Source organism: Microbacterium sp. B19(2022), from assembly GCF_012030385.1.
Classification (GTDB): domain Bacteria; phylum Actinomycetota; class Actinomycetes; order Actinomycetales; family Microbacteriaceae; genus Microbacterium; species Microbacterium oxydans_B.
The window spans coordinates 54930-110648 of record NZ_JAAUVO010000001.1 but is presented as its reverse complement, the minus strand read 5'-3'; the positions used below and the strand labels follow the sequence as shown (position 1 = coordinate 110648).

Annotated in this window: 54 protein-coding genes and 1 riboswitch (2 of these 55 running past the window's edge); of the genes, 38 read left to right on the top strand and 16 right to left on the bottom strand. The window is 70.0% G+C overall.

Annotation, left to right across the window (positions count from 1 at the left end; all coding sequences use genetic code 11):
* The 10 genes from HCX50_RS00560 to HCX50_RS00515 all read left to right on the top strand — a co-directional run.
* On the top strand, window positions 1-698 hold the 3' end of the coding sequence (locus tag HCX50_RS00560; protein WP_167632643.1) for a protoporphyrinogen/coproporphyrinogen oxidase. The gene continues 871 nt to the left of window position 1, outside the view; the window shows 698 of its 1569 coding nt (coding positions 872-1569); its start codon lies beyond the left edge, outside the window; it ends in the stop codon at window positions 696-698.
* A 150-nt stretch (window positions 699-848) separates the two neighbouring features.
* The gene (locus HCX50_RS00555) at window positions 849-1286 is read left to right on the top strand and encodes a hypothetical protein (protein ID WP_091031652.1); all 438 of its coding nucleotides are present in this window, start codon (window positions 849-851) and stop codon (window positions 1284-1286) included.
* 1 nt (window position 1287) lies between these two features.
* Window positions 1288-1695, top strand: coding sequence for a phage holin family protein (locus tag HCX50_RS00550; RefSeq protein ID WP_029261236.1), 408 nt, complete (start codon window positions 1288-1290; stop codon window positions 1693-1695).
* Window positions 1682-1954 (top strand): hypothetical protein, encoded by a 273-nt coding sequence (locus tag HCX50_RS00545; protein WP_167632642.1) that lies wholly within the window; start codon window positions 1682-1684, stop codon window positions 1952-1954. The genes HCX50_RS00550 and HCX50_RS00545 overlap by 14 nt, the downstream gene beginning before the upstream one ends.
* A gap of 80 nt (window positions 1955-2034) precedes the next feature.
* Window positions 2035-2715: a hydrogen peroxide-dependent heme synthase gene (gene hemQ / locus HCX50_RS00540; protein WP_091031640.1), complete on the top strand. Its 681-nt coding sequence runs from the start codon at window positions 2035-2037 to the stop codon at window positions 2713-2715.
* A 5-nt stretch (window positions 2716-2720) separates the two neighbouring features.
* On the top strand, window positions 2721-3710 hold the full coding sequence (hemC, locus tag HCX50_RS00535) for a hydroxymethylbilane synthase (RefSeq protein ID WP_167632641.1): 990 nt from the start codon (window positions 2721-2723) through the stop codon (window positions 3708-3710).
* Between the two features lie 6 nt (window positions 3711-3716).
* Window positions 3717-4514, top strand: a complete 798-nt coding sequence (locus HCX50_RS00530) for a uroporphyrinogen-III synthase (protein ID WP_091031633.1) — start codon at window positions 3717-3719, stop codon at window positions 4512-4514.
* The gene (gene hemB / locus HCX50_RS00525) at window positions 4511-5488 is read left to right on the top strand and encodes a porphobilinogen synthase (protein ID WP_091031629.1); all 978 of its coding nucleotides are present in this window, start codon (window positions 4511-4513) and stop codon (window positions 5486-5488) included. The genes HCX50_RS00530 and hemB overlap by 4 nt, the downstream gene beginning before the upstream one ends.
* Before the next feature lie 18 nt (window positions 5489-5506).
* Window positions 5507-6829 (top strand): glutamate-1-semialdehyde 2,1-aminomutase, encoded by a 1323-nt coding sequence (gene hemL / locus HCX50_RS00520; protein WP_167632640.1) that lies wholly within the window; start codon window positions 5507-5509, stop codon window positions 6827-6829.
* Window positions 6830-6951: 122 nt separating this feature from the next.
* Entirely contained in the window at window positions 6952-7401 is a 450-nt protein-coding gene (locus tag HCX50_RS00515; RefSeq protein WP_091031622.1) for a hypothetical protein, read from the top strand.
* Window positions 7402-7502: 101 nt separating this feature from the next.
* Here the strand turns inward: HCX50_RS00515 and HCX50_RS19690 are convergent, their stop codons facing one another.
* Window positions 7503-9515 carry an ATP-binding cassette domain-containing protein gene (locus HCX50_RS19690; RefSeq protein WP_205828682.1) on the bottom strand — a complete coding sequence of 671 codons (2013 nt, stop codon included), beginning with the start codon at window positions 9513-9515 and terminating at the stop codon, window positions 7503-7505.
* 109 nt (window positions 9516-9624) lie between these two features.
* Between HCX50_RS19690 and HCX50_RS00505 the strand changes: the two genes are divergently transcribed.
* Complete coding sequence (locus HCX50_RS00505) at window positions 9625-10686, top strand: 3-hydroxyisobutyryl-CoA hydrolase (protein WP_167632639.1); 1062 nt, start codon at window positions 9625-9627, stop codon at window positions 10684-10686.
* 23 nt (window positions 10687-10709) lie between these two features.
* On the opposite strand, the gene HCX50_RS00500 is transcribed toward HCX50_RS00505, so the two are convergent.
* Both HCX50_RS00500 and HCX50_RS00495 read right to left on the bottom strand, forming a co-directional pair.
* Entirely contained in the window at window positions 10710-11108 is a 399-nt protein-coding gene (locus HCX50_RS00500) for a GntR family transcriptional regulator (RefSeq protein WP_091031614.1), read from the bottom strand.
* Entirely contained in the window at window positions 11105-12154 is a 1050-nt protein-coding gene (locus tag HCX50_RS00495; protein WP_167632638.1) for a hypothetical protein, read from the bottom strand. The genes HCX50_RS00500 and HCX50_RS00495 overlap by 4 nt, the downstream gene beginning before the upstream one ends.
* Window positions 12155-12421: 267 nt before the next feature.
* Here HCX50_RS00495 and HCX50_RS00490 point away from each other — a divergent pair, with 267 nt between their 5' ends.
* Complete coding sequence (locus HCX50_RS00490; RefSeq protein ID WP_167632637.1) at window positions 12422-14149, top strand: ABC transporter ATP-binding protein; 1728 nt, start codon at window positions 12422-12424, stop codon at window positions 14147-14149.
* A complete protein-coding gene (locus HCX50_RS00485) occupies window positions 14146-16410 on the top strand; it encodes an ABC transporter ATP-binding protein (protein WP_167632636.1) in 2265 nt (754 codons plus the stop codon). The genes HCX50_RS00490 and HCX50_RS00485 overlap by 4 nt, the downstream gene beginning before the upstream one ends.
* 172 nt (window positions 16411-16582) lie before the next feature.
* Here the strand turns inward: HCX50_RS00485 and HCX50_RS20140 are convergent, their stop codons facing one another.
* Entirely contained in the window at window positions 16583-18400 is a 1818-nt protein-coding gene (locus tag HCX50_RS20140) for a D-alanyl-D-alanine carboxypeptidase (protein ID WP_167632635.1), read from the bottom strand.
* 82 nt (window positions 18401-18482) lie between these two features.
* Window positions 18483-18594: riboswitch (TPP riboswitch) on the top strand.
* On the opposite strand from HCX50_RS20140, the gene HCX50_RS00475 reads away from it, so the two are divergent.
* The 3 genes from HCX50_RS00475 (at window position 18585) to HCX50_RS00465 (ending at window position 21474) form a co-directional block, all read left to right on the top strand.
* A complete protein-coding gene (locus HCX50_RS00475; RefSeq protein ID WP_091032280.1) occupies window positions 18585-19229 on the top strand; it encodes an ECF transporter S component in 645 nt (214 codons plus the stop codon). (Overlaps the previous riboswitch by 10 nt.)
* Window positions 19229-20686: an ABC transporter ATP-binding protein gene (locus HCX50_RS00470; RefSeq protein ID WP_167632634.1), complete on the top strand. Its 1458-nt coding sequence runs from the start codon at window positions 19229-19231 to the stop codon at window positions 20684-20686. Before HCX50_RS00475 ends, HCX50_RS00470 begins: the two co-directional genes overlap by 1 nt.
* Window positions 20683-21474: an energy-coupling factor transporter transmembrane component T family protein gene (locus HCX50_RS00465; RefSeq protein WP_167632633.1), complete on the top strand. Its 792-nt coding sequence runs from the start codon at window positions 20683-20685 to the stop codon at window positions 21472-21474. Before HCX50_RS00470 ends, HCX50_RS00465 begins: the two co-directional genes overlap by 4 nt.
* Before the next feature lie 19 nt (window positions 21475-21493).
* Here the strand turns inward: HCX50_RS00465 and HCX50_RS00460 are convergent, their stop codons facing one another.
* Window positions 21494-22228: an aminoglycoside 3'-phosphotransferase gene (locus HCX50_RS00460; RefSeq protein ID WP_167632632.1), complete on the bottom strand. Its 735-nt coding sequence runs from the start codon at window positions 22226-22228 to the stop codon at window positions 21494-21496.
* 218 nt (window positions 22229-22446) lie between these two features.
* Between HCX50_RS00460 and HCX50_RS00455 the strand changes: the two genes are divergently transcribed.
* A complete protein-coding gene (locus HCX50_RS00455; protein ID WP_091031587.1) occupies window positions 22447-23205 on the top strand; it encodes an SDR family NAD(P)-dependent oxidoreductase in 759 nt (252 codons plus the stop codon).
* Window positions 23206-23249: 44 nt separating this feature from the next.
* Window positions 23250-24080, top strand: a complete 831-nt coding sequence (locus HCX50_RS00450) for an SDR family oxidoreductase (RefSeq protein ID WP_167632631.1) — start codon at window positions 23250-23252, stop codon at window positions 24078-24080.
* Window positions 24081-24096: 16 nt separating this feature from the next.
* Here HCX50_RS00450 and HCX50_RS00445 read toward each other — a convergent pair whose 3' ends face one another.
* The 5 genes from HCX50_RS00445 to HCX50_RS00425 form a co-directional block, all read right to left on the bottom strand.
* Window positions 24097-24858, bottom strand: coding sequence for a TSUP family transporter (locus HCX50_RS00445; RefSeq protein ID WP_167632630.1), 762 nt, complete (start codon window positions 24856-24858; stop codon window positions 24097-24099).
* The gene (locus tag HCX50_RS00440) at window positions 24855-25550 is read right to left on the bottom strand and encodes an ankyrin repeat domain-containing protein (RefSeq protein ID WP_167632629.1); all 696 of its coding nucleotides are present in this window, start codon (window positions 25548-25550) and stop codon (window positions 24855-24857) included. The genes HCX50_RS00445 and HCX50_RS00440 overlap by 4 nt, the downstream gene beginning before the upstream one ends.
* A 40-nt stretch (window positions 25551-25590) precedes the next feature.
* Window positions 25591-26229 carry a bifunctional 4-hydroxy-2-oxoglutarate aldolase/2-dehydro-3-deoxy-phosphogluconate aldolase gene (locus tag HCX50_RS00435; protein ID WP_167632628.1) on the bottom strand — a complete coding sequence of 213 codons (639 nt, stop codon included), beginning with the start codon at window positions 26227-26229 and terminating at the stop codon, window positions 25591-25593.
* Between the two features lie 84 nt (window positions 26230-26313).
* Window positions 26314-26871: a ribosomal protein L7/L12 gene (locus HCX50_RS00430; protein WP_237682261.1), complete on the bottom strand. Its 558-nt coding sequence runs from the start codon at window positions 26869-26871 to the stop codon at window positions 26314-26316.
* 47 nt (window positions 26872-26918) lie between these two features.
* On the bottom strand, window positions 26919-27680 hold the full coding sequence (locus HCX50_RS00425) for a GntR family transcriptional regulator (protein WP_167632627.1): 762 nt from the start codon (window positions 27678-27680) through the stop codon (window positions 26919-26921).
* Between the two features lie 171 nt (window positions 27681-27851).
* On the opposite strand from HCX50_RS00425, the gene HCX50_RS00420 reads away from it, so the two are divergent.
* The 15 genes from HCX50_RS00420 to rlmN all read left to right on the top strand — a co-directional run bounded on the left by HCX50_RS00420 (window position 27852) and on the right by rlmN (window position 46711).
* Complete coding sequence (locus tag HCX50_RS00420) at window positions 27852-28553, top strand: MgtC/SapB family protein (protein ID WP_308162119.1); 702 nt, start codon at window positions 27852-27854, stop codon at window positions 28551-28553.
* A gap of 71 nt (window positions 28554-28624) precedes the next feature.
* Window positions 28625-29533, top strand: coding sequence for a TIM barrel protein (locus HCX50_RS00415; RefSeq protein ID WP_167632625.1), 909 nt, complete (start codon window positions 28625-28627; stop codon window positions 29531-29533).
* On the top strand, window positions 29530-30693 hold the full coding sequence (locus HCX50_RS00410) for a Gfo/Idh/MocA family protein (protein WP_167632624.1): 1164 nt from the start codon (window positions 29530-29532) through the stop codon (window positions 30691-30693). Before HCX50_RS00415 ends, HCX50_RS00410 begins: the two co-directional genes overlap by 4 nt.
* 62 nt (window positions 30694-30755) lie before the next feature.
* Complete coding sequence (locus HCX50_RS00405; protein ID WP_167632623.1) at window positions 30756-32165, top strand: extracellular solute-binding protein; 1410 nt, start codon at window positions 30756-30758, stop codon at window positions 32163-32165.
* Between the two features lie 2 nt (window positions 32166-32167).
* Complete coding sequence (locus HCX50_RS00400; protein ID WP_091031549.1) at window positions 32168-33115, top strand: carbohydrate ABC transporter permease; 948 nt, start codon at window positions 32168-32170, stop codon at window positions 33113-33115.
* Window positions 33112-33966 carry a carbohydrate ABC transporter permease gene (locus tag HCX50_RS00395; RefSeq protein WP_205828681.1) on the top strand — a complete coding sequence of 285 codons (855 nt, stop codon included), beginning with the start codon at window positions 33112-33114 and terminating at the stop codon, window positions 33964-33966. The genes HCX50_RS00400 and HCX50_RS00395 overlap by 4 nt, the downstream gene beginning before the upstream one ends.
* Window positions 33966-35039, top strand: a complete 1074-nt coding sequence (locus HCX50_RS00390; RefSeq protein WP_167632622.1) for an ABC transporter ATP-binding protein — start codon at window positions 33966-33968, stop codon at window positions 35037-35039. Before HCX50_RS00395 ends, HCX50_RS00390 begins: the two co-directional genes overlap by 1 nt.
* Window positions 35039-36295: a CehA/McbA family metallohydrolase gene (locus HCX50_RS00385; RefSeq protein WP_167632621.1), complete on the top strand. Its 1257-nt coding sequence runs from the start codon at window positions 35039-35041 to the stop codon at window positions 36293-36295. The genes HCX50_RS00390 and HCX50_RS00385 overlap by 1 nt, the downstream gene beginning before the upstream one ends.
* Window positions 36296-36344: 49 nt before the next feature.
* Window positions 36345-39032: an alpha-mannosidase gene (locus HCX50_RS00380; RefSeq protein ID WP_167632620.1), complete on the top strand. Its 2688-nt coding sequence runs from the start codon at window positions 36345-36347 to the stop codon at window positions 39030-39032.
* A gap of 62 nt (window positions 39033-39094) precedes the next feature.
* Window positions 39095-40051 (top strand): 5-dehydro-2-deoxygluconokinase, encoded by a 957-nt coding sequence (gene iolC, locus HCX50_RS00375; protein ID WP_167632619.1) that lies wholly within the window; start codon window positions 39095-39097, stop codon window positions 40049-40051.
* A gap of 1 nt (window position 40052) precedes the next feature.
* On the top strand, window positions 40053-40952 hold the full coding sequence (locus HCX50_RS00370; RefSeq protein ID WP_105711241.1) for a Cgl0159 family (beta/alpha)8-fold protein: 900 nt from the start codon (window positions 40053-40055) through the stop codon (window positions 40950-40952).
* 25 nt (window positions 40953-40977) lie between these two features.
* Entirely contained in the window at window positions 40978-42501 is a 1524-nt protein-coding gene (locus tag HCX50_RS00365) for a CoA-acylating methylmalonate-semialdehyde dehydrogenase (protein WP_167632618.1), read from the top strand.
* Window positions 42502-42526: 25 nt separating this feature from the next.
* A complete protein-coding gene (iolB, locus tag HCX50_RS00360; protein ID WP_167632617.1) occupies window positions 42527-43438 on the top strand; it encodes a 5-deoxy-glucuronate isomerase in 912 nt (303 codons plus the stop codon).
* Window positions 43438-45357 (top strand): 3D-(3,5/4)-trihydroxycyclohexane-1,2-dione acylhydrolase (decyclizing), encoded by a 1920-nt coding sequence (gene iolD, locus HCX50_RS00355; protein ID WP_205828680.1) that lies wholly within the window; start codon window positions 43438-43440, stop codon window positions 45355-45357. Before iolB ends, iolD begins: the two co-directional genes overlap by 1 nt.
* A gap of 52 nt (window positions 45358-45409) precedes the next feature.
* Window positions 45410-46711, top strand: a complete 1302-nt coding sequence (gene rlmN / locus HCX50_RS00350; protein WP_205828679.1) for a 23S rRNA (adenine(2503)-C(2))-methyltransferase RlmN — start codon at window positions 45410-45412, stop codon at window positions 46709-46711.
* On the opposite strand, the gene HCX50_RS00345 is transcribed toward rlmN, so the two are convergent.
* Complete coding sequence (locus tag HCX50_RS00345; protein WP_167632616.1) at window positions 46660-47283, bottom strand: NAD(P)H-dependent oxidoreductase; 624 nt, start codon at window positions 47281-47283, stop codon at window positions 46660-46662. The genes rlmN and HCX50_RS00345 overlap by 52 nt on opposite strands.
* Before the next feature lie 66 nt (window positions 47284-47349).
* Between HCX50_RS00345 and HCX50_RS00340 the strand changes: the two genes are divergently transcribed.
* Window positions 47350-47922: a TetR/AcrR family transcriptional regulator gene (locus HCX50_RS00340; RefSeq protein ID WP_167632615.1), complete on the top strand. Its 573-nt coding sequence runs from the start codon at window positions 47350-47352 to the stop codon at window positions 47920-47922.
* A gap of 83 nt (window positions 47923-48005) precedes the next feature.
* Window positions 48006-49508: a DUF4407 domain-containing protein gene (locus tag HCX50_RS00335; RefSeq protein WP_167632614.1), complete on the top strand. Its 1503-nt coding sequence runs from the start codon at window positions 48006-48008 to the stop codon at window positions 49506-49508.
* Between the two features lie 36 nt (window positions 49509-49544).
* Here the strand turns inward: HCX50_RS00335 and HCX50_RS00330 are convergent, their stop codons facing one another.
* Window positions 49545-49829, bottom strand: a complete 285-nt coding sequence (locus HCX50_RS00330; protein WP_167632613.1) for a hypothetical protein — start codon at window positions 49827-49829, stop codon at window positions 49545-49547.
* Between the two features lie 19 nt (window positions 49830-49848).
* Here HCX50_RS00330 and HCX50_RS00325 point away from each other — a divergent pair, with 19 nt between their 5' ends.
* From HCX50_RS00325 to HCX50_RS00315, 3 genes are read left to right on the top strand one after another with little or no spacing between them, the layout of a single operon-like run.
* Window positions 49849-51363: an aminotransferase-like domain-containing protein gene (locus HCX50_RS00325; RefSeq protein WP_237682259.1), complete on the top strand. Its 1515-nt coding sequence runs from the start codon at window positions 49849-49851 to the stop codon at window positions 51361-51363.
* Between the two features lie 10 nt (window positions 51364-51373).
* Window positions 51374-51868, top strand: a complete 495-nt coding sequence (locus HCX50_RS00320; protein WP_167632612.1) for a hypothetical protein — start codon at window positions 51374-51376, stop codon at window positions 51866-51868.
* 54 nt (window positions 51869-51922) lie between these two features.
* Complete coding sequence (locus HCX50_RS00315; RefSeq protein ID WP_167632611.1) at window positions 51923-52936, top strand: aldo/keto reductase family protein; 1014 nt, start codon at window positions 51923-51925, stop codon at window positions 52934-52936.
* Window positions 52937-53014: 78 nt separating this feature from the next.
* Here HCX50_RS00315 and HCX50_RS00310 read toward each other — a convergent pair whose 3' ends face one another.
* From HCX50_RS00310 to HCX50_RS00295, 4 genes are all read right to left on the bottom strand, one after another.
* On the bottom strand, window positions 53015-53530 hold the full coding sequence (locus HCX50_RS00310) for a glycine cleavage system protein R (RefSeq protein WP_167632610.1): 516 nt from the start codon (window positions 53528-53530) through the stop codon (window positions 53015-53017).
* A 23-nt stretch (window positions 53531-53553) separates the two neighbouring features.
* Window positions 53554-54612 (bottom strand): PLP-dependent cysteine synthase family protein, encoded by a 1059-nt coding sequence (locus HCX50_RS00305; protein ID WP_091032260.1) that lies wholly within the window; start codon window positions 54610-54612, stop codon window positions 53554-53556.
* 43 nt (window positions 54613-54655) lie between these two features.
* Window positions 54656-55012, bottom strand: a complete 357-nt coding sequence (locus HCX50_RS00300; RefSeq protein WP_167632609.1) for a cupin domain-containing protein — start codon at window positions 55010-55012, stop codon at window positions 54656-54658.
* Between the two features lie 76 nt (window positions 55013-55088).
* A protein-coding gene (locus tag HCX50_RS00295; RefSeq protein ID WP_167632608.1) for a FadR/GntR family transcriptional regulator crosses the window boundary here: on the bottom strand, window positions 55089-55719 show its 3' portion. 47 nt of this gene lie beyond the right edge of the window; the window shows 631 of its 678 coding nt (coding positions 48-678); its start codon lies off the right edge, out of view — the gene reads right to left on this strand; the stop codon is at window positions 55089-55091.

The following is a 55719-nucleotide window of genomic DNA, read 5'->3' as shown; positions in this document are numbered from 1 at the left end:
CGGTCGCCCCAGCGGCCGCAGACGGATCGGATGCACTGGTCGCCGAGCTGCACGCGGCCGAGGCGGTCGAGGTCGAGCCCGTGATCGAGGAGATGGCCGTCGACGCCGTCATCGTCGCCACCCCCGAGACCGCCGCCCGGGCGCTCCTCTCTGCCGCAGCGCCGGCGCTGAAGAACGCCGAGGTCGCCTCGTCGCCCGAGATCGAGATCGTCACCCTCCTGCTCGACGCGCCCGCGCTGGATGCCGCACCGCGCGGCACCGGGGTGCTCACGGTTCCGGGCAGCCACACGGCCAAGGCGCTCACGCACTCGACCGCGAAGTGGGCCTGGGTGCGGGAAGCCGCAGGGCGGCGACACCTCGTCCGGGTCTCGTTCGGTGCGCAGGGCGAGCCCGCCGCGACGGCGGCGCTGAGCGACGAGGCCGCCGCCGATCTCGCGCGGACCGAAGCCGCCGCGATGCTCGGAGTCGCCCTCGCCCCCGAGGCCGTGATCGCCACGCACCGCGGTCGGTTCGTGCAGTCACAGCCGGCGTCGATCATCGGTTCCGGTGAGCGTCGCGCCGCCGCGCGTGCCGCGGTGCAGGCCGTCCCCGGTATCGCGGCGGTCGGCGCCTGGCTCGCCGGCACGGGCCTCGCACAGGTGATCCCGGATGCGCGCGACGAAGCCGACCGCCTGCGCCGCGCCCTGTTGTGGGAGTGAGTGCACGCTCTGTGTCAACCCTCTGACCCATAGATGCCGAAATCGGCATACGGGGCTACGCTGGGAGCCTGGTCGTGGGGAGCGGAAGCCTGCGGGCCATCCAAGCCGGGCGAAGCAGGCCGGACAACCGGAACTAGGTGAGGAGACCCCATGAAGGGGAAGATCGGACTCGTCGTCGGACTCGGCGTGGGCTACGTCCTCGGCACCCGTGCCGGACGTGAGCGCTATGAGCAGATCAAGACGCAGTGGCTGAAGGTATGGGAACTCGATCCCGTGCAGGAGCAGGTCTCCAAGGTCAAGGGCTTCGTCGGTGACAAGGCTGCGGCCGTGCCGGGCGCCCTCTGGACCGGCGTCGTCAAGGTGGCCAAGTCGGTGACCGGCAACGGCACTCCGGGACAGCGGCTCGACTCCGCCATCGCCACCGGTCGTGAGGCCGCGGAAGACCTGGCCGAGGCGACCGAAGAGGCTGTCGAGGCCGCGAAGGCGACCGCCAAGACGAGCAAGCCCGCGTCGAAGCCGGCCGCCTCCAAGTCCACGGCCACGAAGTCGACTGCCGCCAAGTCCGCGCCCAAGAAGACCGGCGCCTGACATGCCCCGCGGATACCGAGATCGTGCCGACGACAGCCTGCTGACCCTCCTCGGGGATCTGCCGGAACTCGTCACGAATCTGGTCAAGGCCGAGATCGACGCCGCCAAGGCGTGGGTCTCGCGCACCTCGAAGGATGCCGGCATCGGTTCCGTGTGGTTCGTCGTCGCGCTGTTCTTCCTGTTCTGGGCGGTGCCGGTGATCCTGGTCTTCGCGATCGCGGGCCTCTCCTCCTGGTGGCCCGTGTGGCTGTCGGCGATCGTCGTGTTCGGCATCCTGATCCTCGCCGTGCTGCTGTTCGCGCTGCTCGGCATCCTGAAGTTCCGCAAGGTCCTCCGCCGTCAGAACCCGGCACAGGCCGTCGCCGAAGACATCCGACTCGTGAAGGAGGCCGGCGATGACGAATTCTGAGTCCCTGCCGCGCACCGTCGTTCCCGCAGGCATCATCGATCCGGTGACCTCTGCTCGAGCCGAGCTGAAGGCCGCGTTGGCCGCCATCGAGGTGAAGGGCAACATCCCCCGCCGCGTCGAGAAGGCATCGACGCGCGCTGCGGCGAAGGCCCGGGTCTTCGCCGACCGCAATCCGCTCGGTGCGATCGCCGCGACCGTCGGAATCGCCGCGGGCGTGGGAGGCGCGGTCTGGGCGATCGCGCGCGCCATCTCGCGCTGACGACGTCATTCCAGGATGCCGCTGATTACCCCGGTCGGGGTGATTAGCGGCTCCTGCGTAAACGAGGCAGACTGGGGAGCATGATGTCCGAAGAGCGCGATGAGAACCCGTCCGGCTTCACCCTCTGGGCCGTCTGGCGACGAAACCCCGACGTTCCCGTGACGGAGACCGAGTCGACCGAGCTCGAGACGATCGTCGCCTACATCGAGGACTCCGGCGTGACCGTCCGCGGCTTCTACGACGTCTCGGGCCTCAAGGCCGACGCCGATCTCATGGTGTGGCTGCACGGCGAGACCGCCGAGGAGCTGCAGAAGGCGCTGCGTCGTCTGCGCCGCACCGAGCTGCTCCGCCCGCTCCTCCCGGTGTGGAACGTCATGGGCGTGCACCGCGACGCCGAGTTCAACCGCGCCCACGTGCCCGGCTTCCTCCGCGGAGTCGAGCCGAAGGACTGGCTGTGCCTGTACCCGTTCGTGCGCACGCCGGAGTGGTACCTGGCCCCCGAAGAGGAGCGTCGCAAGATGCTCGCCGACCACGGCCGCAAGGGTGCTGCGTTCACCGGCGTCCTCGCCAACACGGTCGCCTCGTTCGCGCTCGGCGACTACGAGTGGCTGCTGCCGCTCGAGGCCGATGAGCTCACCGACCTCGTCGACCTGATGCGCGACCTCCGCTACACCGACGCCCGCCTGTACGTGAAGGAGGAGGTGCCCTTCTACACGGGGCGCAGACTCCGGTTCGACGAGATCGCGGACGTTCTGCAGTAAGCGCCATGAGCACCCCCATCCGTCTGGGCACCCGTCGCAGCGCGCTCGCGCAAGCGCAGTCCGGTCATGTCGCCACGGCCCTCGAGAAGATTTCGGGCCGCCCTGTCGAACTCGTCCCCATCACCAGCGAGGGCGACACCAACCGCGCCTCGCTCTCCGAGATCGGTGGCCAGGGCATCTTCGCCACGCGTCTTCGCGAGGCCCTGCTCTCCGGGGAGTGCGACTTCCTCGTGCACTCCCTGAAAGATCTGCCGACGGCGATCCCGGACGGGCTCATGATCGCGGCGACCCCGAAGCGGGAGGACCCGCGTGATGTGGTGCTCACCCGCGACGGCATCCCGCTGCACGAGCTGCGCTCCGGGAGCACGGTCGGCACCGGATCGCCGCGCCGCATCGCCCAGGTGCGCAGGCGCGCGCCGGGCGCCGAGGTCGTCGACATCCGTGGCAACGTCGACTCCCGGCTGGCGCGGGTCACCTCCGGCGAACTCGACGCGGTGATCCTCGCTGCGGCAGGGCTCTCGAGGCTCGGGGCGAAGTCTCCGCTGCGACGCGAGGAACTCGGTCTCGCCGAGTGGCCGACCGCGCCGGGCCAGGGCTCCCTCGCCGTCGAGACGCGGGAGGATGCGCCCGAGGAGCTGCGCTCGGCACTCGCCGGTCTCGACGACCTCGACACCCGACTCGCCATCACGGTGGAGCGCGCGATCCTCGAAGGACTCGACGCGGGATGCCAGGCGCCGATGGCCGCGCACGCCGTGGTCGACGGCTCCTCGATCCGTGTCAGGACCGTCGTCTACGCCGTCGATGGTGGGCGCCGGATCGGCCTCGACGTCACCGAAGACCTGAACGGGGAGTATATTCGTCGGAACGGCAGTGGCAATGGAGCGGATGCTGCCGATGGTGCAGACCCGATGCACGCAGCGCGCGAGTTCGGGTTCACTGTTGCCCGTCGGCTGCTCGATCAAGGGGCGGCCGGCCTCGTACCCCGAGAGCAATAAACCCTCATGACCACTTCCGAAATCAAGCACGACCGACCGCTGGACGGCTGGCGCATCCTGGTGCCGCGTGGCGGGCCGTGGGGCGACGGCGTCGCCGCGAGCCTCCGCGCCCAGGGCGCCGTGCCCGTGGTCGCGCCCCTCATCAACTTCGCGCCCACCACCGACCAGGCGGCGCTCGACGCCGCCCTGGCGGAATTGGCGGCCGGATCCTTCGACTGGCTCACGATCACCAGCGCCACGACGGTCGACGTGCTGTTCGCGCACCGTGCCATCGTCCCCCGTACGACCAAGATCGCGGCCGTCGGAGAGACGACTGCCGCTGCGCTGCAGGCCGTCGGCTACGAGGTCGCTCTGGTGCCGGAGCAGGACAACTCGGCCGAGGGTATGGCGCAGCAGCTGATCGCGCTCGAGACCGCACCGCGCCGCATCCTGGCCCTGCGCAGCGAGATCGCGAAGCCGGTCCTGAGCAAGCAGCTCGCCAAGGCGGGCCACGAGGTCGCCAGCGTCGTCGCCTATCGCACGGTCGGTGTTCCGGTGACCGAGCGCATCCGCCGCGACGTCGAGAACGGCCGCATCAACGCGATCCTCATCACCAGCGGCTCGGTCGCCGAGCAGGTGCGCGAGCAGTTCCCGGAGATCCCCGACGAGACGCTGCTCGCGGCGATCGGACCGCGGACCGCGAAAGATGCGCAGCGCGCGGGCCTCCCGGTGTCGGTGGTGGCCGACCGGCAGACCGTCGATGCACTGATCGACGCGGTCTCGCATTTCACACTTCCGCACGCGGCCGACGAGTTCGCGCCGTGAGCTACCCCGATGTCCGACTGAGGCGCCTGCGTCAGTCGCGGGCCGTGCGCGATCTCGTTCGCGAGACCTCGCTGCAGCCCCGACAGCTCGTCCTGCCCCTCTTCGTCCGCGAAGGCATCGCGGAGCCGGTGCAGATCGGCTCGATGCCCGGGGTCGCCCAGCACTCGATCGACTCGCTGCGCGCTGCCGCCGTCGAAGCGGCGGAGGCGGGCGTCGGCGGCGTGATGCTGTTCGGTGTGCCGGCGGTGCGCGACGCTCGCGGGTCCGGTGCCGACGATCCGCGCGGCATCCTGAACATCGCGACCGAAGCGCTGGCCGCCGAGGTCGGAGATGCGCTGGTGGTGCAGACCGACCTGTGCCTGGACGAGTTCACCGACCACGGCCACTGCGGCGTGCTCGCGGCCGACGGTTCGGTCGACAACGATGCGACGCTCGAGCGCTACGCCTCGATGGCTCTCGCCCAGGCTCGCGCCGGATCCCAGCTGCTCGGGCTGTCGGGGATGATGGACGGCCAGGTCGCGGTGATCCGCGCGGCGCTCGATGCCGAGGGCTTCACCGACACCCTCCTCCTGGCTTATGCCGCCAAGTACGCGAGCGCCTTCTACGGACCGTTCCGCGAGGCGGTGGATTCTCAGCTCAAGGGCGACCGCCGCACGTATCAGCTCGATCCGGGCAACCGGCGCGAGGGCGTCCGCGAGGCCGTCGTCGACGAGGCCGAGGGCGCCGACATCGTCATGGTGAAGCCGGCGATGGCCTTCCTCGATGTGCTGCGCGAGGTGCGCGACACGGTGAGCATCCCGGTGTGGGCGTACCAGGTGTCGGGCGAGTACGCGATGATCGAGGCCGCCGGCGCGAACGGCTGGATCGACCGCCGGGCAGCCGTGCTCGAATCCCTGCTCTCCATCCGTCGTGCGGGTGCCGATGCCGTGCTGACGTACTGGGCGACCGAGGCCGCCGGCTGGCTGCGCGACTGATATCTCCGAGGAGTCCTCATGACCGATCGCAATGACGACCTGTTCTCTGCTGCCCGCGCGGTGATCCCGGGTGGGGTCAACTCGCCCGTGCGCGCCTACGGGTCGGTCGGGGGGACGCCGCGATTCCTCGCTTCGGCGAAGGGTGCCACGGTGACGGATGCCGCGGGGCGCGAGTACGTCGACCTCGTCGCCTCGTGGGGCCCCGCTCTTCTCGGGCATGCGCACCCGGAGATCGTCGCGGCGGTGCAGGAGGCCGCGGCTCGAGGACTCTCGTTCGGTGCCCCGACAGAGGGCGAGGTTGAGCTCGCGGCGCTCATCGCCGACCGGGTCCGCTTCGGGGAGATCCGTCCCATCGAACGTGTGCGTCTGGTGTCGACCGGCACCGAGGCGACCATGACGGCGATCCGTCTCGCGCGCGGTGCGACCGGCCGCGACCTACTGGTGAAGTTCGCCGGGCACTACCACGGCCACTCCGACGGGCTTCTCGCCGAGGCGGGTTCGGGTGTCGCGACGCTGGCGCTCCCCGGCTCGGCCGGTGTCCCTGCGCCGATCGCCGCGCAGACCCTGGTGATCGGCTACAACGACCCCGAGGCGCTGGCCGCGGTGTTCGCCGAGCACGGCCCGCGCATCGCCGCGGTGATCGTCGAGGCGTCGGCGGCGAACATGGGTGTCGTCGCCCCGCTGCCCGGCTTCAACCGGCTGATCGCCGAGACCGCGCACGCGCACGGCGCCCTGATGATCCTCGACGAGGTGCTCACCGGTTTCCGTGTGCACCCGGCAGGGTTCTGGGGTCTGCAGGCGGCGGCGGGCGAAGACTATCTGCCCGACATCTTCACGTTCGGCAAGGTCGTCGGCGGGGGCATGCCCCTGGCCGCGCTCGGCGGTCGCGCCGAGGTCATGGACCTGCTCGCACCGCTCGGCCCGGTCTACCAGGCGGGAACCCTGTCGGGGAACCCGCTGTCCGTCGCGGCGGGCCTGGCGACGCTGCGACTCGCGACCCCCGAGGTGTACGCCACGGTGAATGCGGCATCCGCCCGGGTATCGACCGCCCTCGGTGCTGCGCTCACCTCGGCCGGCGTCACGCACGCCGTGGCCCGAGCGGGCAACCTGTTCAGTGCGTCGTTCCGGGCGTCCGAGCCACGGAACTATGCCGAGGCGCAGGCGCAGGAGTCGTTCCGCTACGCCCCGTTCTTCCACTCCCTGCGCGAGCAGGGCGTGGCTCTTCCGCCGAGTGTCTTCGAGGCCTGGTTCCTCACGGCCGCTCATGGTGAGCGCGAGCTCCAGCTCATCGAGGCGGCGCTCCCGGCGGCCGCCGAGGCCGCTGCTGCAGCAACCTCCTAGCTCTCGGTTCCGGCGAACCGGGAGCGAGGCTCCGGGTGAATGGTGGCAATCGACAAGGGATCGTTGCGTTCCTGTGAGCAACTTCCAGACAACTGGCAGGGCCGCGCTGGCAGACTGAGTGCATGGTGACGTTGCTGCTGGACCAGACGCAACTCGAAGTCGTGCTCTCGCCGCTCGAACGGGCAGCCACCTTCCACCGGGAGAACGTCCGCATCGCGCGCGACACCATCACCAAGGTCCAGCTCACGGACGACGCGTGGACGTGGCTGCGGGGCGTCCCGAACCCCGGCACGCACATCCCCGGCATCCTCGCCGCCGGCAGCTGGAAGGCGGCGGGCAGCCTGGACTTCGTGCTGATCCGCAAACGTCGTCCGAGCGTCGTGATCGACCTCGAGGGCGACGAGCAGTACCGCCGCCTGATCCTGACCACACGGCACGGACTCTCGCTCACGCAGGCGCTGCGTCTCGACGTGTCGACCGAGCCGGCAGACGTCGAAGAGATCGTGGCGACCTCGCCCACCGCCGTCCCGAAGGGCAGCCGTCGGCCGGTCATCCGCCCCCGACCCGCCTGACGACGGGGCGGCCGGCTTCGACCGCCGCTGACCGAACAGAGGAACGCCCTCCGCGACCATGTGGTCGGGAGGGCGTTCTCGGTTCTCGTCGGCGCTGGAGCTCAACCGTGGTGGTTGTCGCCCTCGTGGTGCTCGTCGCCCTCGTGGTGGTTTTCGCCACCGTCGTGGTTCTCGCCACCCTCGTGGTTTTCACCACCGTCGTGGTTCTCGCCGGCCTCGTGACTCTCCTCGGCACCACCGTCGTGGTTCTCCTCGGCGCCGGATTCGTCGTTCGCCTCATCCGATGCGGCCAGGGGGACGGTGTCGATGACGCCGGTGGAGGCGATGCTCCAGTGGGCGTTCTCGGTCGAGGCGTCACCTGCCGATTCCTCGGATGCCGGGCTGAGGGGATAGTCCTTGGGCTCGTCCTCGTAGTAGGCGCGTGCGGCGGCGGCCAGCATCGAGCTGACGGCAGCGGAGCGCGGGTCCTCGTCGACAGCCTCACCGGCGGCCTCCGGCCTGTCCGAGGAGTCGAGGTCAGCGGCGTCGAGGTCTGACGCGTCGTCGTCGGCATCGGCATCGGAGCTGTCGGCATCGGAGCTGTCGGCATCGGAGCTGTCGGCGAGGTCGGCGAAGATCTCGACGCCCGAGGCATGGTCGTCGGTGTCTTCGACGTCGGCAGGCTGCTGCTCGGAAGCCTCGTCCGCGGCGTGCTCGTCATCCGACGTGTCGAAGATCTCGGCAACGCTGTGGCGTGCCTCCTCGGTGACCGTCGGCGCATCGGCCGCGGCTGGCGCCGCCGCCCCGAACAGGATCTCGTCGAAGGACCGTGCCGGGGGCTCGGTGGACTCGGACTCGTCCGCGCTCGCCTCGTCGGCATTCGCCTCGTCGTCTACGTCGGCATCCGCTTCGGCAGGCTCAGCGTGCGCGTCGTCGGCGGCAGGAACCTCATCCGCGGGCGTGGACTCGTCGGTGGCGGGCTCGTCGCCGACCTCTTCCTCGGAGTCGCCGTCTTCCTCGGAGTCGCCGTCGGTGCGGGCGGTGCCCACCGCGGCGAGATCGTCGGCGACGGCCTCATCGGCGGGAGCTGCGGCGGCCTCGGCCGCCCATGCTGCCGCTGCGGCGACGGGGATCGCGACCACGGACTCGTTCGGCGCGAGGGTGGCGTCGGCGGCCAGGGCCTCAGCGGCCACGGGAGGAGCGATCGGCTGTGCCTGTGCCGGGTAGGCGGGCGGCGCGTGCCTGCCGCCACGCATCAGATCGATGAAGACGTCTTCCAGCGTCGGTCCGCGCTGCACGAGCGTGCTCAGGGCGATGCCTGCTTCGGCGGCCACAGCGCCGACCGTGCCGGCGTCACCGCCACGGACGGTCAGGCCCGAGCGCAGCACCTCGATGTCGAACCCGGCTTCGGAGAGAGCGGCGCTGAGCGCATCACGATCCGCGGCATCGACGATGACGGAGCCGCCCTTCGGGTCGGCCAGGGTCTCGATGCCGCTGGCCAGCACCAGCTGGCCCTTCGACAGCACGAGCACGTTGTCGGCGACCTGCTCCACCTCGCTGAGGACGTGCGACGACACGAGCACCGTGCGCCCTTCGTCCGCGAGGCGGCGCATCAGCAGACGCATCCAGCGGATGCCTTCCGGATCCAGCCCGTTGGCCGGCTCGTCGAAGACCAGGGCCCCGGGGTCGCCGAGAAGCGCGTGCGCGACGCTGAGCCGCTGGCGCATGCCGAGCGAGAATCCGCCGATCCGCGAGTCGCCCTCACCGTCGAGACCGACCAGCGAGAGGACCTCGCCCACGCGCGCCAGGGGCACGCCGTTCGCCTTCGCGGCGATCGTCAGCTGCCGTTCGGCGGTGCGCCGCGGGCGGTAGGCGGTCTCTTCCAGCACGGCGCCGATCGTGCGCAGCGGCTGACGCAGCTCGCTGTAGGCCGTGCCGCCGATCGTCGCGGTTCCGGATGTGGCGCGCACCTGACCGAGCAGGATGCGCAGCGTGGTGGTCTTGCCGGCTCCGTTGGGGCCGAGGAAGGCGGTGACGGCTCCCGGCTCGACGCGCGCGGAGAAGTCCGAGACGGCGGTCACCTCATTGAAGCGCTTCGTCACGTGCGTGAACTCCAGCACCTGTCCTTCGGGCATCGTGACCTCTCGTCGCGTTGAACAGTTCCTCCCTATCCTGCCGGAAAAGCCTGTCGGATCCCGCATTTCGCGCGGAATACCGCCCTTCGGGAGAGGTAGCCTGGCACGCGTGACCGATTCTCAGGCTGCCTCCCGTGTCCTCGCCCGCACCGAAGGGGCACTCGGGCGGCTCACCCTCAACCGTCCGGAGGCGATCAACGCCCTCGACGCGGAGATGATCGGGAACCTCACCGAAACCCTCACCGCATGGCGCGACGACACCGATGTGCAGATCGTGCTGATCGACGGCGCGGGGGAGCGCGGCATGTGCGCCGGTGGCGACGTGCGCGCGCTGCACGGGCAGATCGTGGCGGGGCAGGCCGAACGGACCGCGGAGTTCTTCCGCGCCGAGTACGCCCTGAACGCGATGATCGCCGAGTACCCCAAGCCGGTCGTCGCCTACGCGGACGGCATCACCATGGGCGGCGGCATCGGGCTCGCCGGCCACGCCGCCATCCGCATCGTCACGGAGCGGTCGAAGCTCGCGATGCCCGAGACCCGCATCGGCTTCACGCCCGACGTCGGCGGCACCTGGCTTCTCGGACGGGCGCCTGGGCGTTTCGGCGAGTACTTCGGACTCACCGGATCGACGATGAACGGCGCGGATGCCGTGTACCTCGGCTTCGCCGACCACTTCGTGCCCTCGGACCGTCTGGAGGCGCTGAGCGAAGCACTCGCCTTCCGCGCGGACCCGACCGGGCCCAGCGAGATCGTGCTGCTCTTCGACGAGACGCCCGAGCCCACGCAGCTGCCGGCATCGCGGGAGTGGATCGACGAGGCGTTCTCCGCACCGACCGTGACCGAGATCGTCGCGCGTCTGCGTCGGCAGGGGACCACGGATGCCGTCGCCACGGCCGACCTCCTGGAGGGCCTCGCGCCGACCGGACTCACCGTGACCCTCGATGCCGTGCGCGAGGCGAGGGAGATGTCGGGCCTGCGCGCGGCACTCGAGGGCGAGTACCGACGGGTGCTGTGGTTCGTGAACCAGCATCCCGACCTCGTCGAGGGCATCAGGGCGCAGCTGGTCGACAAGGACCGCAACCCGAAGTGGGACCCGTCGACCCTGGCGGAGCTCGCTCCGGATGCCGGTGCCCCCGCCCGGAACTACGTGCCGCAGCCGGCCCTTTTCTGAGGTCGCATCGCGCGATCCGTGGCCTACGCGCCCTCGTCGGCCACGGACGGATCCGGGGTGCGCGTCTGCCAGATCGTCCGGAGCACGTCGACCACGTCATCCGGATCGGCATCGACGGATGCGGCCTCCTCGACCAGTTCGCGGATGCGACGGATGACGGATGCCGGAAGCACACCCGCGGTCTCCGCCACCCGTGTGCCCGCTGCGGTGCGCGAGATCACGAGCCCCTCACCCTCGAGCATCTTGTATGCGCGTGCGGCCGTGCCGGGAGCGACGCCCAGATCGCTCGCGGTCTGGCGCACCGTCGGCAGCCGTTCGCCGGCGCCGAGCTGTCCGGAGACGATCAGGCCACGCAGCTGTCGGTAGATGTCGAGAGCCGGATTCGCCTCGTCGGCCGGCGACAGCTTCGGGTTCGGGCTCACTGTGCGGCCCTCGACTCGGCGGTGCGCGGGGCCGGAGCGGTGGACTCGGAGCCCTGCGCCAGCTGCGCGGTCACGAGGAACAGGATCACGAACCCCGTGATCTCGAGGGCCGGAGCAGCCCACCCCCCGATGGCCGCAACCTCGCCGTATCGCCAGAACGCGTCGTAGGTGTCGCTGCGGCCGTCGCCCATGACCGTGAGCCCGGCGACCGATCCCGCCTCGGCGATGAACCGGAGTGCGCCCGCCAGAGCGAGCAGGGCCGCAGAAGCCGCGAGCCGGCTGATCCCGCTCGCGATGTCGCGACGCTCGCGCTGTTCGGCGACGACCGTCTCCGGGCGGAGGAACGCGCGAGCAGAGTTGGCCTGCAGCGCCGCCACGACGACGGCGATGAGGGCGGCGGTACAGATGAGCACGGGGATGCCGTACGCCCATCCGTAGAACCAGGGCCGGATCGGATCGATGGTCTCGTTGGGGACGTCGATCTCGAGGTAGACATACGGACCGCCGTTGAGGTTCGACGATGCGAGTCCGGCGAGCAGCGTGGTCGTCATGAGGGCGAGAAGGGCGAGGGCGGTGCCCACCGACCCCACGCGGGAGCTGAAGGTCAGCCAGGTCCGGCGTGCGGAGACGACGGGACGCTCCGGAGGGGTGCTGCCTCGTGTCGCGATCATCGCCAGCAGGATGGCCACGCCGACGGATGCCGTGAAGACGGGAGTCGCGTACCGCCACCAGCCGACGACGCCGTTGAGGCTCACGCCGAACATCCCCAGGACGTACCCCGTGATCAGGTTCTCGGCGGCGAAGATTACGATCACGGCGATCGCCGCGATGCCGAGGGTGCGGTGCTCCGGCGTATAGCGGGCGGACACGGCGGTGGACGCCGAGGGCGTGAGCCGGACGCGGCTCCGTCGCCGTGCCGCCCCTCGGGGCGAGACCGCGATCCCCGCCGCGATGATCGCCGCGAGGATCAGGGAGACCAGCGGCAGCGACAGGAGCGCGCCCAGCAGCGGGATCGGGTCGAGCAGAGATGCGATGTGCGGAAGCATTGGGGGTCCGTTCTCGTTTGTGTCATATGTCTATCACAAGTTGTATCAACGAGTAAACACAAGAGATGCTCCGTCCGGGTCGTTCATTTTTTCGCCGGCGTGCAGAAACCGATGATCTCCGGGTGGAGGGGTTCGCTGTCAGCGAAGGTCAGCCCCGAGGGGGATACGAATGTCCACGGTTCGTGGCACTCTGTCTTGTGGCCGGTTGTCGGTCGGCATCCGTCTGCCGAGAAACCCGCCGTTTCATCCTTCCTAGAAAGTCCGCCTGTGCTGGGAAAAATCCTCTTCCGCTATCTCTCCCGATACCGGTGGCTGCTGCTCGGTGTGCTGGTGTTCCAGCTCGCCAGCGCTGCGGCGACCCTCTACCTCCCGCGCCTGAACGCCGACATCATCGACAAGGGCGTCGCCCAGGGTGACACCGCCTACATCTGGGGCACGGGTCTGTTCATGCTCGCCGTGTCGCTGGGGCAGATCATCGCCTCGGTCACCGCGACCTTCTTCGCCGCGCGCGCCGCGATGGGCGCCGGCCGCGACATCCGCGCCGACGTCTTCGGCAAGGTCAGCGGCTTCTCCGAGCGCGAGGTGTCGCAGTTCGGCGCCGGCTCGCTCATCACCCGCAACACCAACGACGTGCAGCAGGTGCAGATGCTCGCGATGATGGGCGCCACCATGCTCGTCACCGCCCCGCTGCTCGCGATCGGCGGCATCTTCTTCGCCATCCAGACCAACGTCGGCCTCAGCTGGCTGATCGCGGTCTCGGTGCCGGCGCTGCTGATCCTCGCCGCGCTCGTGATCGGCCGGATGGTGCCGCTGTTCCGCAGCTACCAGGGCAAGCTCGACAACGTCAACCGCATCATGCGCGAGCAGCTCACCGGTGTGCGCGTCGTGCGCGCGTTCGTGCGCGAGCGCATCGAAGAAGAGCGTTTCCGCGGGGCCAACACCGACATCATGGTCGTCGGCCGCAAGGTCGGCTCGCTGTTCGTGCTGCTGTTCCCGCTGTTCATGCTCATCCTCAACGTGACCGTCGTCTCGGTCATCTGGTTCGGCGGCATCGAGGTCAACAACGGCACGGTGCAGGTCGGCACGCTGTTCGCCTTCATGCAGTACATCGGCCAGATCATGGGCGGTGTCATCATGGCGAGCTTCATGGCGATGATGATCCCGCGCGCCGCGGTCTCCGCCGAGCGCATCGGCGAGGTGCTCGACTCCGAGTCCACCCTGGCGCGCCCCGAGAACGGCGTCACCGAGTTCCCGGTGCCCGGAGCAGTCGCGCTCGACGACGTCGAGTTCACCTACCCCGGCGCCGACTCCCCGGTGCTGCGCGGCATCAGCTTCGCGGCCGAGCCCGGAGAGACGGTGGCGATCGTCGGCTCGACCGGTTCCGGAAAGACGACCCTCATCTCGCTCATCCCGCGGCTCTTCGACGTCTCGGGCGGCTCCGTCCACGTCGGCGGCACGGATGTGCGCGAGGCCGACGTCGAGTCGCTGTGGGACAGCATCGGCCTCGTGCCGCAGCGTCCGTTCCTCTTCACCGGCACCGTCGCGTCGAACCTGCGCTACGGACGCGAGGAGGCGACCGATGAAGAGCTCTGGCACGCGCTCGACATCGCGCAGGGTCGCGACTTCGTCGAGGAGATGCCCGATGGGCTCGACTCGCGCATCGCCCAGGGCGGCACGAACGTCTCCGGCGGTCAGCGGCAGCGTCTCGCGATCGCGCGTGCGATCGTGCACCAGCCGCAGATCCTCGTGTTCGACGACTCGTTCTCGGCACTCGACCTCACCACGGATGCCCGGTTGCGCCAGGCGCTGTGGCGGGAGCTCCCGCACGTGACGAAGATCGTGGTCGCGCAGCGCGTCTCCACGATCACGGATGCCGACCGCATCGTCGTCCTCGACGGCGGCACCATGGTCGGCGTCGGCACGCATGAGCAGCTGCTCGAGACGAACGACACCTATCGAGAGATCGTCGAGTCGCAGCTGGGGGTGGACGCATGAGCGAGCAGAACAACGAACAGGGCACGGTCAAGCGCGGCCGCGGCCGCGGCAAGGCGGCGACGGCAGTGGCCGAGGTCGAGCTGTCGGCCGAGGAGCAGTACGAGGCCGAGCTCGCCGAGCAGGCGCGCCAGAACTCGGGTGACTGGGACAGCGTGGCGCCGGGCAAGGCCGACAACTTCGGTCCGAGCTTCGCGCGCATGATCGGGCTGCTGAAGCCCTCGGCGATCTGGTTCGTCTTCGTGTCGATCCTCGGCGCCTTGGGCGTCGTGCTCACGGTCGCCGCGCCCAAGGTGCTCGCCGAGGCGACGAACCTCGTCTACAAGGGCTTCATCTCCATCCAGCTCGGGCAGCCGAACGGCGACTTCCCCGGTTTCCCGGCCGGCACACCGCAAGACGTCGTGATCGATGCGCTGCGTGGTTCCGGTCAGGATGACTTCGCGAACCAGGTCGGGGCGCTGGGCGACTTCACCGTCGGCCAGGGCGTCGATTTCGAGGCGCTGCGTCTGGTGATCGCCGCGGTGCTCGCGATCTACGTGGCTGCGGCATTCCTCACCTGGATCCAGGGTTACGTCATCAACGTGATCATGGTGCGCACCATGTGGCGACTGCGTGAGTCGGTCGAGGCGAAGATCAACCGCCTGCCGCTGGCGTACTTCGACAAGGTGCAGCGCGGTGAGCTGATCTCGCGCGTCACGAACGACATCGACAACATCACGCAGACGATGCAGCAGTCGCTCTCCGGTGCACTCACCTCGGTGCTCACCGTGATCGGCGTGCTCGTCATGATGTTCTCGATCTCGTGGCAGCTCGCGCTCGTCGCACTCATCACGCTGCCGCTCATGGCGGTCATCTTCGGCATCATCGGACCGCGTTCGCAAAAGGCCTTCGGCACGCAGTGGCGCAAGGTCGGTCGACTGAACGCCCGTGTCGAGGAGGCATTCTCCGGTCACGCGCTGGTGAAGGTCTTCGGACGCGAGAAGGACGCGCTGGACAAGTTCCAGGTCGAGAACGAAGAGCTGTTCCAGGCGAGCTTCAAGGCACAGTTCCTCTCCGGCATCATCATGCCGGCGATGATGTTCGTCGGAAACCTCAGCTACGTGGGCATCGCGGTGCTCGGTGGCCTGATGGTCGCGAACGGCCAGCTGCGCCTCGGTGACGTGCAGGCGTTCATCCAGTACTCGCAGCAGTTCACGCAGCCGCTGTCCGAGTTGGGTGGCATGGCTGCCGTGGTCCAGTCGGGCACGGCATCCGCCGAGCGGGTGTTCGAGCTGCTCGACGCCGACGAGCAGGAGGCGGACGACGCCGATGCTCCCGAGCTCGTCGAGGGCAAGGGCGTCATCGAGTTCGAGAACGTCGCGTTCTCGTACACGCCCGACCGCCCGCTCATCCGGGACCTGTCGTTCCGGGTGGAGCCGGGGCAGACGGTCGCGATCGTCGGACCCACCGGAGCGGGCAAGACGACGCTGGTCAACCTGATCATGCGCTTCTACGAGCTCAGCGGCGGACGCATCACCCTCGACGGTCAGGACATCGCCGAGGCGACCCGCGACGAACTGCGCTCACGCACCGGCATGGTGCTGCAGGACCCGTGGCTGTTCGCCGGCAGCATCCGCGAGAACATCCGATACGGTCGCTCCACGGCGACCGATGAAGAGGTTCTCGCCGCCGCCAAGGCGACCTACGTCGACCGCTTCGTGCATGCCCTTCCCGAGGGTTACGACACCGTGCTCGACGAGGATGCCGCGAACGTCTCGGCGGGCGAGCGTCAGCTCATCACGATCGCCAGGGCATTCGTCGCGCAGCCGTCGATCCTCATCCTCGATGAGGCCACGTCGGCGGTCGACACCCGCACCGAGCTGCTGCTGCAGCACGCGATGGCTGCGCTCCGCGAGGGTCGCACGTCGTTCGTGATCGCGCACCGCCTGTCGACCATCCGCGACGCCGACCTCATCCTCGTGATGGAGCACGGCGACATCGTGGAGAAGGGCACGCACGACGAGCTCATCGCCGCGCAGGGCGCTTACTGGCGTCTGTACCAGTCGCAGTTCGAGCAGGCAGCGACCGACATCGACGCCGAGGACGCTCTCACCGGATCGACGCCCGTCGTCGTCACCGGAGAGGCCGGCGACGACGAGAGTGCGAAGGAAGAAGCCGCCGCCGTGGCCGGAGCATCGGTCGGGGCCCAGGCGCCCGCGGCCGAGGTCGCCGCCGCGCAGGCTCTGCTCGAGGACGGCGCCGACGGCTCCGCTCCTCGCGGCTGATCCCGCCGCACACGCCTCACGCACAGCGCCCCCTCCCGCACACGCGGGGTGGGGCGCTGTGCTGTGTGCGCGTTTCTGTGTGCGCTGTGCTGTGCGGAGCAGGTGAGGAGCCAAAGAACGCCGCCTCCTCAGGCCTGGAGGCGGCGTTCTTTGACTCTTCAGGGTGAGAGAGTCAGCGTGCGTCGGTGGTGATGCCGAGGAGCTCGAGCGGGTGGGTCAGACGCCACCAGGGACTCGGGCCCTCGACGTCTCGCGCCAGGACCAGGGGAACCGTCGCGCTGTCGAGCGGTCCGACGGCGGTCATCGTTCCCACCGTGTCGTCTTCATCGCGCTCGTCCGCGAGGTCGAAGGTCGGCGTCGCCGTCGCAAGGGCGCCGTTCCAGAGCACCACATCGGCGTCGGAGTCGGTGACGACCTCGACATCCTCGCCCCACAGGGTCGTGACGCGTCCGACGACCGTGCCCGCGGCGACCGCCGGGCCCTGCGCCTGCAGTGCAGTTTCGGTCTCGGCGAAGAGCGAGCGGGTCAGGGCGAGCCGCTCATCGTCGCCCGCCTGGTTCAGCGCGGCGGCGTACAACTTCACCGTCGTGTCGCCGACCGTCACATCCTTCGCCGTGAGCAGGTTCCAGCCGACCAGCGTGCCGGTCTTGATGCCGACGACACCCGGGTCGGCGAGCATCTTGTTCGTGTTGACGACCGTGCCCGCGCCGGGCAGGTCGACCGATTTCGTTCCCACGATCTCGGCGAACACCGGATTCTGCATCGCCAGCTCGCCCAGTGCGATGAGCGAATCGGGCGTCGAGACGTTGCCTTCGTCGAAGCCCGACGGGGTGACGACCGTGATGCCGGTGAGGTTGCGCTCTCTCAGCCAGGTCTCCGCGGCGGACGCGAACTCCCGGTCGGAGCCCCAGATCTCGGAGGCGAGTCGATCGATGTAGTTGTTCGCCGAGCCGAGGAGCGTGCCCTGCAGCAGCTGGTACTCGGTCAGCACGCCGTCGACGGGCACATCCAGCGCCGACTGATCACTGCGCCGGTAGTCCCAGTACTCCACGCTGTCGCGGTAGCTGAAGCGGAACTCGGGGCCCTGCTCGCCGAGGGCCAGCGGCATCCGGTCGAGCACCATCAGGCTGCTCACGACCTTGGTGATGCTCGCGATGCTGACGGCACCGGGGTTCGAGGCCACCGTGCTCAACCCGCCGATGCCGACAGCGGCGCTGCCCTCGCCGGGCCAGGTGGGCGCAGCCGCGGCGGCGGGGACCGTGCTGAACTCGACGGACTGCACCGTGGGCGGCACTTCGTGCAGCGGCCAGAGCATCGTCGTGCCGGCGTAGGCGGCGACGATCGCGACCAGCGTCGCCAACGGCACCAGGATCCCCGGACGGGCGATCGCCGGTCGCAGGTGGGCCCCGCGCATCAGTCCGCCTGTCTGCTCAGCCTCGGCCGGCTCGTCGAGGGTGGCGAGAGGCGGGTGCGCGGCGACCGTTGCGGCATCGACCCAGGTGAGGGCCGTCGCCCCGGTCGTGTCATCCGCCCACTGCGGTGCGCTCGCGTCGAGGAGAGCATTCGCGTCGTCCGCCGGTTCTTCACCGGTCGTCCGCTCGGACGGGACGAACGGCGGTTTGGTCAGCGGGGGTGTCGTCGGGATCGCATCCCCGGGCTCAGCGGGCTCCATGGCCTCGACGGGCTCGACGGGTTCGGTGAGGAACTCGGGTTCCGGCTCGACGTCGCCGCCCGTGGACTTCTGCGTCGTGAACAGCGCGCCGATCGCCGCGGAGTCGACCGGGATCGCCGGGGCCACGACGGCGTCCGGAGGGCGCACATCGCCCGCGAACAGCCGGTCGGCGGCGAAGGCTGAGGAGTCGCCGGAGTCCGCTGCAAGAGCGTCCCGCGCGGCCGGCAGGGCGTCGACGGGTCCGGAGGGGACGGCGTCCGGCGAGCTGTCGCCATCGACGACGCCCGTCGCCTCGTCGGCGGGATCTGAAGCGGTCACTCGTTTACGGTACCCAATCCCGGGCGCGTTGCGCGGCGCGCAGCCTCGTCGCGCACGGGGTGTCGTGAGCCGGTAGGCTCTTCAGCACAACCACGGGAGTCCGGCGAGCCGGGCTGAGAGGGAGCGAATCGCGCTTCGACCGTCGAACCTGATCTGGGTCATGCCAGCGCAGGGAGGAGTTCAGATGAGCACGTCCACGTCCACATCGGCGTCCACGAAGGCCCAGGCCTCGCCCCCGGCCAGGAGCTTCCTGCGCTGGCGCATCGTCGACATCGTCGTCGCCAGCGTCATCGGTGTCGCCGCCGGCCTGATCTTCCTCGCGTGGAACGTCGGCTACCTCGGCCCGAAGGCCCTGCTCGAGCCGCTGCTCCCCGGCGTGCAGGGGCTTCTCGACGGCCCGTGGCTCTTCGCCGGCGTCCTCGGCGGGCTGATCATCCGCAAGGCGGGCGCCGCGATCTACGTCGAGCTGCTCGCGGCGGTCGTCTCCGCCCTCATCGGCAACCAGTGGGGCGGATTCCTCACACTCGAGGCAGGACTCGTGCAGGGCCTCGGCGCCGAGCTGATCTTCCTCCTCTTCTTCTACCGCCGCTGGTCGCTGCCGGTCGCGATCCTCGCGGGTGCCGGTGCTGCCCTCGCGGGCGGGATCAACAACCTCGTGCTCTGGTACGCCGGCTCCGGCCCCGCCTTCACGACGATCTACCTGATCAGCACCGTCATCTCCGGTGCCGTCATCGCGGGTGCGCTGTCGTGGGTGCTGGCGCGAGGCATCGCCGCGACCGGAGCGCTCGACCGATTCGGCTCCGGGCGCGAGGCGCGCGTCCGCGTCTGATGGCGGCGGATCCCACCGTTCCCGCCGCCGTCGAGGCACGCGGCTGGGGGTGGCGACACGCGAGTCGCCTCGCCTGGGCGCTCAGCGACGTCTCGTTCCGCATCGACCCCGGTGAGCGTGTGCTGGTGCTCGGCGCGTCCGGCGCGGGCAAATCCACCCTGCTGCACGGACTCGCGGGCGTGCTCGGCGGCGAGGAAGAGGGCGAGAGCACGGGCGAACTGCTCGTCGACGGTGCTCCCGCCGTCGCCACCCGGGGGCGCGCCGGCCTCGTGTTGCAGGACCCGGACTCGCAGGTGATCCTGGCGCGAGCGGGCGACGACGTCGCCTTCGGCTGCGAGAACCTCGGCGTGCCGCGGGCGCAGATCTGGCCGCGGGTGGTGGCGGCGCTGGATGCCGTCGGCCTCGATGTGCCGCTGGACCACCCGACCAAGGCGCTCTCCGGCGGACAGAAGCAGCGGCTCGCGCTCGCCGGCATGCTCGCGATGCGTCCGGGGCTCGTGCTGCTCGACGAGCCGACCGCCAACCTCGACCCGGCCGGGGTCGTCGAGGTGCGCGACGCAGTGGAGCGGATGCTGCAGGCACAGCCCGCGACGCTGATCGTCGTCGAGCACCGCCTCGAGGTCTGGCTGCCGCTCATCACCCGCGTGATCGTGATCGGAGCCGGGGGAGTGATGGCCGACGGAGCACCCGGCGAGGTGCTCGGCGACCAGGGCGCACGGCTCGCGGCCGACGGGGTCTGGGTGCCGGGGCACGCTCCCGCCGCTCCGCCGCCCCCGCGCGGGATGCCGGGCGAGACGCTGCTTTCGGCGCGCGGCCTGGCCGTCGCCCGCGTCAAGGGACGCCCGGTCGCCACCGGTATCGACCTCGACGTGCACGCCGGCCAGGCGCTGGCGATCACCGGTCCGAACGGCGCAGGAAAGTCCACGCTCGGGCTCACTCTCGCGGGACTCCTTCCGCCGGCCGCGGGTGACCTGACGGCATCCGCCGTGCTCGCCGCCGGGGCTGACCCGTCGCCGATCCGCTGGGCGTCGCGCGACCTGCTGACCCGCATCGGCATGGTGTTCCAGGAGCCCGAGCACCAGTTGCTCGCCAAGACCGTGCGTGAGGAGCTCGCCGTCGGGCCGCGGGCGCTCGGCACGCCCGAAGACGAGATCACCGCGCGCAGCGACGAGCTGCTCGCGCGCCTGCGCCTGACGCACCTCGCCGCCGCCAATCCCTACACGCTGTCCGGCGGTGAGAAGCGCCGTCTCACGGTCGCTGCGGCGATCGCGACCCGGCCCCGCATACTCGTCCTCGACGAACCCACTTTCGGGCAGGACGCCCGCACCTGGGCGGAACTCGTCGCCATGCTCGCGGCGCTCCGCGACGAGGGGTCGGCGATCGTCACGATCACCCACGACCTCGATGTCGCGCGGGCGCTGCACGCCGAGAGATTCGAACTCGGAGGCGTGTCATGACCCTGCTCGACACGCAGGCGCGCACCGGAGCTCTCGCCGCCGTCAATCCGGTGGCCAAGCTCGGGGTCAGTGCGCTGATCGCGGTGCCGCTGATCCTGACGCTCGATCCGGTGTCGGCATCCGTGGCCCTCGTGCTGGAGTTCGTGCTGTTCCTGTTCGCCGGTATCGGCTGGCGCGAGTTCTGGATGCGCACCTGGCCGGTCTGGCTCGCCGCACCCCTGACCGGCCTGACCATCGCGCTCTACGGCGAGACGAGCGGCACTGTCTACGTCGACTGGTTCGTGCTGCGGATCAGTGAGGGATCGCTCGCGCTCGCGCTCGCCACGATGCTGCGGGTGCTCGCGATCGCGCTGCCCTCGGTCGTCCTGTTCATCACGGTCGACCCGACCGACCTCGCCGACGGCCTCGGCCAGATCCTGCGGCTCCCCGCCCGGTTCGTGCTCGGCGCGCTCGCCGGGTTGCGGATGGTGGGTCTCTTCCTCGACGACTGGCGTGCGCTCGAGCTCGCCCGCCGAGCGAGGGGCGTGGCCGATCGTGGCCGCATCCGCCGGTTCCTCGGAATGGCTTTCGCGCTGCTCGTGCTGTCGATCCGGCGTGGGGCGAAGCTCGCCACCGCCATGGAGGCGCGGGGCTTCGGCGCTCCGGGGCGGCGCACCTGGGCGCGTGAGTCGCGGTTCGGTTTGGCCGAGTGGATGCTGCTCGCCGTGGGAGCCGCGATCTCGGGCATCGCGATCGCGGCAGCCGTCGCCACCGGGGCGTGGAACTTCATCCTCGGCCCCGGCACCTGAGCGCGGTGTCAGCGCGGCGTCACGTCGCGTTCCAGAGATCTCGGTAGTAGGCGAGGCGCTCGCGGTCGGGCTCGACGCCGTAGGCCTCGATGAGCGCGTCCTCCCAGCCGGGGCCGTAGTTCCACTCGGTGCTCATGGCGGCGACGGCGATGTCGGCCCAGCGGTCAGCCACGCCGAGCATGGCCAGGTCGACGTGCGCGAGCCAACGACCGTCGTCGCCCACCAGAGTGTTCGGGCAGCAGGCATCGCCGTGGCAGACGACGAGGAGCTCGATCTCGGGTGCGGTTCGGAGCGCCTCCGGCATGACGATGCCGCGCTGTTCGGCGTTCTCGATGCGCGACGACACGCTCCATTCCCAGGGGCAGTCCGCGACGGGCAGGGCGTCGTGCATGGCGCGGAGTGCCTCGCCGACGGCACGCACGGCGGTCGCGGGTTCGGCGATCCACCGTGGGTCCACGGCGCTCAGCCCGTCGAGCCCGGCGGTGACCATCCACTCGTGCGTCTCGTCGGCGCCGCTGTCGAGCACGGTCGGCACCGTGATCCACTGCGAGGCCCACTGCATCCGCTCCGCCTCGTCGCGCAGCGTGGACTCGAGGTTCCGCGGTCCCCACTTGATGAAGAACGGTTCGCCCTGGCCGGTGGCGCGGAAGGTCAGCCCGCCGGCATTGTTCCGCCACACGCACTCGAGGTCCGCACCGCGGGCGAGGAGCCGGACGCGATCGGGCACGACGACGTCTTCGGTGGGGATGGTCATGCTCCCATCCTGCCGGAGGCTTCGGATGGGGGGACCGATCCGGCCGCAGGCTTCGGATGTCTGGACCGTTCTCGGTGGAGACGGTGTCGTAGGCTCGCTGTGAACGCAGCTCCTGCGGGCTGGCGCCACCCGTTTCGTGGTGGAACCAGGAACCACGTAGGCTGAGACCGCGTTCCAGCGAAGCGTGTCGCGCAACGACGTTCGAAGGAGAACCTCAGATGCAGATCAGCGGTCAGGGTGCACTCATCACCGGAGGGGCCTCCGGCCTCGGGCTCGCCACCGCACGCAGGCTCGTGGCGGCAGGAGCCCATGTCACGATCATCGACCTCCCCTCGTCGAAGGGCGCGGAGATCGCGGACGAGCTCGGCGGACTCTTTGTCGCCGCCGACGTCACGAGCGCCGACGAGGTGCAGGCGGCCGTCGCCGCCGCGCAGTCCGCGGCCCCCCTGCGCGTCGTCGTGAACTGCGCCGGTATCGCGCCGCCCGCCAAGGTGCTCGACCGCGAGGGGAATCCCGCGGTGCTCGCCGACTTCGAGCGCGTGATCCGCATCAACCTCGTCGGCACGTTCAATGTCATCTCGCAGGCATCCGCCGTGATCGCGAAGAACGAGCTGCACGACGAGGAGCGTGGCGTCATCGTCAACACCGCGAGCGTCGCGGCGTTCGACGGTCAGATCGGTCAGCCCGCCTACTCCGCGTCCAAGGGCGGCGTGCACGCGATGACCCTCCCCGTCGCACGCGAACTCGCGCGCCACGGCATCCGGGTGTGCACGATCGCCCCCGGCATCATGGAGACGCCGATGCTGATGGGTCTCCCGCAGGCCGCGCAGGACTCCCTCGGCCAGCAGGTTCCCTTCCCGTCGCGCCTCGGCCGCCCCGACGAGTACGCCGCCCTCGTGCAGCAGATCGTCGAGAACGGTTACCTCAACGGCGAGACCATCCGTCTCGACGGCGCCATCCGCATGGCCCCGAGATGACCGCAGCCCCCACTTCCCGTCGCGATCAGAACCCAGGAGAAACCATGTCCCTTGCCGGAAAGACCATCCTGATGTCGGGCGGCAGCCGCGGAATCGGACTCGCGATCGCGCTGCGGGCGGCCGCCGACGGCGCGAACATCGCGATGCTCGCGAAGACCGACACCCCGCATCCGAAGCTCGAAGGCACCATCCACACCGCCGCCGAGCAGATCAGGGCAGCCGGCGGCAACGCGCTCCCGATCGTCGGTGACGTGCGCGACGACGACGACATCACCGAAGCGGTCATGAAGACGCAGGGCGAGTTCGGCGGCATCGACATCGTCATCAACAACGCCAGCGTCATCGACCTCTCGCGCTCGCTCGACCTGGGCGCCAAGAAGTACGACCTGATGCAGGATGTGAACGTGCGCGGCACCTTCATGCTGTCGCGCGCGGCCGTGCCGATCCTGAAGGATGCCGAGAACCCGCACATCCTCTCCCTCTCGCCGCCGCTCAACCCGAGCCCGAAGTGGCTCGGCGCGCACACGGGGTACACGCTGGCGAAGTTCGGCATGACGCTGGCGACGCTCGGCCTCGCGGCGGAGTTCGCCCGCGACGGGATCGCCGCCAACACGCTGTGGCCCCGCACCACGATCGCGACGGCGGCCGTGCAGAACCTGCTCGGCGGCGACAAGGTCATGGCCGCGAGTCGCACGCCCGCGATCTATGCGGACGCCGCGTACGCCGTGCTGCTCAAGCCCGCCGCGTCGTACACGGGGCAGTCGCTCATCGTGGAAGACGTGCTCGAGGCCGACGGGGTGACCGACTTCTCGGGCTACGCCGCGATCCCCGGCACACCCGACAGCGCGCTGTTTCCGGACATCTTCCTCGACTGAGGGCGGGGCACGCCGCTCAGATCAGCAGGTACACCGCGCCGAGGATCGTCAGCACGATCACGATGCGGTCGAACACGCGCTGGTTCATGCGCCGCGCGACCCGGAGGCCGAGCAGCGCACCGATCACCACGAGCGGGGCGAGCACGGCATCCATCAGCAGCACCGGCGGGTGGAACAGTCCGAGGCCGGCGAGGAACGGCACCTTGATCACGTTGATGATGGCGAAGAACCACGCCGAGGTGCCGAGGAACACCTGCACCGGCGTGCGGGTGGCCAGGAAGTACATCGACATGACCGGTCCGCCCGCGTTGGCGACCATGGTCGTGAAACCACCGAGCGTGCCGTAGGCGCCCGCGAGCACGATGCCACCCGACGGCGGGGCCACTGTGTCGGCCTTCGCGTCGGCCTTGCTCTGCCGCCATCGGCGCCACAGGGTCACGGCGATCATCAGGAGCAGGATCACGCCGATGGCCCGGCGGACCACCCCGTCACCGGCGAGGGCGAGGAACGCGAACCCGACGAGGAGCCCCGCGATGACAGCGGGGGCGAGGCGCAGCAGCGTCGGCCAGTGGGCGTGCCGGCGGTAGGCGAACAGCGCGAACAGGTCGCCCACCATGAGCAGCAGCAGGGTCGCGGCCGTCGAGGTACGGGCGGGCAGCACCGCGGCGAACAGGGCGATGGCCAGGATGCTGCCGCCGGGCAGCGCGGTCTTCGAGATGCCGATCGTCACCGCGGCCACGGCGAGGGCGGCCCAGGCCCACGGGTCGAGGGCGATCACCGTTCGAGCTCGGCGACGATCGCGTCGTAGCCGCGGCTCCTCGCGAGGTCGACCGGCAGCACACCGTCGCCGTCGCGGATGCCGATGTCCGCCCCGCCGTCGATGAGCGCGCGCACGACCTCGACGTAGCGGGAGGAACCGTCGCCGAGCACGATCGCCTCGTGCAGCGCCGTCCAGTTCAGGTTGTTGACGTGGTTCGGGTCGACACCCGCCTCGAGCAGGATCTCGACCGTCGACAGCAGTCCGCGTTCGGAGGCCGGGATCAGGGCGGTGCCGCCGAAGCGGTTCGTGCTCGTCAGGTCGGCGCCGCTCTCGAGCGTCAGACGCAGGATCTCGTCGTGGCCGCGGGCCCCGGCGTACAGGTAGGCGGAGTCCTGGATGTCGTCCTTCGCGTTCACGTCGGCACCGGCCTCGATGAGCACCCGTGCCGCGTCGACCTGATCCGCCTTGGTCGCCGCGATCAGGGCGGTCATGCCGCCGTCGCCCCGGCCCTCGATCGCAGCTCCCGCATCGAGGGCCGCGCGCACGGCATCCGCATCTCCGTCTCCGGCGGCGATGAGCAGGTCCTGCGTGGCGTCGGACATGGAGACCTCCGGTGTCGGTGCGGACGGGGCGGGGTTCGCGGTGCAGGCCGTCGCGGTCAGCAGCACGGCGACGAGTGCGCTGAGGATGAGGGTCGGGCGCTCACGCATGCGTCTGGTATACCAAACGATGCTGAACGCCGTCGGTCGATCAGCTGCGAGTGGCGGCGAGTGCGGCCGTGAACCGGGCGGCGCGCTGCTCGATGTCGGCCCAATCGGATGCCGCGATCGATGCCCCGTTGGCCAGGTCGCCACCGGCGCCGACCGCGACCGCACCCGCCGCGAACCAGGCTGCGAGGTTGTCGGGGCTCACGCCGCCGGTCGGCATGAGCGGGGCGTCGGGGAACGGGCCCCGCAGTGCGCCGAGGTACGACGGGCCGCCCAGCGATGCCGGGAAGATCTTCACGACGTCGACGCCGAGTTCGAGCGCGCTCATGACCTCGGTGGGGGTCATGGCCCCGGTCATCACGACGCGATCGGTGTCGAGCATCGAGCGGGTCAGGTGAGGGAGCGTGCCGGGGCTGACGAGGAACTCCGCCCCCGCATCCGCGGCCGCCGCTGCCTGCGCGGCGGTCGTCACGGTCCCGGCGCCGATGTACGCGGCGTCGCCGTGGCGGGCGATGAGTTCGCGGATCACGGCCGGTGCGTCGGGCGTCGAGAAGGTCACCTCGATGCCGGTGACCCCGCCGCGGATGATCGCCTCGGAGGCCTCCAGGGCCAGCTCGGGGGACGAAGCGCGGAGCACGGCGAGGATGCCGGTGCTGCGGGCGCGGTCGAGACGGTCTGTCATGAGGCTCCTTGCGGTGGGGGACCCTCCCATTCTCCCTCGCCGGGGAGTCCGCTTCCGCGCGCCGCGGGTGCCGGTCCGTCGCGCTCAGCTGCGGTGCGGAACCCAGGCGTCGATCAGGAGCTTCGATTCCTTGAGCCCGAGGCCCGTCTGCTCCCGGAGCAGCTTGATCGCCCCGATCTGGGAATCGCGGGCGATGAGACCGTCGATCTCGGATGCCACGGATGCCGGCAGCGAGGCGCGCACGGTCGACGGCGTCAGTGCACTCGGGGTGATGGAGGAGTGCACGGCGCTGGCGTTCGACACGGCGGCGAGGTGCGGAGCGGTCGTGCTGGCCGACCAGTGCTCCACGCGATCCTTCGCCTCTTTCAGGCCCACGCCGGTGTGGTCGCGGTAGAGCTTGATGGCGTGGATCTTGTGCCCTGCTCCGACGAGCCGATCGATCTCGGCGACGACGTCGGGGGTGAGTCCGGAGGCGGGTGCCGACGCCGAGGAGGCGGGAGCGGAGCGCGGCGTCGCGGCCGTCGGCGTGAAGACCTGCGGTTCCGGCAGCTTCGGCCGCATCCCGCGCAGCGCGACCGTCAGGATCGCGACGACGACGATCAGGCCGACGACGATCCCGACGATCCACAGCACAGCATCCATGGGGTCAGTCTACGGAGACGCCATCCGCCGCCCCAGGGGCTTGCGGGCTACTTGGCGACGAGCGTGGTCTCGAAGCGGTAGAGGTCGGGACGGTAGCAGTGGTGTCCGAACTCGATCGCCGCGCCGGACTGGTCGAACGAGATGCGCTCCATCGTCAGCAACGGCCCGCCGGCTTCGATCTCCAGCAACTCGGGCTCGTCGGCCTCCGCCCGCCGGGCTCCGATCTTCTGCTTGGCGACGCGGATGGCCACGCCGCGCGCACGCAGCACCTGGTAGAGGCCGCGGGATTCGAGCTGCTCCGACGAGATGTTCGCGAACTCGCCCGGCAGGTAGTTCTCCAGCACGGCGACGGGGACGCCGTCGGTGCTGCGTCGTCGGCGCAGATGCAGCACCTCGGTGCCGGGGGCGAGGCCCAGCGCAGCCGCGACCTCGTCGGATGCCGCGATCACCTCGTGGGTGAGCACCTGTGTCCCCGGTTCGTGATGGGCGCTCTGCAGGTCTTCGAACAGGCTGGTGAGCTCGACCTGGCGCGTGACGGAGCCCTGCACGACCTGGGTGCCGATGCCACGGCGCCGTACGAGCAGGCCCTTGTCGACGAGCTCCTGGATGGCGCGCCTGATGGTGGGCCGGGACAGGCCGAGCTGCTCGGCGATCGAGATCTCGTTCTCGAGGCGGGCACCGGCGGGGATGGCGCCGGATTGGATCGCGCTCTGGAGGCGCGTCGACACCTGGAAGTAGAGCGGGACGGGTCCCGTGCGGTCGATGTCGGCGAACAGATCGTTCGGCCACGGAGTGACGAGATCGGCCATGGTGCTCCGCTTTCTGTGAGGGAGTCATATTGTAGCGACAATCATACGATCGCCCATGTCACCTCTCTTTCGGCGGATCCGGGCGGTGAGGCGCGCGGAGACATCCGTTCCGAGGGCGACCTGACCCGTGAAATGCATAAAGTGCTATTGTTCGGACATGATGGAGTTCTCGTGAGCATCGTGGGGGATCCGCACCTGCTCGTGGAGCTCGGACTCCTCGCTCTGGCGTTCGTCCTCTCGCTCGCCGTCGGGATCGAGAGATCGCGCAAGCTCAAGAGCGCCGGGCTGCGGACGCACGTCCTGGTGGGGATCGGCTCCGCGATCTTCACGCTGATCTCGGCGTACGGATTCGAGGGAGTGCTCGGCCCGGACGTGGCCGTCGATCCCTCTCGCATCGCGGCGCAGGTGGTCTCGGGCATCGGCTTCCTCGGGGCCGGGGTCATCTTCGTGCGCAACAACGCCGTCTCCGGGCTGACCTCCGCCGCGACCATCTGGGTCGTGGCGGCGATCGGCATGGCGTGCGGGGCCAACATGCCGCTGCTGGCGATCGCCGGCACGGGGCTGCATCTGCTGACGGTCGGCCCCCTGTCCCGCGTGCGCGACCGGTTGCGGCCCGAGCCGGAGCGGCTGCGGGTCACGCTGCAGTACGAGTCCGAGCGCGGTGCCATCCGCGAGGTGCTCGCCGCCGCCGAGCGCCGCGGTCTTCCCGCCACCCTCCTCGGAGCCGCACGGATCCACGGGGACTCCGACATGCGCGCGACGCTCGAGTTCGCGGAGGCTTCGCCCGAGATGCGGTCGGAGCTGATCGATGCGATCGCGCGGCTCGACGGGGTGCGATCGGTCGTGGTCCAGGGCTTCTCGGACGACGATTGATGCATATGTAATTACCTGCTAACATTTTCACCGGGCCTCGGGTCCGCCGTTCAATGGAGAAAGGAAATCGAGTGATCCGTATCGCGAATGCGCCGGTGAGCTACGGAGTCTTCGAGCTGGCTCGGCCGGATCTCGTCGCTCTCCCCGAAGGGGAGGAGCTCGCGCGCTGGATCAGCGAAGCCGGCTACCAGGGCATCGACCTCGGTCCGGTCGGCCTCCTCGGTCGCGGGACGGATCTCACGGATCGCCTGCAGAGGTACGGCCTCGAACTCGCCGGCGGCTGGATCGATCTGCCCTTCGCGGGCACCGATGACGAATTCGAGCGCGCGCTCGCCGACCTCGACGGCATCCTCGACGTCTTCGACGCCGCCGCCGAGACCGGTCCCGTCCTCGCCCCGCTCCCGACCCTCGCCGATTCCGGCAGCGCCGAGCGCAAGGCACGCCCCGGCGGCGCTCCCGAGCTCACCCTCCGCGGCGACGACTGGGCCCGGTTCGCCGATCGCGTGAACATCACCACCGCCCGGGTGCGCGACCGCGGCCTCGAGCCCACGTTCCACCACCACGCCTGCACCTACGTGGAGACGCCGGAAGAGGTCGACGCGCTGCTCGCGTCGACCGATGTCGGACTCACCTTCGACTCCGGTCACCTCCTCATCGGCGGAGGCGACCCGCTGCCCGACTACCGTCGCTGGCGCGACCGCATCAACCACCTGCACCTCAAGGATGCGCGTACGCAGATCCTGCGCGAGGCGCTGCAGACCGACGACCCGATGCGGTCGGTGTGGGAGAAGCGCGTCTTCGTGCCCCTGGGCGAAGGCGACCTCGCCGTCACCGAACTCGTCGACGAGATCATCGACAGCGGATACGACGGATGGCTGATCGTCGAGCAGGACGTGGTTCCCCGCTCCGCCGCCGAGGTCGAGCAGGCCAAGGCCGAGCAGATCGCCAACCGCGACACCCTCCGGAAGTGGTTCGCATGAGCGTCACGCGCGTCGCCGTCATCGGCCTGGGGGCGATCAGCCAGAGCGTCCACCTGCCGCTGCTGCGCAGGAACGCCGAGAGCTTCGAGATCGCCGCCCTCGTCGACCTCTCCGCCGAACGCACCGCCGACATGGCCGCCCGCTACGGGGTCGCCGACGACCGTCGGTTCTCCTCCGTCGACGACCTGATCGCCGCGAAGGACGAGGGTGCGCTCGCGATCGACGCCGCCATCCTCGCCACCACCGGCTCCCACGCCGGCGACACGCTGCGCCTCGTGCGGGCCGGCATCCGGGTGCTCGCCGAGAAGCCCCTCGCCTACTCGCTCGCCGAGCTCGATGCGCTCACCGCCCATGCCGCCGAGGCGGGGATCGACCTGCGCGACTGGGTGCGGGTCGGCTACATGAAGGAGTACGACCTCGCGTCGCGCCGTGCGAAGGAGCTGCTCGCCGACGTCGACCTGCGCGCGGTGAGCGTGCAGGTGATGCACCCGTTGGACGGTTCGCAGCTGGCGTACGCCCGCCTCGCGGCGCCCACCGGCGACGTCTCCCGCGAGACCCTCGCTCCGCTGATCGACGCGACGTCGGCGATCGTCGACTCGGCCGTCGGCTCCGACCTCCCCGTCGACCTGCGCACGCTCTACACGAACGTCGTGCTCGGCTCGATCGTGCACGACGTCGGGCTGCTGCGCATGCTCATCGGCGGTCTGGGCGAGGTGCAGTTCGCGCAGCACTGGGGGCCGAAGATGCCCGGGTCGGTCCACCTGCGCGGTGCGCTCGCCCGCGATGAGACGCCGTGGACCCTCGACTGGCACTACATCGACGCCTACCCCGACTACCAGGAGACCGTCACCTTCCACCACGAGACCGGCTCGATCGAGCTCGTCTTCGGGGTGCCGTATGTGACGAACCTCCCCACGATCCTCCGTGTGACCGAGAACCACCCGGAGCTGGGCATCCGCGTGAGCGAATCGCGCTGGATGCAGCAAGAGGCTTTCGAGAACGAGCTGTTCGCGCTGGCGGCACTGGTCCGCGGCGAGCGCCCCGACGGGGCGAGCGTCGAGGAGTCGATCGCCGATGTGCGCGTCGGGCAGCGGATGATCCGCGCGCTCGCGCTCTCGAAGGGCTTCGCACTCGACCCGAGCACCGAAGCCGCGCAGTAGTCACCCCCACCCGAGACCGAGCGGCATCCGCTCGGCGATCAGCGACACAGAAAGGTCCAGAAATGGTCACGAATGGAAAGCGCCGCCTTCTTGCGGCGTTCGCCCTCACCACTGTCGGTGCGGTCGTCCTCGCCGGCTGCTCCGGAGGATCAGAGCCGGAGGCCGAGGAGGAGACCGGACCGGTCACCCTCACCCTCACGACCAACTCCATCACCGGCGGCAAGAACGCCGCCGAGGCGGATTGGATCGCGGACTGGGTCATCCCCGAGTTCGAGAAGGCCATGAAGGCGGAGGACAAGGACGTCACCGTCGAGTTCCAGCCCCAGGGCGTCGATGACGAGGACTACAAGACCAAGATCGCCCTCGACCTGCAGTCGGGCAAGGGCGCCGACATCATCGGCATGGACGGCATCTGGGTCGGCGAGTTCGCCGAGGCCGGATACATCAAGCCGCTCGCCGATGTCGGCGGAGATGCGGTCGACGACTGGGACGGCTGGGCGCAGATCCCGGATGCCGTGCAGAACGCCCTCTCGTTCGACGGCGACCGCTACGGGGTGCCGCAGGGCGCCGACGGCCGCGTGCTCTACTACAACAAGGACCTCTTCGCGCAGGCGGGGCTCGACGAGGACTGGGCTCCCGAGAGCTGGGACGACATCCTCGATGCGTCGCGCGACCTCAAGAAGCTCGACGGCGTCACCCCGATCCAGCTCAACGCCGGCACGGCGATGGGCGAGGCGACCACCATGCAGGGGCTGCTGCCCATGCTGGTCGGCACCGGCGAGCAGGTGTACGAGGACGGCAAGTGGATCGGCGCCACCGACGGCATGGAGAAGGCGCTCGACCTCTACGAGACCATCTATGTCGACGAGGGCCTCGGCGACCCGGTCCTCCAGCAGGAGGCCTCGGGACGCGACACCTCGTTCCAGCTCTTCGCCGAGGGCAAGATCGGCATCCTGCTCGAGGGCGACTACTTCTGGCGCTCCGTGATCAACCCCGAGGAGGGCGTGGGAACCGCTCCCATGGCCGACCGTGACAGCGCCGTCGGCTACGCCAAGATCCCGGCGGTCGAGCCCGGCGAGGGCATCGACGGTCAGGACTTCGTCTCGATGTCCGGGGGAACCGGTCGTGTGCTCAACCCCAACTCGAAGCACGCCGAACTCGCGTGGGAGCTGCTCGCCTTCATGAACTCTCCCGAGGCGTACGAGGCGCGTGCCGCCGGCACCCTGGCCATCTCGCCCCGCAACGACGTGAACGAGAAGCTGCTCTCCTCCGACCCGATGCTCACCTTCGTCAGCGAAGAGGTGCTGCCGATCACGGCCTACCGTCCGGGACTCGCGGCCTACCCGCAGGTGTCGGTGCTGCTGCAGCAGGCCACGCTCGACGTCGCCACCGGAACCTCGGTCGACGATGCACTGAAGACCTACGTCCGTGGTCTCGAAGGCGTCGTGGGTCCGGACGCGATCTCCGAGTGACCATGACGCAAGCAACGATGCCGGCGGGGAGCGTCACCACTCCCCGCCGGCGCCGCGCAGAGGATGTCGCGGGTCTCGGTCGGGCCAGGGCCACGCTCTTCGCGGCACCCGGTCTGCTCCTGATCGGCCTGTTCCTCCTCTTCCCGGCGATCTGGACCGTCTACCTCGGCATGACCAACTACCGGTTGACCGGCTTCGCCGCCGCCAACCCGGAGTTCATCGGCCTGGACAATTTCTCCACGGCTCTCAACGATCCGCGCTTCTGGAACTCGCTGTGGCTCACGCTCGTCTTCGTCCTCGTCTCGGGGATCATCGGGCAGACGATCCTCGGCTTCGCGCTGGCCTGGATGCTGCGCAACGTGCGTGCGGGGGTGAAGACCTTCATCGAGACGCTCGTGCTCGCCGCCTGGGTCATCCCCGCCTCGGTGGCGTCGTTCCTCTGGCTCGCGCTCCTGGATCGGCGCACCGGCACCCTGAACTCCCTCCTCGGCACCGAGGGCGCCGCGTGGCTGATCGAGCACCCGATGGAGTGCATCATCATCTTCAACATCTGGGTCGGGACCGCGTTCTCGATGCAGCTGTTCTCCTCGGCGATCAGCGCGGTGCCACCGTCGCAGCTCGAGAGCGCGCGCATGGTCGGCGCCAACACGTGGCAGCAGCTGCGCGATGTGATCCTGCCCAACATCAAGGGCCACCTGCTGACCAACACCCTGCTGATCACGCTGTGGACGTTCAACACCTTCACGCCCTACCTGCTCACCGCGGGCGGGCCGAACGGTCAGACCGACATCCTGTCGGTGTACATCTACCAGACCGCCATCCCCGGCGGGCAGCTGGGCCTCGGTGCAGCGATCTCGCTCATCATGCTCCTCATCAACCTCGTGATCGCGCTGATGTACACGCGCGTCTCGCGGGGTAAGAGCACCAAGAAGAAGAAGGTGACCTCATGATGACCACCATCAAGACGGTCGTGCGCGACCGCTCGGTGACCCACTTCGTCTCGCGGATCCTGTTCACGGTCGTGCTCGTCATCGTGTCGCTGTTCTTCGCCCTGCCGATGGTGTGGCTGGTCCTGGCCCCGTTCGACGCGACCCCGTCGCTGACGGTGTCGTGGCCGGACTGGACGCTCGACAACTTCGCGCGGCTGGTCGAGAACCCCTACGCGATGAAGTCGATCCTCAACTCGCTGATCCTCGGCGTCGGAACCATGGCGCTCGTGATCGTCCTCGGCGCGCTGGCGTCGTATGCGATGAGCCGGATCAGCATCCCCGGCCGCGACGGCATCCTCTACGGTCTGCTGCTCCTTTCGTCGATCGTGACGGGGACGGCGGCCATGGTGCCGACGTTCCAGCTGATCAACCAGCTGCAGCTGATCAACACGCACGTCGGCGTCATCCTGGTGCTGGCGGGCGGCATCCTGCCGACGGTGATCTTCATCCTCAAGGACTTCATGGACTCGATCCCGAAGTCCTACGAGGAGTCGGCGCGGCTGTACGGCGCCGGCCCCTTCCGCATCCTCAAGGACATCGTGGTGCCGATCGCCCGCCCGGGTCTCGCGTTCATCGCGATCTGGACGATCGTGCAGGTCTGGGGCAACTTCCTCGTTCCGTTCCTGCTGCTGCGCACGCCCGACATGCAGCCGGCCGCCGTGCTCATGTACACCTTCTACACCGAGAGCGGCCAGGCCGACCTCCGTCTGATCTCGGCGTTCTCGCTGGTGTTCTCGGTGCCTGTCCTGCTCATCTACTTCTTTGTGAACCGTCGCTACGGTTTCCGCTTCCACGGAGGGATCAAGTCCTGATGGCCGCCATCATTGCAACCGAACTCGTCAAGGAGTACCCCGGCGGGGTGCGCGGCGTCGACAGTGTCGACGTCGAGATCGCGGACGGCGAGTTCTTCGCGCTCCTCGGCCCCTCCGGCTGCGGGAAGACCACGCTGCTGCGGTCGATCGCGGGTCTGGAGAGCATCACCTCCGGAAAGCTCACGATCGGCGAGAAAGACGTCACGAATGCGGAGCCGGGCGAGCGCGGCGTCGCGATGGTCTTCCAGGACTACGCGCTGTTCCCGCACATGGACGTGGGCGACAACATCGCCTACCCGCTGCGGATCCGCCGCGTGGGGAAGACCGAGCGCCGCACCACGGCCGAGTCGGTCGCGAACGGACTGTCGCTGAACGGACTCATCGAGCGCCGCCCCGGCCAGCTCTCCGGCGGCCAGCAGCAGCGCGTGGCTCTCGCCCGCGCCGTCGCGACCCGCCCCGACGTGCTGCTGCTCGACGAGCCGCTGTCGAACCTCGACGCCCGGCTGCGCCTCGAGGCGCGCACGTTCCTCAAGGAGCTGCAGCGCGACCTGGGCGTCACGACCGTGTTCGTGACCCACGACCAGGCCGAGGCGCTCGCGCTCGCCGACCGGATCGCGGTCATGAAGTCCGGCAAGCTCCAGCAGATCGGCTCGCCGCGCGAGATCTTCCACCGCCCGAACAACACGTTCGTCGCGGGGTTCATCGGCTCGGTGCCGATGAACCTGCTCGAGACCGCGGTCTCGGGCGCAACCGTGCGGATCGGTGAATCCGATGTGACGGTTCCCACCGAAGCCGCCGCGTCGGCGCGCGAGGGGCAGACCGTGATCTGGGGCATCCGTCCCGAGTACCTGCGCTGGTCGACCGAGCCCGTCGAGGGCGGTATCGCCGCCGAGGTCGTCGTGACCGAGACCCTCGGTGCGACGAGCCTGGTGCTCGTGAGCGCGGGGGAGCACAAGCTGCAGGTCGTCGTGCCCGAGGAGCAGGAGCCGGCGCCGGGTGACCGCGGCTGGATCGTCCCGCAGCTCCACCGTGTGCTGCTGTTCGACGCCGAGAGCACCGAGCGGATCGGCTGATGAGCACCATCCGCACCACCCTCCACCTCACCCACGAGATCCAGAACGCCGACCGCTACGTGCGGGTGCCGTTCGACGTGCCCGCGGGCACCGACTCGCTCGAGGTGCGCATCTCTTACGACAGCGAGGCGGCGGTGATCGACCTCGGCTGCGAGGGCGCCGCAGGGTGGCGCGGATGGTCGGGCGGTGCGCGTACCTCCTCCGTGATCCGCACCGACGACGCCACGCCCGGGTACCTGCCGGGGCGTCCCGAGGAGGGCGAGTGGAACGTGATCCTCGGCGTGCACCGGCTGAGTGCCGGCGGCGCCGACATCACGGTCGAGATCTCCCTCCCCGCGGAGTCGACGATCGACCACGGGCCGGATGCGGCCCCCGTGACCGGGGTGCCGCGGGGGAGTTCGAGAAACCTCCCGGCGCCCGCCGGCCTGCGCTGGTTCGCCGGCGACTTCCACGCGCACACCCTCCACTCCGACGGCCGCGAGAGCATCTCGGGGCTCGCCGCACTGGGCGCGAGGGCCGGGCTCGACTTCCTCGCCGTCACCGACCACAACACCACCAGCCATCACGCGCACCTCCCGGGTGTCGGGATGCAGCACTCCATCACGCTGCTCCCCGGGCAGGAGGTGACCACGCACCGCGGTCACGCGAACGCCTTCGGCGACATCGGCTGGATCGACTTCCGCCGCCCCGCGCAGGAGTGGGTCGACGAGGTCGAGCGCCGCGGCGGTGTGCTCAGCGTGAACCACCCGATCTCGGGCGACTGCTCGTGGCTGCATCCGCTGGAGCGCGCCCCGCGGGCGATCGAGCTGTGGCACTCGACCTGGTACCGGGAGCTCATCGCGACCTCGCCGCTCGCCTTCCACGAACGGTGGGACAAGGATGCCGTGCTCCTCGGCGGCGCCGACTTCCACATGCAGAGCCAGGGCGTCGGCCCGGGCACCCCGACGACCTGGGTCGCGGCGGAGGACGCCTCGCCCGAGGCGATCCTCGCCGGAGTCGCCGCCGGGCGCACCGCCATCATGGGCGGGGTGACCGTGCGCGACGGGCTCACCGCTCCGGACCTCTTCACCGCCCCCGTGCTCCTGCGCATCGAGGACGAGCTGCTCGCCATCGATGCCGACGGACTGATCCTCGTCGACGGCGCCGGCGAGCGTCGCTCGGTGCACGGCGATCGCGTCGCGTTCGCGGCCGCGCGCTCCGCCGGCCCCCACTACCTGCTGTACCCCGACCGCAGCATCGCCGCCCTGTGCGCCTGACCGGCCGCACGCCCCACACCTTTCCCCAGAGAATCAGGAGTCCCCGCCCGTGACCAGTGAGATCGTCGTCGTCCCCCACACCCATTGGGACCGCGAGTGGTACGAGCCGCACGATGTGTTCCGTCTGCGCCTGGTGCACATGCTCGACCGGCTGATCGGCATCCTCGAGGCGGAGCCGGAGTACCGGTTCACGCTCGACGGACAGGCCGCGGCGATCGAGGACTACCTCGAGATGCGCCCGGACATGCGCGACAGGGTCGTGGCACTGGTCGAGCGGGAGCAGCTCAGCGTCGGTCCGTTCCTCATCCTCCTCGACGAGTTCGGCTGCGACGGCGAGACGATCATCCGCAACCTCGAGCTCGGCCGCGCCGCGAGCGCGCGTCTCGGCCGCACGATGCCCGTCGGCTACCTCCCCGACATGTTCGGCCACGCGGCCCAGATGCCGCAGATCCTGTCGGGCTTCGGCATCCGGCACAGCGCCCTCTGGCGCGGCGTCCCCGCCGACATCGCCGAGCACGCCTTCTCGTGGGTCGCCCCCAACGGCGACGCCGTGCGGTGCGAGTACCTCTTCGACGGCTACGGCAACGGACTCGACATGTTCGCCCTGCCGGGGCAGCTGCCCGAACTCGCCCCCGACTACGCCGCCCGCACCGCATCCTGGTACGGCGACGACCCGGTGCTCGCGATGCTGGGCACCGACCACTCGGCACCGCCCGAGGACCTCGCCGAGGTCATCCGCGACTACGACGCGGGCGGGCGCGAACCGCACCTGTCGATCGCGACGCTCGACGGGCACCTCTCCCGGTACGAGACGGATGCCGCATCGCTTGCGGCCCTCCCGCAGGTGCACGGCGAGATGCGCTCGCACGCCCGCGGCAACCTCCTGCCCGGCGTCTTCTCGATCCGCACGAACCTCAAGCGCGAGATGGCCCGCTCCGAGCAGGCGCTCACCGCCGCGGAGCGCCTCGACCTGATGTACGGCACCCGCGACCACCGCTCGTTCTTCGACACGGCCTGGTATCGCATCGTGGAGAGCACCGCGCACGACTCCGTGACCGGATGCGGCGTCGACGCGACGGCCGAGCAGGTGGGCACGCGCATCCACACCGCCGGGCACATCGCCCGCGGCGTGATCGACACCGTGCTCCGTGACGTCTCGGCTGCCGTCTCGCCCGCGCAGCACCTGGTGTTCAACCCCTCGGGGTTCGCCCGGCGCGCGCAGGTCGAGGTCACGCTGCACGGTGTCGACGCGGGCTCGCTCTCCGCGGGCGTGCAGCTGCTCGACCCGCTGACCACCGTCCTCGGCGACGAGCGGATGCGCACGGCCGACCTGCCGAAGGTCCTCCGCCGCATCCACGGCCGCGAGCTCTTCGGCCAGCAGATCAACGGCTACGAGTGGGGCGAGCGGTCGCTGCGCTTCCAGGTCGCCGAGAGCCCGCAGGGCGTGTGGGACCTGGCCGCGTTCACCGTCGAGCTCGAGGAGCGCGTCGCCGCGGATGCCGCGGGCGACGACGTCTGGCACGTCGAGACCATCGCCGACCCTCGGCACCGGGCGCTCCTGGCCGTCGACGTCGACGGCCTCGCGCTCGCCGCGGTCGGCGAGACCACGGCGCCCGCATCGGCTGACGCGGTCACCGTGACGAGCGGATCGCTCTCCAACGGCGCGCTGACCGCGACCGTGAACGCCGACGGCACCGTCCGCATCGACGGTGCGGACGGCTCGTCGATCGACGGCGCGCTCGCTCTCGTCGACGACGGCGACTGCGGCGACTCCTACAACTACGGTCCGGTCGATGCGGCATCCGCCGTCTCGGCGCCCTCGTCGGTCGAGGTGACCGTGCTCGAGGAGGGGCCGCTGCGCGGCCGCATCCGCATCCGCCGGGTCTACGACCTGCCGGAGCGCTTGGACGCGGACCGCCGGCGCTCGACCTCGACGGTGCCGCTCGTGACCGAGACCACGATCGAACTGCGCGAGGGCGAGGGCTTCCTGCGCGTCGGCATCGACTACGTGAACACCGCCTCCGATCACCGGCTCCGGGTGCTGGTGCCCGTCGACGGCGCCGGGCTCGACTCCTCCCGCAGTGCCGGGCAGTACGGCACGACCGTGCGCGGACGCGAGGCCGAGGGTGGCTGGGGCGAATTCCCGCTGCCGACCTATCCGGCGTACCGCTTCGCCGCGGCGGGCTCGACCGCGGTGCTGGTGCAGAAGCTGTCGGAGTACGAGCTGGTGTCGACGGCCGACGCGCCGGATGCTCTCGCGGTCACGCTGTCGCGCTCGGTCGGGATGATGAGCGTGAACGTGCATCCGCTGCGCGACGAGCCGGCCGGATCCGAGATCCCCGTGCCGGGCGCCCAGTACCTCGGAGTCGCCGTGCACACCGATCTGGCGATCCTGGTCGGCGCTGACGACGCGACCGCGGTGCGCGCCGCCGATCTCTTCCGGCACGACCCGCTCGTCGTCCGCGGTTCGGGTGCGGCCGACGGCCCGCTGCCCGAGGCGGCGTTCCCCGTGCGGCTGTCGGGTGATGTCGTGCTGGAGTCGGCGCGGCGCGTCGGCACCGAGGCGGAGCTCCGGTTCGTGAACTACCTGGCCGAGGAGCGCGAGCTGGCGTTCACGTCGCCCGGCGACTGGGCGCGGGTCGACCTGGCCGGTGAGGTCCAGGGCGGCGCCTTCGACGTGGCGGCTGCTCGCGCGGTCGGCGGCGGGATGCTCAGCATCCGCCGGGCGATCGACTGATCTCGGCGAGTGAGCTACTAAGTGCTAATGTTAAGACAAATGAGCGAGAGGGAGGAGGCGCGATGACCGAGCACTCACCGGCCCCGGAGATCCTGGCCATCGGGCGTCTGGGCGTCGACCTGTATCCGCTGCAGGACGGCGTCGGCCTCGGCGAGGTCACCAGCTTCGGCAAGTACCTCGGCGGCAGCGCCGCCAACGTCTCGGTCGCCGCCGCACGGTACGGCCACGACACCGCCCTGCTCTCCCGCGTCGGGGACGACCCCTTCGGGCGGTATCTGCGCACAGAGCTCGAGCGCCTCGGGGTGCACAGCCGGTACGTCGCCACCGACCCGACCTACAAGACCCCGATCACGTTCTGCGAGATCTTCCCGCCCGACGACTTCCCGCTGTACTTCTATCGCGAGCCGACCGCCCCCGACCTGCAGATCCGGCCGGGCGACGTCGACGAGGCCGCGGTGCGGCAGGCTGCACTCGTCTGGTTCACCGCGACCGGCCTGAGCGAGGAGCCGAGCAGGCAGACGCACCTCGATCTCCTCCGGGCGCGCGGACGCCGTGCGCACACGGTGTTCGATCTGGACTACCGCCCCATGTTCTGGGAGACGCCCGACGAGGCCCGCGTGCAGATCCAGCGGGCGCTGGAGTTCGCCACGGTCGCCGTGGGAAACCGCGAGGAGTGCGAGGTCGCGGTCGGCGAGACCGACCCGCAGCGTGCCGCGGATGCGCTCCTCGAGCGCGGCGTCGAGCTGGCGATCGTGAAGCAGGGACCGCGCGGCGTGCTCGCCAAGACCCGGTCGAGGCAGGTCGAGATCCCCGCGACCGCGGTCGAGGTCGTGAACGGGCTCGGTGCCGGCGACGCGTTCGGCGGCGCGCTCTGCCACGGACTGCTCGCCGAGTGGGAGCTGGAGAAGACCCTGACCTATGCGAATGCGGCGGGCGGCATCGTCGCCGGACGCCGGGAATGCTCGACGGCGATGCCGACCGAGCGCGAGGTCGCCGAGGTCGTGAACGGAGATGCGTGAGATGACAGCCCTGACCGAAGAGGACTTCCACCGACTCCGGACGGTGCGCGCGGAGTCGCCGCACGCGATCCGCGAGACGCTGGCCGGACGCCGCCGCCGCGACATCATCCGCGGGGACGGGCGGCTGTTCATCATCGCCGCCGACCACCCCGCGCGCGGTGCGCTCGCGGTCGGCGGGTCGCCGTTCGCCATGGCCGACCGCTACGAGCTGCTCGATCGGCTCGCGATCGCCCTGCGGCATCCGGGTGTGGACGGCGTGCTCGGCACCCCCGACATCATCGACGACCTGGCGATGCTGGGCCTGCTCGACGACAAGATCGTCGTCGGATCGATGAACCGCGGCGGGCTCCGCGGAGCGACCTTCGAGATGGACGACCGCTACACCGGGTACGACGTGCCCGCGATGGTGGACTCCGGCATCGACTTCGCCAAGGCCCTGCTGCGCGTGAACCTCGACGACGACGGGACGGCGCCCACGTTGGCCTCGACGGCCGACGCGGTGACCGCGGCGGCACGGGCCGACCTGCCGATCATGCTCGAGCCGTTCCTGAGCCGCCGGGTCGACGGCCGGGTCGTCAACGACCTGAGCCCGGATGCCGTGATGCTGTCGATCGCGATCGCCAGCGGGCTCGGTGCGAGCAGCGCGAGCACCTGGTTGAAGCTGCCGGTCGTCGACGACATGGAACGCGTGCTCGCGGCGACGACGCTGCCCGTGCTGCTGCTCGGCGGCGACGCGGGCGCCGACCCCGACGACACGTTCTCGTCCTGGGAGGACGCTCTGTCGCTCCCCGGCGTGCGCGGCCTGACCGTCGGCCGCACGCTCCTCTATTCGTCGGACATCGACGTGGCATCCGCCATCGACGTCGCGGCCTCCCTCGTCCACCCCGGGCTGACCGCCTGATCGCCCTCTCTGCAGAAGGACACGCATGACCTCCGCTTCCGACATCCCCGTCATCGGCCACTGGATCGACGGTGCCGCCCGCGCCTCGGCGAGCGGTCGCACCGCTCCCGTCCACAACCCCGCGACGGGTGCGGTGACCGGGCATGTCGCCCTGGCCGACGACTCCGAGATCGCGGACGCCATCGCCTCCGCGCAGCGCGGATTCCAGGTGTGGAGCGCCTACTCGATCGCGCGGCGCCAGGCGGTGATGTTCGCGTTCCGCGAGCTGCTGAACGCGCGCAAGGGTGAGCTGTCGGCGATCATCACCGCCGAGCACGGCAAGGTCCGCTCCGATGCGATGGGCGAGATCCTGCGCGGCCAGGAGGTCGTGGAGCTCGCGACCGGGTTCCCGCACCTGATCAAGGGCGCGTACTCGGAGAACGTGTCGACCGGCATCGACGTGTACTCGCTCAAGCAGCCGCTCGGCGTCGTCGGCATCATCTCCCCGTTCAACTTCCCGGCGATGGTGCCGATGTGGTTCTTCCCGGTCGCGATCGCCGCGGGCAACGCCGTGGTGCTCAAGCCCAGCGAGAAGGACCCGTCTGCGGCGCTCTGGCTCGCCGCCCTCTGGGCCGAGGCCGGGCTGCCCGACGGCGTGTTCACCGTGCTGCAGGGCGACAAGCAGGCGGTGGACGGGCTGCTGGAGAGCCCGGACGTCGCCTCGATCTCGTTCGTCGGCTCGACGCCCATCGCCCAGTACATCTACGAGACCGCGTCCCGCAACGGCAAGCGCGTGCAGGCGCTCGGCGGTGCGAAGAACCACATGCTCGTCCTGCCGGATGCCGATCTCGACCTCGTCGCCGACCAGGCCGTGAACGCGGGATTCGGCGCGGCGGGGGAGCGGTGCATGGCCGTCTCGGTCCTGCTCGCGGTCGAGCCGGTGGCGGACGCGCTGATCGAGCGCATCTCGCAGCGCATCGCGGGGCTGCGCATCGGCGACGGTGCGGGCGGTGCCGACGGCGAGCCCGACATGGGTCCGCTGATCACGGCGGAGCATCGCGCGAAGGTGTCGGGCTACGTCGACATCGCCGAGGCCGACGGGGCGCGCATCGTGGTCGACGGCAGAGGGTTGACGGTCGACGGGAACGAGGACGGCTTCTGGTTCGGGCCGACACTCATCGACGAGATCCCGACATCCTCGCGGGCCTACCAGGAAGAGATCTTCGGGCCCGTGCTGTCGGTGGTGCGGGTGCAGACCTTCCAGGAGGGGGTCGACCTGATCAACTCCGGCCGGTTCGGCAACGGGACCGCGATCTTCACGAACGACGGCGGGGCGGCCCGCCGCTTCCAGCACGAGGTCCAGGTCGGGATGATCGGCATCAACGTGCCCATCCCGGTCCCCGTGGCCTATCACTCGTTCGGCGGGTGGAAGGCATCGCTGTTCGGCGACGCGAAGGCGTACGGTGTCCATGGCTTCGACTTCTTCACCCGCGAGAAGGCGATCACCAGTCGGTGGCTCGACCCCGCCCTCCACGGCGGCATCGACCTCGGCTTCCCCCAGAACAGCTGACCAGCGGATGCGGGCAGGAGACGCCATGACCGAGGACGGGAACTGGTTCCACCGCCGCGGCGCGATCGGCCGCGACGGCTGGGAGAGCGTCGTCGACGACACCACGCCCGGCTGGGCGCACACCGGCATCCGCATCGGCGAGCTCGGCGCGGGGGAGAGCCTCGCGCTCGCCGACACCGGGGTGGAGCGGATCATCGTGCCGCTCTCCGGGTCGTTCTCCGTGGCGCACACCGAGGAGGGATCGACCACCGAGACCCCGCTCGCCGGGCGCCGCTCCGTGTTCGACGGTCCGAGCGACGTGCTCTATCTCTCGGCGGCGGCCACGGCGGTCATCACGGGCTCCGGTCGGGTGGCCGTGGCCTCATCGCCCACTTCCGTCGTGCATCCCACTCGGCACATCCTCGCGGCCGAGACCCCGGTCGAGCTCCGTGGCGCCGGCGCCTCCAGTCGGCAGGTGCACAACTTCGGCACACCGGAGGCGCTCGACGCCGAGCGTCTCATCGTGTGCGAGGTCATCACGCCCGCCGAGAACTGGTCGTCGTACCCGCCGCACAAGCACGACGAGCACGTGCCGGGGAGAGAATCCCGACTCGAGGAGATCTACTACTTCGAGGCGGCGCCCACGCGCTCCGGCGGAGACGCCGCCGCTGACGACGCGGCCTTCGGGATGTTCGCGACCTACTCCTCGGATGCCGGCGAGATCGACATCGCCGAGCGGGTGCGCACCGGCGACATCGCGCTGGTGCCGTTCGGGTTCCACGGTCCTGCCGTGGCTGCCCCCGGTTACGACCTCTACTACCTCAACGTCATGGCCGGCCCTGACCGCGAGCGGTCCTGGCTCATCACCGACGACCCCGCGCACGCGTGGGTGCGCGACAGCTGGAGCGGGCAGGACATCGATCCGCGGCTGCCCTACCGAGCAGAGGGAGAACTCTGATGCAGACCAGACGGATGACGGTCGGCCAGGCGCTGGTCGAGTTCCTCTCGCGGCAGTGGACGGTCGACGGCGACATCCGCGAGCGCACCGTGCCCGGGATGTTCGGCATCTTCGGGCACGGAAACGTCGCCGGTCTCGGTCAGGCGCTGCAGCAGTACAACCTCGAGCAGCCCGACCTGATGCCCTACCACCAGGCCCGCAACGAGCAGGCGATGGTGCATCAGGCGGTGGGGTTCGCCCGGATGCATCGGCGCAGGGCGACGTTCGCGAGCACGGCCTCGGTCGGTCCCGGCGCCACGAACATGCTGACCGGTGCGGCCCTCGCGACCACCAACCGGTTGCCGGCGCTGCTACTGCCGAGCGACACCTTCGCCACCCGGGTCGCCGACCCCGTGCTGCAGCAATTGGAGCGCCCGCACGACATCGGTCTCACCGTGAACGACGCGTTCCGCCCGCTCTCGGTCTTCTTCGACCGGGTGCAGCGCCCGGAGCAGCTGTTCTCGATCGCGCTCGCCGCGATGCGCGTCCTCACCGATCCCGCCGAGACCGGTGCGGTGACGATCGCCCTGCCCGAAGACGTGCAGGCCGAAGCGATGGACGTCCCCCTCGAGTTCCTCCAGGACCGCGAGTGGCACATCCGCCGACCGTTGCCGGAGCGCGGACCGCTGGCGCGGGCGGTCGCGGCGATCCGCGGTGCGAAGCAGCCGCTCCTCGTCGCGGGAGGCGGTGTCATCTACTCCGAGGCGGAGCAGGCCCTGCGCGCATTGGTCGAGGCCACCGGCATCCCGGTCGGCACGACGCAGGCGGGCGGCGGCGCCCTGCCGTGGGATCATCCCCAGTACCTGGGCGGCATCGGCGCGACCGGTACCACCGCGGCGAACCGCATCGCGGCGGAGGCCGACGTCATCATCGGCGTCGGCACCCGGTACAGCGACTTCACGACGGCGTCCCGCACGGCCTTCCAGAACCCCGATGCGGTGTTCGTCAACATCAACGTCGCGGCCTTCGACGCCTACAAGCACGGCTCGCAGCTGCCCGTCGTCGCGGATGCCAGGGAGACCCTGGTCGCGCTGCGCGACGAGCTCGACGGATACCGCGTCGCACCGGGCCTGAGCGCGCGGATCGCCGACGAGAAGCGCGAGTGGGATGCGGTGGTCGATCGGGCGCTCGCTCCCACGGGCCGCGAGCTGCCGGGTCAGCCCGAGATCATCGGCGCCGTGCGCGGGGCCGTGGCCGACGAAGACGTCATCGTGCAGGCGGCCGGTTCGCTCCCCGGCGACCTGCACAAGCTGTGGCGCGTGAGCGACCCGCTGGGCTATCACGTCGAATACGCGTACTCCTGCATGGGCTACGAGATCGCGGGAGGCCTCGGCGTCAAGCGCGGGCTCACGGCATCCGGCGACGAGCGCGACGTCGTCGTCATGGTCGGCGACGGCTCGTATCTGATGCTGAGCTCCGAGCTCGCGACGGCCGTGGCCGAGGGCATCAAGATCATCGTCGTGCTCATCCAGAACCAGGGCTATGCCTCGATCGGGCATCTCTCGGAGACGGTCGGCTCGGAGCGCTTCGGCACGAAGTACCGCCGCTACGACGACGAGGCGCGCAACTTCCAGCGCGGCGACGTGCTGCCGGTCGACCTCGCCATGAACGCGCGCAGCTACGGCGTCGACGTCATCGAGGTCGCGAAGGGATCCGCGGCGGTCGACGACCTGCGCGCCGCGGTCGCCGCTGCGAAGGCCTCCGAGCGGACGACGCTCATCCACGTCGAGAGCGATCCGACGGTCTACGGCCCCGACGGCGAGGGCTGGTGGGATGTGCCGGTGGCCGAGGTCTCGAGCACCGAGACCGCGCAGCGGGCCCGCGAGGAGTACGAGGGTCAGCGCGCCGCACAGCGCCCGCTGCTGGGTGAGTCGGGGTAGGAGCGCTCGCGCTCCAGGCGCTTCCCACCCGGCACCGCGTACCCTGGAGGGTATGACCGAGACTCCCCGCACGCGCGAGACGCGCCCCGCAGCATCCGCGTCCGCCCCGCAGGGTCGGCCGGCCCAGGGCAAGGTCCGTGAGACGCGCCCGGCGCAGGTGCGCCCGGCGACCGAGGGATGGACCCAGCAGAAGGATGCCGAGGGGCGTCCGCTGCTGCAGTTCGCGAGCCCGAAGCGCGGCAAGCCGCCGGTGCACCTGGCCGACCTCACGCCGGCCGAGCGCATCGAGAAGGTCAAGGAGCTCGGGCTGCCCGGCTTCCGCGCGAAGCAGCTGTCGACGCACTACTTCCGCCACTACACGTCCGACCCCGAGCAGATGACCGACCTCCCGGCTGACACCCGGGAGCAGCTCGTCGCCGGGATGCTGCCGCCGCTGCTCACCGAGGTCCGCCGCCTCGAGACCGACAAGGGCGACACGATCAAGTTCCTGTGGCGTCTGCACGACGGCGCCTTGGTCGAGTCGGTGCTCATGCGCTACCCCGGCCGCATCACGCTGTGCGTGTCGAGCCAGGCCGGCTGCGGCATGAACTGCCCGTTCTGCGCGACCGGACAGGCGGGGCTGACCCGCAACATGTCCACCGCCGAGATCATCGAGCAGATCGTCCGCGCCAACCGGCTCATCGCCGAGGGCGGCCTCGGCGGCAAGAAGTCCGACGACCACAGCATGGAGCGCGTCTCGAACATCGTCTTCATGGGCATGGGTGAGCCGCTCGCCAACTACAAGCGCGTCATGGATGCGGTGCGGTCGATGGTCGCCCCGCAGCCCGACGGCCTCGGCATGAGCGCCCGTGGCATCACGGTGTCGACCGTCGGCCTGGTGCCGGCGATCAAGAAGCTCGCCGACGAGGGCATCCCCGTCACGTTCGCACTGTCGCTGCATGCGCCGGACGACCACCTGCGCGACGAGCTCATCCCGGTGAACTCCCGCTGGAAGGTCGATGAGGCGCTGGATGCCGCCTACGACTACTACGCCAAGACCGGCCGCCGTGTCTCGATCGAGTACGCGCTCATCAAGGACATGAACGACCACGGCTGGCGCGCCGACCTGCTGGCCGACAAGCTCAACCAGCGCGGACGCGGGTGGGTGCACGTGAACCCGATCCCGCTGAACCCGACGCCCGGCTCGATCTGGACGGCATCCGAGAAAGACGTCACGAACGAGTTCGTGCGCCGCCTGAACGACGCCGGCATCCCGACCACCCTCCGCGACACCCGCGGCAAGGAGATCGACGGCGCCTGCGGTCAGCTCGTCGCCACCACCGAAGACGAGGCCGCCTCCGCCGCGATGGCCTGAGGCGCACCGGCGCGACGGACATCTGTCGCGCCGAGCTGCTCGGCGCGGTCGAGCCAGCGGGTGATGGTCGCCGCCTTGGCATCTTTCACCCCGAGCATGCGGTGCGTGCGTACCGAGCGGATGCCGCAGAACTTCATGGTGTTGCGCACGATCTGCGTCTGTGCCGGGAGGCCGGTGAACGGCAGGAAGAACCAGGGAGTGTCGGCGAGCAGGAGCAGACGTCCACGGCGCGCGGGGATCAGGCCCTCGGGGAGGCCGAGCTTCGAGTAGCGGTATTCCTGCTGCGGCAGCAGCGCCCGATCGAAGAAGCCCTTGAGGAGGGCCGGCGGTGCGCCCCACCACACCGGTGTCGCGACGACGATCGTGTCGGCATCGTGCAGAGCCTGCTTCGCCTCGACGAGGTCGGGCTCGAGCGTCATGCGCTCGCGGTAGCCGAAGCGCAGGTTCGGATCGAAGTCGAGGTCGCGCAGAGCGAGCACGCGGGCATCGCCGTGCCCCGCGGCATAGCGCTGCGCGAGTGCGGCGGTCAAGGAGCGGGCGTCGGGGTGGCCGTCGATCACGAGAGCGGTCATGGCGGTGTTCCTATCTGGACAGTGTCAAGCTTGTGGACAGTGTCAAGATAGGAGATGATGTTGCTCATGTCAAGTTCGAAGGACGGCTACCACCACGGCGATCTCGCCCGTGCCCTGGAAGACGCCGCCATGCAGCTGCTGGAGCGGATGCCGGCGGCGGAGATCAGCCTGCGCGAGGTCGCACGGGCGGCGAACGTCAGCCACAACGCGCCGTACCACCACTTCTCCGATCGGCTCGGCCTGCTCAAGGCGATCGCCGAGCGCAGCATGGCCGACCTCCTCGCCCAGGTCCGCGCCGCCGCCGAGAAAGCCTCGACCCCGCGGGCGGCTCTCGTCGACGGCGGTTCGGCGTACATCCGCTTCGCGATCGAGCATCCGCACGCGTTCGACGCCGTCTACGACCCGACCGTCTGCGTCCCCGGATCCCCGACCGCCACGATGGCACCACTGATCGACGGGCTCGAGGCCGTGCTCGCCGAGGGCGCGGCCGCGGTGGGGCTCGACCGGCCGACCGATGTCGTGGCGCTGTGGGGGCTGATCCACGGTCTCGGCACACTCGCCGCCGCCGGACATTTCACCCTCGACGACGGGCTGGCCGCGTACGCCGCCGCCCTCGACCGTCTGCTCCCGGCATCCTGAATCCGCCGGACGGCACGGAACCTGTGAGGCACTCCAAGGACTTTTCCACGCTATCCACAGGCGACCTTTCGTAGATTGTTCGGATGCCCTATTCCGCCCATCGACCGGGTCGCTACGACTCGCAGGGTCGGATCATCATCGACGGCGAACCCGACGCCGTCACCGATGACCTCGACTTCCTGCGCGAATTCGAGCCGACCGGCGCCGACGACGCCACCCGCGAGGTCCCCGTCGCAGATCCTGCCGAGGCGACCCCGATCGCCGATGCGGTCGCCGCCGAAGAGGAGTCCGCGCCGGTGAAGCCCCCGCGCGAGCCCCGTGCCCGCAAGCCTCGCCGCAAGCGCGCCCCGCGCACGCCAGGCTCCCGTGCCCGGACCCTCGCGATCCTCGGTGGCGCGGAGGGCGAGATCCTCGACCGCGTCCCCGGCGAGACGCCCCGCTTCGTGCAGATGTTCTTCGTGCTCGCCGGTACCGCGCTGGTCTCCGCCATCTCGATGCTCTTCGCGCTCACCACCGGTGTGCAGGCCGCGATCTGGCTGGCCGTGCCGCTCGCGCTCGTGTGGGCGCTCATCATCTTCAACCTCGACCGCTTCCTCACCTCGACCATGAGCTCGACGCGGAACGTGTGGCGGCTCATCGGCCTCGCGATCCCGCGTGTGATCATGGCCGCGATCATCGGCTTCGTCGTCGCCGAGCCGCTCGTGCTGCAGATCTTCCACAACGACATCGCCCGCGAGGTCGCGTCGACCAACATCACGCAGTCGCAGTCCGATCAGGAGGCGCTCGAGACCGGTCCGGAGAAGATCGCGCTGGATTCCGCCACCGCCAAGGTCGCTGAGCTCGAGAACCAGGCCGCGACCGGCATCGTCGCAGGGACCGAGTCCTCTTCGGCGACCGAGTCGGCTGCCCAGGCGACCGTCGATGATGTGACCGCGAAGATGACCGCGCAGCAGGCCGTGATCGACCAGGCGCGCGTGCTCTACCAGTGCGAGCTGACCGGGGAGGGCGCGGGCACGGTTCCGGGCTGCACCGGGGTCAACGGCGAGGGCGCGAGCTCGGATGCCGCCCAGGCGCAGCTCGCCGAGGCGCAGCAGACGTACGACGCGCTCGCCGCGCAGCTGCGCACCGCGAACGAGGAGCTCGCCGCCGCCGGCACCGCCGCCAAGGAGAACACCTCGACGTCGGAGTCGACGAACCGCGAGCAGGCGAAGTCCCAGCTGCCGGCTGCGCGCGACACCTACGACCAGGCGCTCGCCGCATACAACGCACGAGCGGATGCCGTGGCCCAGGGCAACGCCGGAGCCGTCGGACTGCTCAGCCAGATCAGCGGCCTGAACCGCCTGAGCGAGAAGGAGCCCACGATCCTGTGGGCGCACATCCTGATCGCGGCGCTGTTCTTCATGATCGAGCTGCTTCCGGTGCTGGTCAAGGTGCTCACGAGCTACGGCGACCCGAGCCTCTACGAGAAGGCTGCGGCCATCCGCAAGCAGGTCGCCCTGGACCGGGTGACGGCCGAAGGCTTCCGCGACCGCGCCGAGATCGTGACGACTCCCGCGCCACCGTCAGCCTCTGCGCAGGCGACCTGACCTGACCTGGCCCGCGCTCCCGTCGAGCCGTCGCTCCTAGGCGACGAGCGTCAGGCTTCGCGACGGGAGCAGGACGTCGGCGATCACGGATGACCCGTGCGGCGGCGCGGCGAGCGTCAGCGAGCGGATCAGCGCGACGGTCGACGGCGGCCGCGCCCAGGGCTCGCCGGTCAGGGCCGCCTCGATCAGGGACAGCGGATGCTGAAGCGCGGGGTCGTGCTGGCGGGAATCATCGCTGAGCCATTCGATGAGCTGGCCGATGGTCCAATCGGGGTCGATTGGACCGAGATCTGCCGCGAGGGTGGTCGTAGAGGTGCTCATTGGTCCAGAATCGGGTCTCATGAGCGTCGATGACAGGGCCAATACCCGGCCGATGGACCACGGATCGGCCATTCCTGCGCCATCCGCAGGTTCGTCGCCGACTCTCGTCCGCTCCGGTGAGGTCGCCTCGGAGGCGTTGTCGGCACGGCTGGGGCGCTGGACCCACGGAGACGGCACGCTGGCTGCGCGGCTCTCCCGCGGCATCGAGGCTCTGATCACGGGCGGCGAGCTGCGCCCCGGCGACCGTCTGCCGGCCGAGCGCGCTCTCGCCGCCGCGAGCTCCGTATCGCGCGGCACGGTCGTCGCCGCGTACGCCGACCTGGCCGAGCGCGGTCTGGTGGACCGGCGGCAGGGGAGCGGCACACGCGTCGCCGGTGCGGCGGCATCCGTGGCTCCCGTGCAGCGGCAGGGACGCGGCGAGGCGCTGTTCTCGGCCCTGCCCAATGCGATCGACCTGCTTCGCACCGTGCCGCAGATCTCCGAGCTGGGCGTGCAGCTCATCAGCGAGCACAAGCCGCGACTCGAGCTGGCGCTGCTGCCCGAGACCGATCCGGCGGGCCTCCCCGCACTGCGCACCCTCATCGCCGACATGTACGCCGCGGAGGGCACGCCGACGACACCCGAGCAGATCCTCGTCACGCACGGCGCGCAGCAGGCCATCAGTCTCGTCGTCAATGCCCTCGTGAGCCCCGGCGACATCGTGCTCGCCGAGGAGATCACCTGGCCGGGCGTCACCGACTCGGTCAGCCTGCGCGGCGGCACGGTGCACGGTGTCCCTATGGGTCCGGACGGACTCGACGTCGACGCGCTCGAGCAGGCGCTCGCCCGGCTGCGGCCCGTGCTCGTGGCCCTCAACCCGCACCACCAGAACCCCACGGGGTCTCGCCTCCCCGCCGCCGCGCGGCATCGCGTCGCCGAGCTGGCCGCCCAGTACGGCGTGCCGGTGATCGAGGACCGGGTCGTGGCCGGCATCTCCTTCGACGGCGTGGTGCCGCCGACCCTCGCGGCCGAGCGGGCCGACGCCCCGATCATCGTCGTGGAGTCGGTCTCGAAGTGGGTGTGGGCGGGGCTGCGGATCGGATGGCTGCGCGCCGACCCCGTGCTCGTGCGCCGCCTGCGCGGGGCCCGGCAGCTCGCCGACCAGTCCACCAGCGTGCCGGGCCAGCTGCTCGCGCTCGACCTGATCGCCCGTGCCGATGACCTCCGTCGGGCGAACAGTCGCATCCACCAGGAGCGCCTGCGGCTGCTGCAGGAGCTGATGGCCGAGCACCTGCCCGACTGGAAGGTCGAGCCGCCGCGCGGCGGGCTGTCGCTGTGGGTCCGGGTCCCTGCCGGCTCCGCCGCCGCGCTCGCCCGGGTGGCCGCGGCGCACGGCGTCTCGATCGCGGGGAGCGCGGCGTTCGCGGTGTCGGTGTCTCCCGACGACCACATCCGCATCCCGTTCACCGCCCCGGACGACGTGCTCGCCGAGGGCATCCGTCGTCTCGGAGCGGCCTGGCGAGAGTATCGGGAGACTCTCGGGATGCCTTCCTAGGATGTCCCGCATGACACCGCTGCCGCGCCGGACACTTTGGATCTCGATCGTCGGCGTGCTCGCCGTCACGGCCTACGCGGCGGTGGCCGCGGTGCAGATCCTCGTGCTCAATCCGCTCGCCGCCGTTCCCGGGCGCACGCTCGACGAGATCCGCGCCGAGATGGATGCTGCGGGCGAGGTCCTCCTGTGGGAGCCCGTGGCCTTCATCCTCGGTATCGGCGTGGTGCTGGCGGTGGTGGTCGCGATCGCCTCGATCCGCGGGCGCGCACATCCGATGGTTCCCGTGATGAGCTATCTGGCGTTGCTGATGCTCGGTGCGTTCGGCTACTTCACCGCGTCGTTCGGCGTGGGAATGAGCCTCGCCGACACGTTCGGGATCAGCGGCGGGGACTACTCGCCCTGGGCGCGACCGCTCTATGCCGTGAGCCTCTTCGCCGGCGTCGCGCTCGTTGTCGTCCCCCTCGTGATGCTGGTGCGCCGGCGGACGGTCGTCGCTCCCGCATGACGGCGGATGCCGGCATCCAGCCCCGTCATCACACGCAGCCAGTAGCGTTGTTCCATGGTCAACTATCGCTATCTCGGCAACAGCGGTCTCAAGGTCTCGGAGATCACCTACGGCAACTGGGTCACCCACGCCTCGCAGGTCGGTGACGACGCCGCCGTCAAGACCGTGCACGCCGCACTGGATGCCGGAATCACCACCTTCGACACCGCCGACACCTACGCCAACACGGCGGCGGAGGTCGTGCTCGGCAAGGCTCTGGAAGGACAGCGCCGCGAGGGGCTGGAGATCTTCACGAAGGTCTACTTCCCGACCGGCCCGAAGGGTCCGAACGACACCGGCCTGAGCCGCAAGCACATCTTCGAGTCGATCAACGGCTCGCTGCAGCGCCTCGGCACCGACTACGTCGACCTGTACCAGGCGCACCGCTTCGACTACGAGACTCCCCTCGAAGAGACGTTCCAGGCGTTCGCCGACGTCGTCCGCCAGGGCAAGGCGCTCTACATCGGCGTTTCCGAGTGGACCGCCGAGCAGCTGCGCGAGGGGCACGCGCTGGCGAAGCAGCTCGGCATCCAGCTCATCTCGAACCAGCCGCAGTACTCCATGCTGTGGCGCGTGATCGAGGGCAAGGTCGTGCCGGCATCCGAAGAGCTGGGGATCTCGCAGATCGTCTGGTCGCCCATGGCGCAGGGCGTGCTCAGCGGCAAGTACCTGCCCGGTCAGCCGGTGCCCGAGGGCTCGCGCGCAACTGACCCGCACAGCGGCGCCGACTTCATCAAGAGCTTCCTGCAGGACGACATCCTCACCGCCGTCCAGCGCCTGAAGCCGATCGCCGAGCAGGCAGGTCTCTCGATGCCGCAGCTCGCGATCGCGTGGGTGCTGCAGAACCCGAACGTCGCGGCCGCGCTGGTCGGAGCCTCCCGTCCCGAGCAGCTCGCCGAAACGGTCAAGGCCTCGGGCGTGAAGCTCGACGCCGACACCCTGGCCGCGATCGACACGGCCCTGGGCGACGCGGTCAACCGCGACGCCGAGCACACGTACTCGGTGTCGCCGAAGGCGCGCCTGACCTGAGGCCAGACACGCAGAAGGCCGCCGTTCCTCGGAACGGCGGCCTTCTCGTTGTCCGGGGGGAGCTCGGTCGGGTCCCGGTCAGCCGAGGGTGATGTCGACCTGGATCTCGGCGGCGAGGCGCTCGAGGTCGTCGCGCAGCGCATCCAGATCGACGGATGCCGGCACCTTCGCGGAGACGGATGCCTCGAACAGGCGGCCGCCGGCCATGGCCGCATCTCGGGTCTCGGTGGCGAGCTCCTCGATGCTCAGCGCGTGGGCGCTCAGGACGGCAGAGACCTCGCGCACGATGCCGGGTCGGTCGTTGCCGAGCACCTGGATCTCGAGCAGCCGATCGTCGGCGGCATCCGCATCCGGCGTCCCGGTGAGCACGGCGAGGGTCAGCAGCCCCTGCCCCTGGAGTCCACGCAGCGCGGAGCTCAGTTCGGGTGCCCGGTCTTCCGCGACGGACACCTCGATCACGCCCGCGAACGTGCCGGCGAGCTCCGCCAGCGAGCTGTTCTCCCAGTTGCCGCCGTGCGCCTCGACGACATCGGCGACAGCGGCCACGAGGCCAGGACGGTCTGCACCCGCGACGGTGAGGATCAGAGTTGTCATGCGGCCAGCGTAGCCCGACGCCGTCACTCGCCCCAGACGCCCGATTCCAGGAACCGATCGAGCCGCGCGCGGTGCGGGGCGAGGTCCCAGCCCTGCGCCGCGACCCACTCATCCGAGTAGTACGTGCCCGCGTAGCGGACCCCGCTGTCGCAGATCAGAGTGACGACGCTGCCGGTCTCGCCCGCGGCCCGCATCCGGGCGATCAGCTGGAACGCGCCGTACAGGTTCGTGCCGGTCGAGCCGCCGGCCCAGTGCAGGGTGCGCTCGCGCAGCATCCGGATCGCGGCGATCGACCCGGCATCCGGCACCCGGATCATCTCGTCGATCACGGTGGGCACGAACGAGGCCTCGACCTGCGGCCGGCCGATGCCCTCGATGCGGCTCGGGCGCCCGGCGGGCGGGTCGACCGTGCCGGCCCAGCCGTCATAGAACGCCGAGCCCTCCGGGTCGACCACGGCGATGCGCGTCTCGTGGCGGCGGTACTTCACGTACCGCCCGAACGTCGCGCTCGTGCCGCCGGTTCCGGCGCCGGTCACGATCCAGGTGGGGATAGGATGCCGCTCCTGCGCGAGCTGACTGAACACGCTCTCCGCGATGTTGTTGTTGCCCCGCCAGTCGGTCGCGCGCTCGGCGAACGTGAACTGGTCGAGGTAGTGGCCGGTGCAGTCGGATGCGAGGCGCTGCGCCTCGGGCGACATGTCCTCGGCACGGTCGACGAAGTGGCAGGTGCCACCGTAGAACTCGATGAGATCGATCTTCTCCTGCACGGTCGAGCGCGGCACCACCGTGATGAACGGCAGCCCCAGCATGCGGGCGAAGTACGCCTCGGAGACGGCGGTCGATCCGCTCGACGACTCGACGAGCGTGGTGTCCTCCCGGATGCGGCCGTTGACCAGTCCGTAGAGCAGGAGCGAGCGCGCCAGGCGGTGCTTGAGCGAACCGGTCGGGTGGACCGACTCGTCCTTGAGATACAGGTCGATGCCCCACTCGGGCGGCAGCGGGAAGAGGTGCAGGTGCGTGTCGGCACTGCGGTTCGCGTCGGCTTCCAGCAGGGCGATCGCGGTGCTGGTCCAGTCGCTCATACCCTCGAGACTATCGGCCGCCTCGTCGATCATCCGGGTGTGCTCACCCCTCGGCGGGATGTTCCGGCCCGAGTGTCGATGCCATCGGTTCGCCGGCCGCATCGCCCTTGAGTTCGACGAGGATCGTGTGCGTCGGCGTCGTCCCGGTGTTCTCGCCGGAGTGACGCTGCGCGGGTATCCAGACCGCCTGCCCGGAGGTGAGGACCGTGTCGAACGTCCGCTCACCGGCGCTGAGGCGACGGGAGAAGTCGCTGAGGGTGACCATGACGCTGTTGGGATGGTCGTGCGGCGTCGTCCTGTCGCCGGGGACGTCGGTGTATTCGAGCACGCGGACGTGCTCGTTCTCCCAGAGGGTGCGGTAGTGGTCGGGGTTGGTGAGCGTGGGATCGTCGGTGATCATGCGGTGAAGCTACACCTCTCACCGTGGTGCCGTCAGACCCACTTCCGCGTCCGGGTGCCGGGGCGCCCGGAACCGCTCAGGGTGCCGCCGCGTGGCGCAGCCAGCGCTCGATGCCCGCGATGTGCGCGGTCGTCAGCGAGGTCGCCAGTGCGGGGTCGCGCTGGGCGACCGCGTCGGCGATCGCCCGGTGCTCTGACAGGGTGCGCTCGACGGCCCCCGTCTCGGTGAGTCCGCGCCAGGCGCGGGCGCGCACCGTCTGGCTGCTCAGGTGCTCGATCAGGCTCGCGAGGTACGCATTGCCCGCCATCGCCACGATCTCGCGGTGGAAGCGGATGTCGTGGTCGACGAGCTCTTCGATACTGACCGAGGCGTCCACACCCTCGACCTCGCGCTGCAGCTCGGCGATCTGCTCGTCGGTGCCCAGCGTGGCGGCGAGGCCCGAAGCCTGCGACTCCAGCATCCGGCGCACGGCGAAGATCTCGAGCATCGAGTCGTCGTCGTGCATGTCGACGACGAACGAGATCGCCTCCAGCAGCAGGTGCGGCTCGAGACTCGTCACGTAGGTGCCGTCGCCGCGCCGCACGTCGAGCACGCGGATGACCTCGAGCGCCTTGACCGCCTCGCGCATCGAGCTGCGGGAGAGACCGAGCCGCTCGGAGAGTTCCTTCTCCGGAGGCAGACGATCGCCGGGGGCCAGCTCGCCCGAC

What these genes read in the sequence shown, in the direction of transcription:
- hemC (WP_167632641.1), top strand. Translation starts at nt 2,721, where the DNA reads ATGAGCACCCCCATCCGTCTGGGCACCCGTCGCAGCGCGCTCGCGCAA.
- HCX50_RS00430 (WP_237682261.1), bottom strand. Translation starts at nt 26,871, where the DNA reads ATGGATGCTGTGCTGTGGATCGTCGGGATCGTCGTCGGCCTGATCGTC.
- HCX50_RS00305 (WP_091032260.1), bottom strand. Translation starts at nt 54,612, where the DNA reads ATGAGCGACTGGACCAGCACCGCGATCGCCCTGCTGGAAGCCGACGCG.
- HCX50_RS00550 (WP_029261236.1), top strand. Translation starts at nt 1,288, where the DNA reads ATGCCCCGCGGATACCGAGATCGTGCCGACGACAGCCTGCTGACCCTC.
- HCX50_RS00335 (WP_167632614.1), top strand. Translation starts at nt 48,006, where the DNA reads ATGCCCTATTCCGCCCATCGACCGGGTCGCTACGACTCGCAGGGTCGG.
- HCX50_RS00455 (WP_091031587.1), top strand. Translation starts at nt 22,447, where the DNA reads ATGCAGATCAGCGGTCAGGGTGCACTCATCACCGGAGGGGCCTCCGGC.
- HCX50_RS00555 (WP_091031652.1), top strand. Translation starts at nt 849, where the DNA reads ATGAAGGGGAAGATCGGACTCGTCGTCGGACTCGGCGTGGGCTACGTC.
- HCX50_RS00435 (WP_167632628.1), bottom strand. Translation starts at nt 26,229, where the DNA reads ATGACAGACCGTCTCGACCGCGCCCGCAGCACCGGCATCCTCGCCGTG.
- HCX50_RS00325 (WP_237682259.1), top strand. Translation starts at nt 49,849, where the DNA reads ATGAGCGTCGATGACAGGGCCAATACCCGGCCGATGGACCACGGATCG.
- HCX50_RS00320 (WP_167632612.1), top strand. Translation starts at nt 51,374, where the DNA reads ATGACACCGCTGCCGCGCCGGACACTTTGGATCTCGATCGTCGGCGTG.
- HCX50_RS00385 (WP_167632621.1), top strand. Translation starts at nt 35,039, where the DNA reads ATGAGCACCATCCGCACCACCCTCCACCTCACCCACGAGATCCAGAAC.
- HCX50_RS00475 (WP_091032280.1), top strand. Translation starts at nt 18,585, where the DNA reads ATGAGCACGTCCACGTCCACATCGGCGTCCACGAAGGCCCAGGCCTCG.
- HCX50_RS00315 (WP_167632611.1), top strand. Translation starts at nt 51,923, where the DNA reads ATGGTCAACTATCGCTATCTCGGCAACAGCGGTCTCAAGGTCTCGGAG.
- HCX50_RS00465 (WP_167632633.1), top strand. Translation starts at nt 20,683, where the DNA reads ATGACCCTGCTCGACACGCAGGCGCGCACCGGAGCTCTCGCCGCCGTC.
- HCX50_RS00365 (WP_167632618.1), top strand. Translation starts at nt 40,978, where the DNA reads ATGACCTCCGCTTCCGACATCCCCGTCATCGGCCACTGGATCGACGGT.
- iolC (WP_167632619.1), top strand. Translation starts at nt 39,095, where the DNA reads ATGACCGAGCACTCACCGGCCCCGGAGATCCTGGCCATCGGGCGTCTG.
- HCX50_RS00515 (WP_091031622.1), top strand. Translation starts at nt 6,952, where the DNA reads ATGGTGACGTTGCTGCTGGACCAGACGCAACTCGAAGTCGTGCTCTCG.
- HCX50_RS00370 (WP_105711241.1), top strand. Translation starts at nt 40,053, where the DNA reads ATGACAGCCCTGACCGAAGAGGACTTCCACCGACTCCGGACGGTGCGC.
- HCX50_RS00395 (WP_205828681.1), top strand. Translation starts at nt 33,112, where the DNA reads ATGATGACCACCATCAAGACGGTCGTGCGCGACCGCTCGGTGACCCAC.
- HCX50_RS00345 (WP_167632616.1), bottom strand. Translation starts at nt 47,283, where the DNA reads ATGACCGCTCTCGTGATCGACGGCCACCCCGACGCCCGCTCCTTGACC.
- HCX50_RS00410 (WP_167632624.1), top strand. Translation starts at nt 29,530, where the DNA reads ATGAGCGTCACGCGCGTCGCCGTCATCGGCCTGGGGGCGATCAGCCAG.
- HCX50_RS00425 (WP_167632627.1), bottom strand. Translation starts at nt 27,680, where the DNA reads ATGGCCGATCTCGTCACTCCGTGGCCGAACGATCTGTTCGCCGACATC.
- HCX50_RS00450 (WP_167632631.1), top strand. Translation starts at nt 23,250, where the DNA reads ATGTCCCTTGCCGGAAAGACCATCCTGATGTCGGGCGGCAGCCGCGGA.
- rlmN (WP_205828679.1), top strand. Translation starts at nt 45,410, where the DNA reads ATGACCGAGACTCCCCGCACGCGCGAGACGCGCCCCGCAGCATCCGCG.
- HCX50_RS00405 (WP_167632623.1), top strand. Translation starts at nt 30,756, where the DNA reads ATGGTCACGAATGGAAAGCGCCGCCTTCTTGCGGCGTTCGCCCTCACC.
- HCX50_RS00460 (WP_167632632.1), bottom strand. Translation starts at nt 22,228, where the DNA reads ATGACCATCCCCACCGAAGACGTCGTCGTGCCCGATCGCGTCCGGCTC.
- HCX50_RS00400 (WP_091031549.1), top strand. Translation starts at nt 32,168, where the DNA reads ATGACGCAAGCAACGATGCCGGCGGGGAGCGTCACCACTCCCCGCCGG.
- HCX50_RS00300 (WP_167632609.1), bottom strand. Translation starts at nt 55,012, where the DNA reads ATGATCACCGACGATCCCACGCTCACCAACCCCGACCACTACCGCACC.
- HCX50_RS00310 (WP_167632610.1), bottom strand. Translation starts at nt 53,530, where the DNA reads ATGACAACTCTGATCCTCACCGTCGCGGGTGCAGACCGTCCTGGCCTC.
- HCX50_RS00530 (WP_091031633.1), top strand. Translation starts at nt 3,717, where the DNA reads ATGACCACTTCCGAAATCAAGCACGACCGACCGCTGGACGGCTGGCGC.
- HCX50_RS00390 (WP_167632622.1), top strand. Translation starts at nt 33,966, where the DNA reads ATGGCCGCCATCATTGCAACCGAACTCGTCAAGGAGTACCCCGGCGGG.
- HCX50_RS00340 (WP_167632615.1), top strand. Translation starts at nt 47,350, where the DNA reads ATGTCAAGTTCGAAGGACGGCTACCACCACGGCGATCTCGCCCGTGCC.
- HCX50_RS00330 (WP_167632613.1), bottom strand. Translation starts at nt 49,829, where the DNA reads ATGAGCACCTCTACGACCACCCTCGCGGCAGATCTCGGTCCAATCGAC.
- HCX50_RS00440 (WP_167632629.1), bottom strand. Translation starts at nt 25,550, where the DNA reads ATGCGTGAGCGCCCGACCCTCATCCTCAGCGCACTCGTCGCCGTGCTG.
- iolD (WP_205828680.1), top strand. Translation starts at nt 43,438, where the DNA reads ATGCAGACCAGACGGATGACGGTCGGCCAGGCGCTGGTCGAGTTCCTC.
- HCX50_RS00470 (WP_167632634.1), top strand. Translation starts at nt 19,229, where the DNA reads ATGGCGGCGGATCCCACCGTTCCCGCCGCCGTCGAGGCACGCGGCTGG.
- iolB (WP_167632617.1), top strand. Translation starts at nt 42,527, where the DNA reads ATGACCGAGGACGGGAACTGGTTCCACCGCCGCGGCGCGATCGGCCGC.
- HCX50_RS00495 (WP_167632638.1), bottom strand. Translation starts at nt 12,154, where the DNA reads ATGCTTCCGCACATCGCATCTCTGCTCGACCCGATCCCGCTGCTGGGC.
- hemL (WP_167632640.1), top strand. Translation starts at nt 5,507, where the DNA reads ATGACCGATCGCAATGACGACCTGTTCTCTGCTGCCCGCGCGGTGATC.
- HCX50_RS19690 (WP_205828682.1), bottom strand. Translation starts at nt 9,515, where the DNA reads ATGCCCGAAGGACAGGTGCTGGAGTTCACGCACGTGACGAAGCGCTTC.
- hemQ (WP_091031640.1), top strand. Translation starts at nt 2,035, where the DNA reads ATGATGTCCGAAGAGCGCGATGAGAACCCGTCCGGCTTCACCCTCTGG.
- HCX50_RS00545 (WP_167632642.1), top strand. Translation starts at nt 1,682, where the DNA reads ATGACGAATTCTGAGTCCCTGCCGCGCACCGTCGTTCCCGCAGGCATC.
- HCX50_RS00485 (WP_167632636.1), top strand. Translation starts at nt 14,146, where the DNA reads ATGAGCGAGCAGAACAACGAACAGGGCACGGTCAAGCGCGGCCGCGGC.